This window comes from Modestobacter sp. SYSU DS0657 (genome assembly GCF_054050925.1).
In genome coordinates this window covers 222936-280185 of the sequence record NZ_JBJHAG010000001.1, presented here as the reverse complement: position 1 = coordinate 280185, position 57250 = coordinate 222936, and the positions used below count along the sequence as shown (strand labels likewise).

Here is a 57250-nt window from a genome sequence, read left to right as displayed (position 1 = left end):
CGCACCGGCGAGGCCGGTGACGAGGGAACGGCAGGACATCGGCATCCTCACGACAGGGGTGGATGCCGCCGAACGCTAGGTCTGGCTGTGACACGGGTCAACGGATCGACGAATATTTGTGTGATCCAGACCACCGTCGATCCGTTGCCGCGCACTGCGGTCCGGCACCACCGCGCACGCTCAGCGCCGGCGGTGGTGCAGGTGCACGACGCCGCTGGCGGACCGACGCTCCTCGACCAGCTCCGATTCACGGAGTTCTCTCGACGCCCGGCGGCGGGTGCAGCGTCCGCGTCCTGACACCCCAGGACCCCGTGCGGCCGTCACCGTGCATCCCGCAGCGGTGCGATGCAGCAGCCGTCGCAGTGGTGCCAGGCGGAGACACCCCCGACCGCCTGCAGGTCGAGGACGTCGTCGGGATCGGGGTGGCCGAGGGCGTGAGGGCACAGCCGGACGTGGTAGCCCCGGTCGGCTCGCCAGACCCGGGGCCACTCGCGCATGTGATGCTCACTGGCCACCCCCGCGCAACGCTCCGACTCCGGCTCGGGTGCCGGCTGGCCACCGCCGGGGCGGGGCCGTGACAGCGCGGGCGTCCGGCCCGCCTCTCCCGCATCGTCCTGGTCGGGACCGGGAACGGAGAGGTGACGGTCGGCGATCGACATGCCGACGATCGTTCCGCCGCGTGCTCGCACTGCGGTGAGCACCAGCTGTGCGGGAACTGAGGAACGCCAGGGGCGGCACCGCCGCGGGGCAGCTGGCCGGACGAACCATTCAGTCCGCCGGGGTGGGCGTGCGCGGCAGACCGAACAGCTCGAACAGCCGCGGGCCCAGGAACGCCGTCGTCCGGGCGACCCGGCCGTCGCGGAACTCCAGCGCGTGCACCGCCCACGGCTCGAACGAGCCACCCGGCCCGCTGGGTCGCCACTGGGCGAAAGCCGGGTTGCCGTTCATCTGCAGCGGCACCACGTGCGAACCCCGGCACCCGTGGCCGGGACCGAGGTACCAGGTGGCGATGTCGGCCGAGCCGCGCAACCACATCGCGTACGGCGGCATGTCCATCACCGCGTCCTCGTGCAGCAGCGCCACCAGCGCCTCGACGTCGTAGCGCGCGAACGCGTCGAGGTAGCGGTCCAGCAGCTCGGCGTGCTCCGCGGCGACCGCCGGGGCCGGCGGCTCTTCCGCGGCCCGGTGGGCGGCGAGCGTGGCCCGCGCCCGCTGCAACGCGCTGTTGGCCGCCGCCACCGACGTCTCCAGCAGCCCGGCGACCTCGTCGGCCCGCCAGCGGAGAACGTCGCGCAGGATCAGCACCGCCCGCTGCCGCGGCGGCAGGTGCTGCAGCGCCGCGATGAAGGCCAGCTTCACCGACTCGCGCTGGACGGCGAGCTCGGCGGGGTCACCGCCCACCGGCAGCACCTGGCGGTCCAGCGCGGGCTGCACCCAGGCACCGTCGGGCAGCACCCCGGCCAGCGACTCGACCACCGGCGGGCTCGGCTCGCCCCCGGACAGGTCGACCGGCAGCGCCCGCCGCTTGCGCCCCTCGAGGGCGTCCAGGCACACGTTGGTGGCGATCCGGTAGAGCCAGGAGCGCAGCGCCCCTGTCCCCTGCAGGCCGTCCAGGGAACGCCAGGCGCGCACCATCGTCTCCTGCACCGCGTCCTCGGCGTCGAAGGACGAGCCCAGCATCCGGTAGCAGTACCCGGTCAGCTCCCGCCGGTGCTCCGCCAGCCGCGGCTCCAGTTCAGCCGCCTGCCCCGTGCCGGTCTGCTCGGCCACCACACCGGTCATCGCCACCGCTCCTGCCCTCGCCGGACGCTCGCGGTGGATTTTGCCGGGAAGCACCGACAGAACCAAGGGCCGGCTACTGGTAGGTGATCAGCTCCGGCGTCGGGTTCACCTGCTCGACCGTCTCCCGCGGCGTGAGCATGGGGACGTCCTCGTCGATGAAGTTCTTCCAGCCCCACGCGAGCTCCGGCTGGTCGGCCTGCCGGTGCAGCACCTGCCAGGTGCTCTGCTTGGCCGGCTGCGACCCCTGACCGTCGACGTGCACCATGATCGCCAGCTCGTCGCGAGAGAGGTCCAGCCGGTCCCGGTCGGGGATCATCCGCACCTGGAACTGGTGCAGCACCAGCAGCTTCTGCGGCAGCGCCTTCTCCCGGGTGAGGTCGGCCAGCCAGGTGACCACCCGGTTGACCTCGTCGATGCCGACCTGCCCGATCTGGACCAGGTGCACCCCGTTGGGCCCCAGCCGCCACTCCGGGTCCAGCGCCAGCCCGACGTAGGGCAGCTCCAGCAGCGGCTGGTACATCTGCGCCTGGGTGAGGAAGTCCGTGCGGCCGGGCTGCAGGTCCAGCACCACGTAGAGCCCGGCCTCGCCCGCGCCCTCCACCCAGGGGCGCAGCGTCTCGATGTCCTGCTCGGCGGAGTAGTCGCCGTCCGCCCCGGCGCTCGCCGAGGCGACGGTCGCGATGATCTCGAAGGTCGGGACGACGGTGGTGTCGACCAGCGGCTCGTACTCCGCGGCCAGGTCCTTGGCGCGCTGGATCGCCCCGGGCAGGTCCTGCTCGCCCAGCAGCCCCAGCGCCCCGCTGCCCGGGATGCCGTACAGCGCGACCATCAGCCGGCCGGGGAACAGCACCTGCCCGCCACCCGGCAGCTGGGTGCCGCTGGCCGCGGTGTCCAGCTTCCACTCCAGCCCCGGCTCCTCGCCCAGGTCGGCGCCCAGCACGACGACGGACGGCTCGGCGGCCAGCCGGTCGACCAGCTCGGCCGACGCGCGCGGGTCGGTGCCCCCGATCACCTGGACCTCGGCCCCGGCCGCCCGCGCCGTGGCGACGCCGGCGAGGGAGTCGGCACTCCCGCTGGTGACCACCAGGGTGTCCTCCAGCGGCTCGCCGCGGTCGAACTCCGGCAGCGGGTCGGGCAGTTCGGTCTCCTCAGCCGCCGACGACGAGGGGGTAGACGACGAGGCCGCCGACGACGAGGGGGCAGACGACGAGGGGGCGGCAGAGCCGTCCGCCGGCTCGTCCGTCGCCGGCTCCTCCGCTGCCGGCTCCTCGGCCGCCGGCGCCTCGGGAGCGGGCTCGAGCGCGGCGATCGACTCCGGGTCCAGGGCGGCGACGGCGGCGACCCGGCCCTCGGCGGCGACCGGCTCGGCGGTGGCCAGGTCCAGCCCCGTCACCGTGCCGACGGCGTCCGGGTCGGCGGGCACGGCGCGCACGTCGACGCCCTCCACCCGGGCCTCGCCGACCGCGAGCACCATCTCGGCGCCGAGCCGGTCCAGCTCCGGGGAGAGGACGTCGTCGGCACCCGAGCCGTCGTCGAGCAGGAGGGGCACGCCCAGGCCGACCGCGGCCGAGGCGCCGAGCAGCCGCGCGGCCGCGTCGTCGGCGTCGGCGAGGACGACGACCGGCGAGCCGCGGAACAGGGCCCGGCTGGTCGAGACGGCGGAGGCGACCGGGTCGGCGTCGGTGACCAGGGTGCGCGGCGCGTCGGGTGCTGCCGTCACTACCGCCGCGACGTCGTCCGAGCCCTCGGCGCTGGGGTCGTCGGAGGTGTCTCCCCCGGTGCACCCGGCCAGCAGGACGAGGACGAGGGCGGCGGACGGGACGGCGGCAGCGGGGCGCATGGCCTTCTTCCTGTGGCCGCGGCACCGGGGAACCGGGGTCCCCGACTACGGGCGGGCACGAATGCGGTCGACAGCGGCCCGAGCCTAGAGCCCTCCGCGCGGGGCCCACAGGGGAACGGTGCTGGACTGCGGGTGCGGCGGCCTGGATCATCGCCGCCGAGATGGACGCGGACAGGTCGGGCCAGCCCGAAGGCACGGCGGCCAGCCTGCGGGCTCGGCGCGGGCTCGGGGGCCGACCAGGCTGGTCGGCATGACCACCGACACCGCCGTGCTCCCGGCCGGGGACCTCGGCCGGCTCCCCCGTCGTGGCTGGCTGCGGCAACTCGGCGTCGACACCGGCTACGTGCTGCTGGCGTTCCCGCGGTCACTCCTCGCGTTCGTGCTCGTGGTCACCGGGCTGGCGGTCGGCATGGGTCTGGTGGTGATCTGGGTGGGGGTGCCGCTGCTGGTCGGCACGCTGTACACCGCCCGCGGCTTCGCCGCCCTGGAGCGCAGCCGGCTGCCCGGTGTGCTGGGGCGGGCGGTGCCGACACCGGGCTACCGCACCGCTGATCCGCGCGCATCGCTCCCCCGCCGGCTGGTCACGCCGCTGCGGGACCCGCAGTCCTGGCTGGACGTGCTGCACGCGCTGGTGCACATGACCGTCGCGATCCCCGCGTTCGTCGTCGCGGTGGTCTGGTGGGCGATCACGCTGGCCGGGCTGACCTCGGTGGCCTGGGACTGGTCGATCCCCTACGGCGGGGCGGACGAGCCGGAGAACTACACGCTGCCCGAGATCCTCGGGATGGCCGACACCGGCACGAACCGGGTGCTGCTGTACACCGCGATCGGCGTGCTCTTCGCGCTCACCCTGCCGGCGGTCGTCCGCGGGTGCGCCCTCGCCCAGGCGCAGCTCGGACGCGGTCTGCTGACCTGGCGGGGCGAGGCGCAGGCGGAGATCGGCCGGCTGAGCGAGGGCAGGGATGCCGCGGTCGCCGCCGAGGCGGTGGCGCTCCGCCGGCTGGAACGGGACATCCACGACGGGCCGCAGCAGCGGCTGGTCCGGCTCAGCATGGACCTGCACCGGGCCGAGCGGATGCTCGACCGGGACCCCGCAGGTGCCCGGACCACCCTGCGGGAGGCCGCCGAGCAGACCCGGGAGACGCTCGAGGAGCTCCGCGCGCTGTCCCGCGGCATCGCCCCCCCACCGGTGCTCGCCGACCGCGGGCTGGCCGCAGCGCTCGCCGCCGTCGCCGCCCGCTCCCCGGTGCCGGTCGAGCTCGCCGTCGACCTCACGCCCGGGCAGCGGCTCGCCCCCGCGGTCGAGAACTCCGCCTACTTCCTGGTCTGCGAGGCGCTGGCCAACGCCGCCAAGCACAGCGGGGCCACCGTCGTCCGGGTGACCGTGGTCTGCGAGTCCGGCCGGCTGCGGGTCGTCGTCGAGGACGACGGCCGCGGCGGGGCCGTGCTCGCCCCCGGTCACGGCCTGGCCGGACTCGCCGACCGGCTGCGCGCGGTGGACGGCGTGCTCGTGGTCGACAGCCGCCGCGGCGGACCCACCCGGCTGATCGGAGACCTCCCGTGTCCGTGACCACCCCTCGCCGCGTCGTCCTCGCCGAGGACTCGGTGCTGCTCCGCGAAGGCCTGGTCCGGCTGCTCGAGGAGGCCGGCGCCGAGGTCGTCGCCGCCGTCGCCGACGGGCCCGGCCTGGTCCGCGCCGTCGTCGAGCACCGGCCCGACGTCGCCGTCGTCGACGTCCGGATGCCCCCGACGCACACCGACGAGGGGCTGCGCGCCGCGGTCGAGGCGCGCCGGGTCGTCCCGTCGACGGCGGTGCTGGTGCTCAGCCAGTACGTCGAGGTCGCCTACGCCGACGAGCTGCTGGCCGACGGCGCCGGCGGGGTGGGCTACCTGCTCAAGGACCGGGTCGCCCAGGTCGAGCAGTTCCTCACCGCGCTGGACGACGTCGTCTCCGGCGGCACCGTCCTGGACCCGCAGGTCGTCTCCCAGCTGTTCGCCCGCCGCCGGCGGGACGACCCGGTGCAGTCGCTGTCCCCGCGGGAGCGGGAGGTGCTGGGGCTGATCGCCGAGGGGCACTCCAACGGCGCGATCGCCCGCCGGCTGGTCGTCACCCAGGGCGCGGTGGAGAAGCACACCCAGCACATCTTCGCCAAGCTCGGTCTGGCGCAGGACGAGGACCAGCACCGCCGGGTGATGGCGACGCTGGCCTACCTGCGCAGCTGAGCCGTCCGGGACCGCAGGGTCTCAGCCGGCGGTGCGGACGGTGACGGAACCGGCGCTGCTGCGGGCCTCCACGACCCGCGGTGAGTCCGGGTCCTGCGGCACGTCGACCGTGACGGCCCCGGCGGAGGTGTCCGCCCGGACGTCGTAACGGGTCCCGTCGTCGGGCAGCTCGACGGTCACCGCGCCCGCGCTGGAGGTGGCGCTCAGCCGCTCGACGGGGGCGACGGCGGAGAGGGTGACCTGCCCGGCGGAGCTCTCGGCCGTCACCTCCTCGGCGGTGACCCCGGTGGCCGAGATCCGGCCCGCGCCGGCGCTCAGGTGCAGCCGCCCGGTCACGTCCGAGACGGCGACCTCACCGGCGCTGGTGCTCAGGTCGAGGTCGCCGGTGGTCCCCCGGGCCCGCACCGCGCCCGCCCCGGCGGCCACCCGCACCCCGACGCCCGCGGGCACCCGCAGGGTGAGGTCGGAGGCGGAGGTCCAGAACAGCTGGAGGTCGGGGCAGTCGGTGGAGACGGTCAGCCGGCCGTCGACGACCTCGGCCGTGTGCCGCGGACGACCGAACGTCCACCGATCGGCCCGGGCGACCTCGACGATCCCCCCGCCCGCGTCGGCCGGCAGCACCGTGACGTCCCCGGCACAGTCCTGGTCCACCTCGACCGACGTCACGCCGGGGTGGCTCTCCCGCCCCGTCGCGCTGCTCCGGGCCACGGCGGCAGCGACCAGGCCACTGGCGACGAGCACGACCAGCAACGCGCTGGAGACGACGAGCACCCGGCTCGGTCTGCTCCTGGACATGGTCCTCCCTTCGGCGGCGACCGGCGGCGAGATCCCCGGCCCGGGGCAGGTTCCCGTCCCGCCCGGCCGTGCGGCCAGCCTGCTGCCCCCCCGCCGGAGGTCGGGCTGGCCCGAACCCGGCTGGCCTGCCAGCGGCACTGACCGGTGGACCGCGGGACGACAGCCTCGATCCAGCGTCGCCGCCGGGGCGCCGCCCCGTCCCGAGAGGCCCACCGTGACCGCTCCCGTGCTCACCCCGCTGCCCGACGCCCGCGCGCGCCCGCCGCGCAGCAGGGTCGTCTCGATCGCTGCCTGGAGCGCCGCGCACCGCTGGACGGTGGTGTCGCTGTGGCTGCTGGGCGTGATGGTGGCCCTCGTCGCCGGCAGCGCCATCGGCACCCGCACGCTGGAGGGCGCCGAGAGCGGCAGCGGCGAGTCCGGCCGTGCCGACGTCGTCCTGCACCGGGCCGGCTTCCCCGACCCGGCCGTCGAGCAGGTGCTGGTGCGGACCCGCGACGGCGGCCCGCTGGGCGCAGCGGAGCAGGCAGCCGTCGACGACGTCGCCACCCGGCTGGCCGGGCTGGACGAGGTCACGGCCGTCGGGCGGCCGGTCCCCTCGGCCGACGGGACGGCGGTGCTGCTGCCGGTGACCCTCGACGTCGGGGACGCCACCGGCGCCGCGGCCGACGACGCCGCGGTCGAGGCGGTGCGCCCGGTGCTCGCCGAGGTCGAGCAGATCGCCGCCGACCACCCGGAGTTGCGCGTGGCCGAGGCCGGCGGCAGCTCGCTGGACGCCGTCGTCGGTGAGCAGCTGGACTCCGACTTCCGTCGGGCCGAGCTGCTGAGCCTGCCGGTCACCCTGCTGGTGCTGCTGGTGGCCTTCGGCGCGCTGTTCGCGGCGGGGGTGCCGCTGCTGCTCGGGCTCACCGCGGTCGGCGGCGCGCTGGGCCTGGTGTCGCTGGTCTCCCAGCTGACCCCGGTCGACCCCAGCACCGCCAGTGTGGTGCTGCTGATCGGGATGGCCGTCGGGGTGGACTACGCGCTGTTCTACGTCCGCCGGGCCCGGGAGGAACGCCGGCACGGGGCGGGGACGGTGGCCGCCGTGGAGCTCGCGGCGGCCACCTCCGGCCGGGCGGTGCTCACCTCCGGCATCGCCGTGGCGGTGGCGATGGCCGGCATGTACCTGGCCGGCAGCCCGGTGTTCAGCTCCTTCGCCACCGGCACGATCCTGGTGGTCACCGTCTCCGTGCTGGGTTCGCTCACCGTGCTGCCGGCGGTGCTCGCGCTGCTGGGCCGCGGCATCGAGCGCCCCCGGGTGCCGCTGCTGGGCCGGGTGGTCGGGCGCACCGACGACAGCCGGGTCTGGTCGGCCGTCGTCCGCCGGGTGCTGGCCCGCCCGGCGCTGTCCCTGGCCGCCGGGGTCGCCGTCCTGCTCGCGATGGCCGTCCCGGCCCTGGGCATGCACACCTCGATGCCGGGCATCGACTCGCTGTCCCGCGACAGCGCCGTCGTGCGCGCCTGGGACGACATCGCCGCCGCCTACCCGCAGGAGGGCAGCACCGACACGGTGGTGGTCTGGCGGCCCGACGGCGGCCGGTTGGACGTCCCCGCCGTCCGCGCCGCGGCTGGCGAACTGGCCGGTCGGCTGCCCGGCCAGCAGGACGCGCAGGTGGAGGTCAACCCGGCCGGGACGGTGGCCCGCTTCGCCGTCGTCCGCTCCGAGGAGCCGGGCAGCGACGCCGCGTCCGCGGCCCTGACCGAGCTGCGGGAGGAGCTGCTGCCGGCCACCGTGGGCGCGCTGCCGGGCGCGACGACGGCGGTCACCGGCGATACCGCCGGCAGCGTCGACTTCGGCAGCACGATGGCGCAGCGGCTCCCGCTGGTGATCGGATTCGTGCTCGCGCTGACCGTCGTCGTCCTCACGGTGGCGTTCCGGTCGCTGGCCGTGGCGCTGGTGGCCGCGGTGCTCACCCTGCTGTCGGTGGCCGCGGCCTACGGCGTGCTGGTGCTGGTCTTCCAGTCCGGCTGGGCCGAGGGGCTGCTCGGTTTCACCTCCACCGGGACGATCGTCTCCTGGATCCCGCTGTTCCTGTTCGTGGTGCTGTTCGGCTTGTCGATGGACTACCACGTCTTCGTCGTCTCCCGGATCAGGAAGAAGGCGGCGGCCGGGGTGCCGCTGCGGCTGGCGGTGGCCTCCGGGGTGTCCCGCTCGGCCGGGGTGGTCACCAGCGCGGCGGTGGTGATGGTGGCGGTGTTCGCGATCTTCGCCTCGCTGTCGATGCTGGAGTTCAAGCAGCTGGGCATCGGGCTCGCCGTCGCCGTCCTGGTCGACGCGACGCTGGTGCGCGGGGTGCTGCTGCCGGCCGCGATCGGCGTGCTCGGCGAGCGGACCTGGTGGGTGCCCCGCTGGCTGCGCCGGCTGCCGGCACCCCGGCTCTGACCGGCCGGCGGAACTGGTCGGCGGAACTGGTTGGCGGATCGTCACCGGTGCCCGGTAGACAGCTCCCGTGACCGATCTGGCCGACCAGCTCCGCCCCATCACCGCCGACGAGTGGCCGGGTTTCGCCCGGTCAATGCGCACCACGTTCGCCGAGGAGCACAGCGGCCCGTACCTGGACGAGCCCTCGCCCGTCGCCGAGCTGGACCGGTCGCTGGCGCTGTTCGACGGCGGCCGGGTCGCCGCCACCTCGGGCATCTACAGCCTCGAGATGACCGTTCCCGGCGGTGCGGCGGTGCCGACGGCGGGCATCACCTGGATCACCGTCTCCCCCACGCACCGCCGCCGCGGCGTGCTGAACGCGATCATGCGTCGCCAGCTCGACGAGGTGCACGCCGCCGGCCGCGAGCCGGTCGCCGCGCTGTGGGCGGCCGAAGCGCCGATCTACGGCCGGTTCGGCTACGCGCCGGCCACCTGGCGGGGCGGGTGGTCCGGCGCCAGCGAGCGCCTCCGGCTGCGGCCGGACGTCGACTGTGGCACCGGCACCGTTCGCCTGGTCGACGAGGCGGAGTTCCGCGCCGCCGCCGTCCCGCTGCACGACGCGCTGCGGCGGTGGGTGCCGGGCAACATGGCCCGCGACGACCGCTGGTGGGACCGCCGGCTGGTCGAGCGCCCCGAGGACACCAAGGGCGGCCCGCCGCGCCAGCACGTGCTGCACGTCGAGGGCGACGGCACCGTCACCGGCTACGCGCTGTACCGGGTCCGGGCCGCCTGGAGCGCGGCCGGGGAGCCGGAGGGCACGCTCACCGTCGGCGAGGTCCGGGCCAGCACACCCGCCGCCTACGCCGCCCTCTGGCGGTACCTGCTCTCGGTCGACCTGGTGCGCACCGTCGAGGCGCCCGACGCCTCGGCCGACGACCCGCTGCGCCACCTGCTGGTCGACCCGCGCGCCTGGCACGCCCGCCCGGTCGACGCGCTGTGGGTGCGGCTGGTCGACGTCGGCGCGGCGCTGTCGGCCCGCCGCTACCCGGCGCGGATCGACCTGGTGCTGGAGGTGCGCGATCCGTTCTGCGACTGGAACGACGGGCGCTGGCACCTGTGGGGCCACCCGGCCGGAGCGTTCTGCGACCGCACCGACCGCGACCCGGACCTGGTGATCGACATCGAGGGGCTCTCCGCGGCCTACCTGGGCGGGGTCTCGATGGCCGCGCTGCAGGGCGCCGGCCGGGTGACCGAGGTGAGCCCCGGGGCGGTCGTCGCCGCCTCGACGGCGTTCGGCTGGCCGACCGCGCCCTGGTGCCCCGACCACTTCTGAGGAAAGACCCCGTCCTCCTCAGCCCTCGCCGGCTCGAGCCGAGCCGCTGGACGGCGCCACGACGTGCGCGGCGCCCGCGGCCCGCAGGTCGTCCCCGGTCACCGGCGCCGGGTCACGGGGTGTGGGTGGGCAGCCCGCCGGCCGGGCGGTGCCGGTCCCGCTCGTAGTCGGCCAGCAGCGCGATCCGGCGGGCGTGCCGCTCCTCGCCGCTGAACGGCTCGCGCAGGAAGGTCAGCACGAGCGCGGTGGCCTCCTCGACGGTGTGCTGCCGGCCGCCGACCGAGACCACGTTGGCGTCGTTGTGCTGGCGGGCGAGCTTCGCGGTGCTGTCGTTCCACACCAGCGCCGCCCGGACCCCGGGCACCTTGTTCGCCGCGATCTGCTCGCCGTTGCCCGAGCCCCCGATCACCACGCCGAGCGCGCCCGGCTCGGTGACGACCCGCTCCCCCACCTCGAAGCAGAACGGCGGGTAGTCGTCCTGCGGGTCGTAGTCGAAGGCCCCGCAGTCGACGGGCTCGAAGCCCTCGTCGGCCAGCACCTGCATCAGGTGGGACTTCAGTTCGAGACCGGCGTGGTCGGTGCCCAGGAAGACGCGCATGCACCGATCTTCTCAGCACCGCTGGAAGGCTGGCCGGGTGGCGGTGCTCGGGGTCGACGGCTGGCGCGGGAAGTGGGTCGGCGCGCTGTTCGAGGGGCGCACGGTGGAGCTGCAGGTGCTGGACGACGCGGCGGCGGTGCTGGCCGTGCCGGGCGTCGCGGTGGTGGCCGTCGACATGCCGATCGGGCTGTCCGAGGACGGCGTCCGGGCGTGTGACCTGGCGGCCCGCGACCTGCTTCGGGCCACCGCCGCTGCGAGTTCGGTGTTCCCCGCCCCGGTGCGTGCGGTGCTGGCCACCGACGACTACGCGGAGGCCCGGCGGCTGTCCCGGGCGGCCACCGACGGCCGACGCGCGCCGTCGGCGCAGAGCTTCCAGCTGGTCCGCTCCATCCGTGCCCTGGACGACGCCCTCGGCGAGCCGTCGGCCGACCAGGTGGTCGAGGTGCACCCCGAGCTGGCGTTCCGGTGCGGCCTCGGCGGGGTCGTCGACCGCAAGGGCACCGCACGCGGCACGGTGCAGCGCCTGCGCGCCCTGCGTGCGGTGATGGACGTCGAGGAGGCGCTGGCCGACGCGCCGGCCGGCGTCCCGGTGGTCGACGCGCTGGACGCCTGCGCCGCCGCTTGGTCGGCCCGGCGGATCGCCGCCGGCACCGCCGAGTGCGTGGGCGACGGGTCGCGGGACACACGCGGTCGTCCGATGCGGATCTGCTGGTGACGGGGACGCCCTCCCCCCGGTGCGGGCCGCGATCGGCCATGATCGGGACCGGCGCAGCGGTGGCGACGGAACGGGGGTGGGCGTGGCAGCGGAGCAGGAGGACGTGACCCGGGCCCAGCGCTGGGCGGAGACCACGGACACCGCCCTGGTCTGCTTCGACCGCGACTTCCGCTTCGTCTACGCGAACGCCGCCGCGGAGAAGCTGGTCGAGGTGCCGCGGAGCCAGCTGCTGGGACGCACCCAGTGGGAGGTCTTCCCGGCCACCCTCGGCACCGAGCTGGAGCGCGCCTACCGGCACGCCATGTCCGCGGGCGAGCGGGTGCTGTTCGAGCAGTACTACCCGCCGCAGGACATGTGGTACCGCCTGGACGTGGGCCCGGTGCCCGACGGGCTCGACGTGTCGTTCGCCGACGTGACCGAGGGCAAGCGGCTCGGCGGCGAGCAGCCGGCCGCCACCGCCGACGAGGCGCAGGCGCTGCTGGACCTGCTCACCGAGACCTCCGCCGCGCTCAGCGCGACCCTGGACGTCGACGAGGCCGTCCACCGGCTGGCCCGGCTGCTGGTCCCCCGGCTGGCCGACTGGTGCATCGTCAGCTCCCGGACCCCCGGCGGCCAGCTGCAGGACCTCGCGGTCGCGCACCGCGACCCGCGGCTGGAGCGGGTCGCCGCGCGCTACGCCCGGCACCGGGTCGCGGCGATCGCGCCGGACGCGCCGGCCCACCAGGCGCTGGCCACCGGGGAGGTCATCACCGTCGGGGACGGCCGCGCCGAGTCGATCGCCGAGCTGGTGGCCCGGCTGGTCACCGCCCCCACCGCCCGTCGGCTGGTCACCGAGCTCGCCCCGGGCTGGGTGGCCTCGGTGCCGCTGATGTCCGGCGGCCGGGTCGTCGGCCTGCTCAGCCTCTACCGGGACGCCGGCCGGCCGGGCTGGACACCGCGCGAGCTGAGCGCCGCCGCCGACGTCGCCGGCCGGGCCGGCACCGCGGTCGAGAACGCCCGGCTCTTCACCGAGCAGGCCCAGCTGGCCGAGGGGCTGCAGCGCAGCCTGCTCACCGAGCCGCCGGAACCGGAGCACGCCGAGATCGCGGTCCGCTACCTGCCCGCCGTGGAGGCGGCCCAGGTCGGCGGCGACTGGTACGACGCGTTCGTCCAGCCCAGCGGGACGACGATGCTGGTCATCGGTGACGTGGTCGGCCACGACGTGCAGGCCGCCGCGGCGATGGGCCAGCTGCGCAGTCTGCTCCGCGGCATCGCGACCCACAGCGACGGCGGCCCCGCCGAGGTGCTCGCCGGCCTGGACCGGGCGATGGCGGTGCTGCGGTTGCGCGCCCTGGCGACCGCAGCGGTCGCCCGGTTCGAGCAGGACGACGGGGAGCGGGGCCGGGGCGGCGTCCGGCTCCGGTGGTCGAACGCCGGGCACCTGCCCCCGATGGCGATCCACCCCGACGGCTCGGTCGTCGTGCTCGGCGACTGGCGGGCCGACCTGCTGCTCGGCGTGGACGCCCACGCCCCCCGGCGGGAGTCGGTGCTCACGCTGGAACGCGGCGCGACGGTCTTCTTCTTCACCGACGGGCTGGTCGAGGACCGGCGCACCGACCTCGACGCCGGCGTGGCCCGGCTGCGGGCGGCGCTGACGGAGTTCGCCGCGCTGCCGCTGCCGGAGCTGTGCGACGGCGTCGTCGACCGGCTGGTCGCCGGCCGTCCGGACGACGACGTGGCGCTGGTGGCCGTCCGCCTGACCGGGCCCTCCCCCGACGCCCCCGTCCCGCCCACGGCCCGCTGAGGGACGGCGATGGCGGCGGCCGGGACGGCGGGGTGGCGCGAGGTCGGCGACGGCGTGTTCGTCCGGCGGCACACCGACCTGGACCTCAACTGCGGGCTGGTGGTCGGGGACGGCGCCTGCCTGGTGATCGACACCCGCTGCCACCTGGGCGAGGGCCGCGCCCTCGCCGAGGCGGTGCGGGCGGTGACCCCGCACCCGTGGACGGTCGTCAACACCCACGACCACTACGACCACTGCTTCGGCAACGCCGCGTTCCGCCCCGCGGCCGTGTGGGGGCACCGGCGCTGCGCCGAGGGGTTGGCGTCCACCGGCGAGGCCCAGCGCGCCTCCGTCGTCGCCGGGCTCCGGGCGGACGGCGACCCGGCGGCCGAGCTGGTGGCGATCGCCCCGATCGACGTGCCGGACAACCTGGTGGACGACGTCGCCGTGCTCGACGTCGGCGGCCGGCCGGTGACGCTGCGGCACCTGGGCCGGGGACACACCGACGGCGACCTCGTCGTCGCCGTGGGCGACGTGCTGTTCGCCGGTGACCTGGTCGAGGAGGGGGGGCCGCCGGCGATGGAGGACGCCTTCCCGCTGGAGTGGGCGGCCACCCTGGACGCGCTGCTCGGACTGGTCCACGGCCCGGTGGTGCCCGGGCACGGTGCGGTCGTCGACGCCGGCTTCGTCGCCGGCCAGCGCGACGAGATCGCCCGCCTGGCCGACTGGCTCACCGACCCGGCGGGCGACGCGCCCTTCGACCAGGCCACCCGGGACGCCGCCCGCTCCCGGCTCTAGGCGAGCCGGCGGACCAGCGGCAGCGGCAGCACGCGCAGCAGGCCGGCGATCGGGCGCCACGGCCACTCGGGCACGTAGGCGCGCACCGGCTCCCGCTCGATCGCCGCGGTCAGTGCGGTGACGCCGGTGGCGAGGTCGACGGTGAAGGGGCCGCGGCGGCCGACGTTGATGTCGGTCTCGATGAACCCGGGGTGGATGGTGCTGACCCGGATGCCGCGGGTGCGCCGGTCGCCCAGCAGGTCCGCCCGGATGCCCTCGGCGAGCACGGCGTCGGCGGCTTTGGAGGTCGCGTACGCCGTCCGGCTGCCCCCCATCCCCCGCACCCCGGCGACCGAGGAGATCACCACCAGGTGCCCGGCGCCCTGGGCGCGGAACAGCGCGACGGCCGCCTCGCAGGAGGCGTGCGTGCCGAGCACGTTGGTGACCAGCACCTGCCGGTTGGGCCGGGCGCCGCCGGTGCCCACCGGAACGCCCTTCCCCAGCCCGGCGTTGGCGATGAACCGGTCGATCCCGCCCAGCTCCGCGGCCAGGGCGGGGACGACGGCGGCCACCGCCTCGTGGTCGTCGACGTCCAGCTCCCCGACCACCACCCGGATGCCCGGGTGCTGCGCCGCCAGCTCGTCACGCAGCTCCGTGAGCCGGTCGAGCCGGCGGGCGACCAGCACCAGGTCCCGGCCGCGGGCGGCGAACTCCCGGGCCATGCCCTGGCCGAGGCCCGCACTGGCACCGGTGATGAAGATCCGCTGACGGACGGGGTGCGCCATCGGCCCAGGATGCCGCACCTCGTCCGTCACGGCCCTGGGCGGGCGTCCTCCATCACCGGGTGCCGCGCAGCTCCAGGGCGTCAGCGGGCACCGAGGACATGTCCGGGCCGGCGGTGCGGGTGCGCTTGAGCTCCCAGAAGTCGGGCAGGTTGGCCAGCAGGACGGCGCCGTCGAAGGCCTTGCCGGCGTCCTCACCGGTGGGCACCTTGCTGATCACCGGGCCGAAGAAGGCGACCCCGTCGATGTGCATGACCGGGGTGCCGACGTCCTCCCCGACCGGGTCCATGCCGGCGTGGTGGCTCTGCTCCAGGGCCTCGTCGTACTCGGTGGACCCGGCCGCCTCGGCCAGCTCGGCCGGCAGGCAGACCCGTTCCAGGGCCGGGGCGATCACGTCCTCGATCTCCAGGCCGTCGTGGTGCCGCAACGTGCCCATCGCCGTGTAGAGGTCGGCCAGGACCCCCTCGCCGTGCTGCTGCGCGGCGGCGACCAGCACCCGGACCGGGCCGATCGCCTTGGCCATCACGTCCCGGTACTCCTCGGGCAGGTCCCGGCCGCGGTTGAGCACCGACAGGGACATGACGTGCCAGTGCAGGTCGATGTCGCGGACCTTGGCCGCCTCCAGCACCCAGCGGCTGGTCAGCCACGCCCAGGGGCACAGCGGGTCGAACCAGAAGTCGACGCGGGCCTTCACGGGGGCGCTCTGCACTGCCTCGGTCATCGGTGGGGGTCCCTCCGGTCGTCTGTCGACCCCGCCACGTGGCGGGGTCCTCCGCGCGCCAGCAAGTCAGGCCGCGGTCGCCTTGTTCCCACGGGCACCCCGACGCGAACCGTCGGTGCCCCGTGGGAAGCTCCGGGGCGTGGCAGTTCCCAACCTGACTCGTGACGACGCCGCGGCCCGCGCCGCGCTGCTGTCGGTCTCCAGCTACGACCTGGCCCTCGACGTGACCGACGGCGCCGGCCGCCCGGGCGAGGAGACCTTCCGCTCGGTCACCACCATCCAGTTCTCCGCCCGGACACCCGGCGCCGACACCTTCGTCGACCTGGTCGCCGACCGGGTCCGCTCGGCCACCCTCAACGGTGTCGAGCTCGACGTGAGCACCTACACGCCCGAGGGCGGCCTCCCGCTGCCCGGCCTGGCCGAGTCCAACGAACTGGTCGTCGACGCCGACTGCCGCTACTCCCGCTCCGGGGAGGGCCTGCACCGCTTCGTCGACCCGGAGGACGGGCAGGTCTACCTGTACTCGCACTTCGAGCCGGCCGAGGCGAAGCGGATGTTCACCTGCTTCGACCAGCCCGACCTGAAGGCGTCCTTCACCGTGCACGTCACGGCGCCGTTCGACTGGCAGGTCGTCAGCAACACCGGCGACCGCACGATCGAGGCGGGCGAGGGCGGCTCCCAGCTGGTGCACTTCACCCCGACCAAGCGGATCTCCACCTACCTGGTGGCCCTGGTGGCCGGCCCCTACGCCCGGGTCACCGACCTGCACGACGGCATCCCGCTGGGCGTCTACTGCCGGGCCTCGCTGGCCCAGCACCTGGACGCCGACGCGATCTTCGCCGTCACCAAGGCCGGCTTCGACTTCTACCACCGGGTGTTCGACTACCCGTACCCGTTCGACAAGTACGACCAGCTCTTCGTGCCGGAGTTCAACGCCGGGGCGATGGAGAACGCCGGCTGCGTGACCTTCCTGGAGGACTACGTCTTCCGGTCCAAGACCAGCCGCGCCCGCTACGAGCGGCGGGCCGAGACGATCCTGCACGAGCTGGCGCACATGTGGTTCGGCGACCTGGTCACCATGCGCTGGTGGGACGACCTGTGGCTCAACGAGTCCTTCGCCACCTACATCTCCACGCTCTGCCAGGCCGAGGCCACCGAGTACACGACCGCGTGGACGACGTTCGCCAACACCGAGAAGTCCTGGGCCTACGCGCAGGACCAGCTGCCCTCCACCCACCCGATCGCCGCGGACATGGTCGACGTCGCCGCGGTCGAGGTGAACTTCGACGGCATCACCTACGCCAAGGGCGCCTCGGTGCTCAAGCAGCTGGTGGCCTACGTCGGGCAGGACGACTTCCTGGCCGGGGTGCGCCGGTACTTCCGCAAGCACGAGTACGGCAACACCACCCTCGACGACCTGCTCAGCGAGCTCTCCGAGGCCTCGGGCCGCGACCTGTCCGACTGGTCGGCGCAGTGGCTGCAGACCAGCCAGGTGAACACCCTGCGTCCGGTGTTCACCCTCGACGACTCCGGCCGGTACTCCGCGTTCGCCATCGAGCAGACCGCGGTGCCCGAGCACCCGGTGCTGCGCCGGCACCGCCTGGCGGTCGGGCTGTACACCAGCGGCCCCGACGGGCTCACCCGCTCGCACCGGGTCGAACTGGACGTCGACGGCGCCCGCACCGAGGTGCCCGAGCTGGTCGGCCACCCGGCCGCGGACCTGGTGCTGGTCAACGACGACGACCTCACCTACGCCAAGCTCCGCCTGGACGCGGGCTCGCTCGCCACCCTGCGCGAGCAGATCGGCGCCATCCCCGACCCGCTGGCCCGTGCGCTGTGCTGGTCGGCGGCGTGGGACATGACCCGCGACGCGGAGACCCCGGCGCGTGACTGGGTGCAGCTGGTGCTGGCCGGGGTCGACGCCGAGACCGAGATCAGCGTCGTGCAGTCGCTGCTGGCCCGGGTGCAGACCGCGCTGGCCTCCTACGCCGACCCGGCCTGGGCGCCGACCGGCTGGGCGCAGCTGGGCGACAAGGCGCTGGCGTCGCTCGGCAGTGCCGCACCCGGCAGCGACGCGCAGCTGCAGTGGTCGCGCACGCTCGCTGCCGCCGCCCGCACCGAGGAGCACGCCGCCGCGCTGCGCGGGCTGCTCGACGGTTCGCGGGTGGTCGAGGGTCTGGCGGTCGACGCCGACGCCCGGTGGGCGTTCCTGCACGGGCTGGTCGCGATGGGCGCCGCGGGCGACGCCGAGATCGACGCGGAGGCCGCGCGTGACGCGACCGCGACCGGTGTCCGGCGGGCCGCCACCGCCCGGGCGCTGCGGCCCACGGCCGAGTCCAAGGCCGAGACCTGGGAGCGTGCGTTCACCGACGAGTCGATCCCCAACGCGGTGCACGAGGCGATGGTCGCCGGCTTCTGGCACCCGGCCCAGCAGGAGCTCACCCGCCCCTACGTCGAGCGCTACTTCGCCGACATCCGGGGCGTCTGGGACCGCCGGCCGGGCGAGATCGCCAAGAACGCGGTCGAGTACCTCTTCCCGAAGGTGATCCAGGAGCAGACGGTGGCCGCCGCCGACCAGTGGCTGGCCGACCCCGGCCACCCGGCCGCGCTGCGCCGGCTGGTCAGCGAGGGCCGGGACGGCGTGGCCCGCGCGCTGCGGGCCCGCGCCCGCGACGCCGCCGCCGGCTGAAAGAGGGCCCCGTCCTCCTCAGCCCTCGCACGCTCGGGCCGAGCCTCGGGACGGGACCTGACGCCAGCGGCCCAGAACTCGAGGAGTTCTGGGCCGCTGGAGGTGAGGTGATGGAACGGCCCTGCTGCAGCGCCCCGCGCCGAACCTGCGAGGCGTGGGGGCAGCAGGGTCCTTCGTCAGTGGGTGGTGGCGATGCCCCGCGGGACGTCGTCGCTGCGGCGGCGGTGCGGGTGGCCGGCCGCGTCGGACATCTGCCGCAGCCCGTTGACGATCGCGCCCGTCAGGTCACCGGAGCCCAGTCGGTTGGTCATCGCCAGCACGGCCAGCGCGCAGGCGCGGTCCGGCAGCCGGCGGGCCGCCGCCGACCCGGTCACGATCTCCACCACCCGCTGCCCGGGCGAGAGCGCGACCAGCACCCCGATCGAGGTGTCCCCACCCGCGCGGGCGTGCAGGCTCTCAGCGGTGCTGCGGGTGTCACTGCCCAGGTCACCGACGTACAGCGTGAACCGCAGCCCGGTCTCCCGGGAGGACATGGTGAGCGCCTCGTCCAGCCGGGCCAGGTCGGCGTAGCTGAACGGGCCGGGGCCCGGCTCGGCCACCGCGGTGTTGATCGTGTCCTGGCTGGCGCTGGGGCCGGCGTCGAGGTGCTGCGTCGACATCAGCGGGTGCCTCCGGTCGGCAGGGGACGGCGGATGGGGTGGGACAGCGGCACGGCCGGGATCACCAGGTGCCCCGGGCGCCGCCGGCAGCCGTGCGCTGCGGAACGGGCGTCTCGTGCGGGTGCTGACCGATGGCCAGCGCCGCAGCGGTCGCCCCCAGCCCGCGCCGGCCGTGGTCGCCGGCGCTGCCGTGGTCGGCCTGGTCGTCGTCGCCGTGCCCACCGTGGACGCCGGGGACATCGGGGTGCGGCTCGTACCAGACGGGCTCGTGGTCCCAGGGCTGACCGGGCTTGTACCGCGTCCGGTCCTTGCCGCGGCCGGGGAGGGTGGTCACCGCCCAGAACAGCAGGTACACCACCAGCGGGATGGCCGCATAGATCAACACGGTCTCGTACCAGGGCATGGCGCCAATCTACCGGGAGCCCGGGTCAGCGGCCCGGCAGCCGCGCGGTCACCAGGTGGCCGGGTGTCGGTGCGCCCAGGGCCGGGCCTCCTCCAGCTGGGCGGCCAGCGACAGCAGCGTCGTCTCCTCCGCCGGGCGGCCGACCAGCATCGTGCCGATGGGCAGCCCCTCGGGGGTCCACCACAGCGGCACGCTCAGCGCCGGCTGCCCGGTCACGTTGTAGACGGCGGGGAACGCGGCGTAGCGCTTCTGCCGCTCGAAGTCCGCCTCGCCGGGGTCCAGCCCGTCGGCGGGGCCGTCGAACCAGCCCACCGGCCGGGGCGGCAGGGTGCAGACCGGGGCCAGCAGGACGTCGAAGCCGCTGGTCGCCTGGACGAAGCGGCGGGCGAAGACGCGGAGGGTGAACATCGCCTCCATCGCGTCGCGGGCCGACAGGGCCAGGCCGCGCTCGCGGAGGAAGCGGGTCAGCGGGCGCAGCCGGTGCACCTGGGCCTCGGCCACCGGCAGGGTGGTGGCCGACAGCGCCCACACCACCTCGAAGGCGGGGAAGACCCCCTCGGTCAGCGGTGGCGCGGGCAGGTCCTCGACCTCGTGGCCCAGCCCGGCCAGCAGCGAGGAGGCGTCCTCGAACGCGGCGCGCACCTGCGGGTCCAGGTCGGCGCCGGGCATGCCCGAGTCCAGGTACCGGCCGATCCGCAGCCGCCCCGGCGGGCGCTCGGCCGCACCGAGGAAGGTCTCCCCCGGCGGCAGCGGCGGCGCCCAGTACGGGTCACCGGGCACCGGGCCGGCGATCGCGTCGAGCACCGCGGCGGCGTCGCGGACCGTGCGGGCCAGCGGACCCTGCACGCCCAGCCCGGTCACCTCGCTGCCCAGCGGGGCGTTGCTCACCCGGCCGCGGCTGGGCTTGACCCCCACCAGCCCGTTGATGCCGGCCGGGATGCGGATCGAGCCACCGCCGTCCGAGCCGTGCGCGAACGGCACCATCCCGGCCGCGACCGCCACCGCGGCGCCGCCGCTGGAGCCGCCGGCCAGCAGCGCGGGGTCCCAGGGGCAGCGGGCCGGCCCGACCAGGTCGTTGTCGGTGTAGCAGGGGAAGCCGAACTCCGGCGTGCTGGTCTTGCCGAGGCTGATCGTGCCCGCGGCGGACAGTGCGGTGACCACGGCGTCGTCGACGTCGGGCACGAAGTCGGCCAGCAGCGCGGATCCGAAGGTGGTGCGCACGCCGGCGGTGTTGGCCAGGTCCTTGATCGCGGTGGGGACGCCGAACAGCGGTGACAGCTCGGCGCCGGCCAGCACCGCCCGGTCGGCGGCGGCCGCGGCCGCCCGGGCCCGGTCGGGGGTGACCGTGATGAAGGCGCCGAGCCCGGGGTCGAGCGCCTCGACCCGGGCCAGCGCGGCGTCGACCAGCTCGGTGGGGCTCACCTCCCGGGCCCGGACGGCGGCCGCCTGCTCCAGGGCCGTGAGGTCGTGCAGCTGCGTCCCGCGCGCGGAGGTCACGGCCGGACGCTAGCCAACCCGGGGCAGGATCGGGCCGTGGACCTCTCCCGCGCCGCGGCTGCCGCGGCCGACGCCGCCGATCCCCTGGCCGGCTTCCGCGCCCGTTTCGCCGGCACCGGCGACGGCGACGGCGACGGGGGTGCCGACCGCCTGCTGTACCTCGACGGCAACTCCCTGGGCCGGTTGCCGCGGGAGACCCCGGCCGCCGTCGCCCGCGTGGTCGAGCAGGAGTGGGGCGCCGGCCTGGTCGGCTCGTGGGCCGGCTGGATCGGGCAGGCCCGCCGGATCGGCGACCTGCTGGCCACCGGGGTGCTGGGTGCCCGACCCGGTGAGGTGCTGATCTCGGACACCACCAGCGTCGACCTCTACAAGCTGCTGGTCGCCGCCGTCGACGCTCGCCCCGGGCGCGACGTGCTGGTCTGCTGCGCCGACGACTTCCCCACCGACCGGTACGTCGTCGCCGGGGTCGCCGGGCAGCGCGGGATGACCGTCCGGGAGGTCGGGGCGCACATCGACGAGGGGCTGGACCTGGACGTGCTGGCCGCGGCGCTCGACGAGCGGGTGGCGGTGGTGGTGCTGTCCCAGGTGGCGTACCGCTCCGGTGCCCTGGTCGACATCGCGGAGGTCACCGGGCTGGCGCGGGACGCGGGCGCCCTGGTGCTGTGGGACCTCAGCCACGGCGCCGGTGCGGTACCGGCCGACCTGACCGCGGCCGGCGCCGACCTCGCCGTCGGCTGCACCTACAAGCACCTCAACGGCGGCCCGGGCGCCCCGGCGTTCCTCTACGTGCGGCGCGAGCTGCAGGAGCAGCTGCGCCAGCCGATCTGGGGGTGGTTCGGGGCTCGGGACCAGTTCGCCATGGGCCCCGCCTACGACCCGGCCGACGGCATCGACCGCTTCGCCGTCGGCACGCCCCCGGTGATCGCGATGGCCGCGGCGGAGGTCGGCGCCCGGATCACCGCCGAGGCCGGTGTGGACCGCATCGCGGCGAAGGGCCGGGCGCTCACCGACCTGGTGGTCGCGCTGGCCGACTCCTGGCTCGCCGGGCACGGCGTCGCCGTGGCCAGCCCGCGGGATGCCGCTCGCCGGGGCGCGCACGTCAGCCTCGCCCACCCGGCCGCCTGGCAGCTCACCCAGGCGCTGATCGACCGCGGCGTCGTCCCGGACTTCCGGACCCCGGACCGGCTGCGGCTGGGGCCCGCGCCGCTCTACACCCGGTTCGTCGACGTCTGGGACGCGATGGACCGGCTGCGCACCGTGCTCGCCACGGGCGCGCACGCCGGCTACCCGACCCAGCGCAGTCGGGTCACCTGATCAGGACCCGGCTGGTCGGCACCCGGCTGGTCAGGACTCGGCGAAGACCACGAGGTTCTCGGTCGAGGACCGGCCGCCGCCGCGCTGGAAGCAGGTGATGAGCACCAGCCGCCCGGGCGAGGCCTCCCACACCTCGGTCGCCGCCGGCAGTTCCCCCTTGGCGTACCGCTGCGTGCGCTGCACGGTGTAGCTGACCTGGCCCGTCGGGGTGCTGACCTCCACGACGTCGCCCGGTCCGAGGGTGCTGCCCCCGCCACCGGACTCCATCAGCGGGTCGAACCCGTAGTCCCCGGTGCCGGTCGAGTGGGCGGCCAGGTAGAGGGTGTTGTCCGCCTGCTCGGCCGATCCGACCGGGTCGCCGTAGGGCTCGATCCAGTAGGCGGCGGTGAGCGTCGGCGGGTTGATCACCCCGCCGCGGGGGGTCAGCGGCAGCACCGGCAGGTCCAGGTCCAGCCCGTCGATGACCACGTGCACGTCCGAGGACGGCGTGGGCAGCACCACGCCCTCCGGGGGCAGCGTCGGCTGGGCCTCCTCGGCCAGGGGCGCCGCCGTGGGCGTGGCCGCGGCCACCGGGTCCGAGGACCCGGTGGCCGCGACGGCGTGCCCACCGCCGGTCAGGCCGACGCTGAGCAGCGCGCTCCCCGCGGTCGCGACGGCGGCGACCGCCACGACCGCGGAGGCGCGCCGGCCCGGCTGGATCAGGCGCCGCACGTCCCGCCCTCGACGGTGGAACGGCGACGGTTGCGGGCGACGGCGACGCCGCCGGCACCCGCGAGGAGCAGCAGCCCGGCGCCCGCAGCGACCGCAGCGGTGCCGGTGGAGCCGGTCTCGACGACCTCGACCCCGGTGTTGGACTGCAGCCCGGCGTTGACGGCGGTCGGTGCGGCCGGCTCGGTCGGCGCGACCGGCGCGGCGACGACGTCCGGAGCGACGACCTCGAGCTGGACGGCGACGAGCGAGGCCGAGGTGCCGAAGGGCGACAGGATCGCGAGCGCGTAGGAGCCGGCGGCGGCGTCGGCCGGGACGACGAACGTCGCGGTCGACCCGCTGATCGTCGTGGGGAGCGCCACGGCGGTGCCCGTCGGCAGGCCGGCGGCGTCCAGCGGCTGGAGGCCGACCTCGGTGCCGGTCAGGTCGGTGAGCCCGAGGTCGCGCAGCAGCGAGGGAGTGGGCAGCTCGAGGGTGGCCGTCGAGCCCGAGGTCACCGGGGTCGGGAACGGGCAGACGGTGGCCGAGCTGAGCTCACAGGGCACCTGCGAGATCGCCAGCAGCGCCGGCTCGAGGTCGAGCGGGGCCGTACCCACGCCGTCGAGGGTCAGCAGGTAGCTGAGCGGGTCGATGATGAAGTTCCCGCTCAGCCCGGTGCTCAGGTCGGCGACCATCAGCTCGGCGACGGGGCCGTTGACGCCGTCGTCGGCCGGCAGGGTGACCGTCAGGACCTGGGTGCCCAGGCCGGTGACGGACAGCGGGTCGGCGCCCGCGGGGTCCGTGGTGTAGGTCTTCTCGGGCGTGCCGTCGCCGTCGTTGTCGAAGACCAGCTCGACGACGGCTCCGGTGGTGGTCAGCTGGGCCGGGAGCGTGATGGTCAGCGCGTCGCCGTACTCGGTCTGCAGAGCCGCCCGGGTGGCGGCGTCGTCCATCGGGTCCATGACGCCCGCGAAGTTCTCGATCGGGAAGCCACCGATCGCGACCTCCGGCGGGGCGAGCGGGATGCGGACGTCCGTCGCCGCGCTCGCGGCGGGAGCGATCCCGACGACGAGGGACGCGGACGCGGCGCCGAGGAGACCGAGGCGCTGGAGCGACCTGCGGGACGTGAGGGTGGACATGGGAGCACCTTCCGCGACGGCAGCGCCCGGGCGACGCTGTCCGGCGGAACGTACGGGCGCGGGCCGGCCCGGGCACGCACCTGACTCGCCAACTGGGGCGGCTGTGACCACAGTGGCGAAGAAGCGAAAGGAACTCGTCAGTTTCTTATGTACCACCGTCGCCGGTCGCTCACAGAACTGGCACCCCTCGACTACCCAGAACCCGATCGGCGCCCGATCTCGCCAAAAGGGCTCACCGGCTGTCACGCGCTGACGGACTCCGCCATGCCCAACCAGGTGCGCCAGCGCGGGTCGACCGTGCGGTGTCCGAGCAGCCGCCAGGCCGCGCCGCTGGGCGCCCCCGGCGGGTAGGGCAGCGTCCACCCCAGCTCGGCCAGCGACCGGTCGGCCTTGGTGTGGTTGCACCGGCGGCACGCGGCGACCACGTTGTCCCAGGTGTGGGTGCCGCCCCGGCTGCGCGGCACCACGTGGTCGATGCTGGTGGCCGACCCACCGCAGTAGACGCAGATCGAGCCGTCGCGGGTGAACACCGCACGGCGCGACAGCGGCACCTGCACCGGGTAGGGCACCCGCACGTAGCGGGTCAGCCGGACGACGACCGGGACGGCGACGGCCAGCCGCTCGGCGTGGACGAGGTCCTCGGTGACGTCCACGGGCTCTGCCTTGGCCGTCAGCACGAGCACGATCGCGCGGCGGCTGGAGACCACGCACAACGGCTCGTAGGTGGCGTTCAGCAGCAGGGTGGCGGTGGTCGTGACCTGCGCCGGGACGGGCGCGCGCGGACCGGGGAGGGGGTCGGTGGCCGGGCCCTTCGGTGCGGGCGCGGACGACGACCCGAGTGCGGTGATCGACACGGGACACCTCCGAGGGCCCCGGGCTCCCGACGGCTTCGAGAGGCCCTGGGTCGCCTCATAGTGCCCTGTCGACGTGTGATAACGGGCAGCGACCCCTCGGGGGCCGCCGTCCGGGCGGTTACCGTCGCCGCGTGCGCTACCCCGATGCCCCCCGCCTGGACCTGGTCGAGGACCTGCACGGTCACCGGGTCGCCGACCCCTACCGGTGGCTGGAGGACCCCGCCGACGACCGCACCGCCACCTGGGCCGCAGCCCAGGACGAGCTCGCCGCACAGCTGCTCGGCAGCCTCCCCGGGCGCCCGGCCTTCGCCGATCGACTGGCCCAGCTGGTGCACGCCGGCGCGGTGGGCATCCCGGTGTGGCGCCGCGGCCGGGCGTTCTCCACCCGGCGCGACCCCGGCCAGGAGCACGCGGTCCTGCGGGTCACCGAGCCCGACGGCAGCGTGCGGGTGCTGGTCGACCCGACGGCGCTGGACCCGGCCGGCACGACCACGCTGGACGCCTGGTCACCGTCCTGGGAGGGCGACCGGCTCGCCTACCAGGTCTCCGTCGGTGGCGACGAGGAGTCGCAGCTGTTCGTCCTGGACGTCGCCACCGGGGAGGTGCTCGAGGGCCCGATCGACCGCTGCCGCTACTCCCCCGTCGGCTGGCTGCCCGGCGGCGAGGAGCTCTACTACGTCCGCCGGCTGGCCCCCGAGCTGGTGCCCGCGGGTGAGGAGCAGTTCCACCGCCGGGTGTGGCGCCACCGGGTGGGCACCGACCCGGACACCGACGTCCTGGTGCACGGCGAGGGCAGCGACCCCTCGACCTACTTCGGCGCGCGCACCAGCGCCGACGGCCGCTGGCTGGTCGTCTCCGCCTCGGTGGGCACCGCACCACGGGACGACGTGTGGCTGGCCGACCTCGCCGGCGACGGCCGCCTGCGCCCGCTGCAGGTGGGGATCGACGCGCAGTTGACCGCCTGGGTGGCCCGCGACGGCCGGCTGTGGCTCCACTCGGACCGGGACGCCCCGCGCGGCCGGCTCGCCGTCGCCGACCCGGCGAACCCGGAGACCTGGGCCCCGGAGGCGTGGACCGAGGTCATCGGCCAGGCCGACGACGGCGTGCTCTCCGACGTCGCGCTCGTCGACGGTCCGGACGGCGACCTGCGGGCGCTCGCGGTGCACGCCGTGGACGCCACCGACCGGCTCTCGCTGTGGGCCGGCGACGGGTCGGGCCGGCTGGCCGAGGTGACCGACCTGCGCCCGGGCAGCGTCTCCGGCGTGAGCGCTCCCCCGGAGGGCGGGACGACGGCGTGGGTCGGCTTCACCGACTTCGCCACCCCGCCCTCGGTGCTCCGCTGGGACGCCGCCGACCCGGCCGCCCTGACGACGCACGAGCAGGCGCCGGTCGCCGGCTCGGTGCCCGACGTGCGCGTGGTGGAGACCCACGCGACGTCGGCCGACGGCACCCCCGTGCACCTGTTCGTGCTCTCGGGGACGGGGACGCCGGACTCCCCGCGACCGACGGTCCTCTACGGCTACGGCGGCTTCAACGTCTCGCTCACCCCCGCCTACAGCGCGCAGGCGCTGTCCTGGGTCGCGGCCGGCGGCGTGTGGGTGGTGGCGAACCTGCGCGGCGGCTCCGAGCACGGCGAGGAGTGGCACCGCGCGGGGATGCGCGAGCGGAAGCAGAACGTGTTCGACGACTTCGCCGCCGCCGCGCAGCACCTGATCGCCAGCGGGTGGACGACGCCGGCGCAGCTGGCCGTGATGGGCGGCTCCAACGGCGGGCTGCTGGTCGGTGCGATGACGACCCAGCACCCGGACCTGGTCGCCGCCGTCGTGTGCAGCGCGCCGCTGCTGGACATGGTGCGGTACGAGCTCTTCGGGCTCGGCCGCACCTGGAACGACGAGTACGGCACCGCCGCGGACCCCGAGGAGCTGGGCTGGCTGCTGGGCTACTCCCCCTACCACCGGGTGGTCGAGGGCACCGCCTACCCCGCGGTGCTCTTCACGACCTTCGAGTCCGACACCCGGGTCGACCCGCTGCACGCGCGCAAGCTCGCCGCCGCGCTGCAGCACGCCACCACCGCCGAGGCGCCGATCGTGCTGCGGCGGGAGCTGTCGGTGGGGCACGGCGCCCGTGCGGTGAGCCGCACCGTGGGCCTGGCCGCGGACCAGCTGGCGTTCCTGGCCGCGCACACCGGGCTCACCCCGGCTCAGGAGCCGCACACCGGCGGCTGACCAGCGGAGACGACACACGGAACGATGTCGTCCGGGTGATCGACGGGCCACAACCAACCTGCGAGACTGTCCGCGATGAACGGCACACCCACGGTCACGGCGGCCGACGCAGGGGCACCGGCTCCCGCCTGCGCGCAGGACGCGGGATCGCTCTGCGCACGCCTGTGGGAGTGGACCGGGCTGGACTGGCTGGCCGCCAACGCCGACACGATCGTCGGCCGGCCGGCCCGGATCCTGCTGATCGTGCTGGTGGCCGCCGTGGTCCGGCTGCTGCTCAACCGGGCGATCCACCGGCTGACCGACCGCACCGCCACCGGCTCCGTCCCGACGATCCTGCGGCCGTGGCGCAACCGCGCGCGGCAGGCCGACCCCGACGGCGTGGAGCTGATCGCCGCCCGGCGGACCCAGCGGGCCGAGGCGATCGGGTCGGTGCTGCGCAGCTGCGCGTCCTTCGCGGTGCTCGGCATCGCCGTCGTCCTGGTGCTCGGTGAGCTGGGGGTCAACCTGGCGCCGATCCTGGCCAGCGCCGGGGTGATCGGCGTCGCGCTCGGGTTCGGCGCGCAGAACCTGGTCAAGGACTTCATCGCCGGGATCGGGATCATCCTCGAGGACCAGTACGGCGTCGGGGACGTCGTCGACCTGGGCGAGGCCAGCGGCACCGTCGAGGCCGTCGGCCTGCGGATCACCCGGCTGCGCGACATCAACGGCGTGGTCTGGTACGTCCGCAACGGCGAGGTGCTGCGGGTCGGCAACCGCAGCCAGGGCTTCGCCCAGGTGGTCATCGACATGCCGGTCGCGCACGACACCGACCTCGAGCGCTGCCGCGCCGTGATGCAGGAGGTCGCCGACGCGATGGCCGCCGACGAGGAGTGGGCCGAGGTGTTCCTCGGCGAGCCGGAGTCCCTCGGCGTCGAGTCCATCACCACCGAGGGCGTCGTCCTGCGGGTGCAGGTGCGCACCACCAACGCCGTCCAGTGGCAGGTCGCCCGCGAGCTGCGGCAGCGGCTCAAGGAGCGCTTCGCGGCCGAGGGCATCCGCACCCCGCTCCCCCTGCTGGGGATGAGCGCCGGCCCGGGCGCAGGCACCCGCTGAGCCGCCGGCGTCCCGAGCGGGACTGCCCCGCCGATCGGCCGGCCACCTTCGGGCAGGTCTTCGCGGTCGCCGAGTTCCGGCCGCTGTTCGGCTCCTACACGCTGTCCACGATCGGCGACGAACTCGCCCGGGTCGCGCTGACCGTGCTGGTCTACCAGCGCACCGACTCCGCGCTGCTGTCGGCGATCACCTTCGCCATCAGCTACCTGCCCTGGGTGCTGGTCGGGCCGGTGCTGGCCTCGCTCGCCGACCGGTTCCCGCGGCACCGGGTGCTCATCGCCAGCGACGTCGCCCGCGCCGTGCTGGTCGCCGCGATGGCCGTCCCGGGGACGCCGTTGCCGGTGCTGCTGCCCCTGCTGCTGGTCGTGGCGTTGTGCGCCCCGCCGTTCGAGGCGGCCCGCTCGGCGCTGATGGCCGACGTCCTGGAGGGCGACCGCTACGCGGTGGGCACCTCGCTGACCGGCGTCGCGTCGCAGGCCAGTCAGCTGATCGGCTTCCTGCTGGGCGGTGCGCTGATCACCGCGCTGTCCCCCTCGGCGGCCCTCCTGGTCAACGCGGGCACCTTCGCCGTCTCCGCGCTCTGGCTGACCCGCGGCCTGCGGCGCCGGCCCGCGCCGGCGGCCGAGGAGGAGGTCGGGTCGATCTGGCGGGACACCGCCGGCGGCCTGCGGTTCATCACCAGCTCCCCGCGGCTGCTGGCGATCGTCACGGTGCTGTGGGTGGGGGCACTGTTCATCAACGCGCCGGAGGGGATCGCCACCCCGTGGGCGCTGCAACTGCAGGGCACCGCCGCGGCCGCGGGCCTGCTGCTGGCCGCCAACCCGGCCGGCACCGCCCTCGGTGGGCTGCTGGTGGGCCGCTTCTGCCCGCCGCACGTGCGGGACCGGCTCCTGGTGCCGCTGCTGGTGCTCTCGCTGACCGGGGTGCTGCTGGCCGGCCTCACCCCGCTGTGGCTGGGCACGGGGTCGGCCGCGTACGTCGTCGTCCTGGCGCTGCTGTTCGTCGCCGGGGTCGGCGGGGCCAGCAGCATCCCGCTGAACGTGGCGTTCGTGCAGGCCGTGCCGAGCGCCTACCGCGGGCGGGCGTTCGGCGTCGCGGTGGCCGGCCTGTCCGGCGTGCAGGGGCTCGGCGTGGTGCTGGCCGGGCTGGGCGCCGAGGTGCTCGCGCCGGGCACCGTGGTCGCGCTGCTGGGGGCCGTCGGCCTGCTGGCCCTGGCCGCCCCGCTGGTGGCGCTGCACCGCACCCGGCCCGGACGTGGCGGGGGTGACACCGGCCGCGTGCCCCGCGACGACCCCGCTGAGGGACGATCGACGGCATGAGCGAGACCAGCCGGTCGCTGCCCTCGGCACGCACCTTCTACGACGAGGTCGGCGGCGAGCCGACCTTCCGGGCGCTCGTCGCCCGGTTCTACGCCGGGGTGCGCGAGGACCCGGTGCTGCGGCCGATGTACCCCGCCGACGACTGGGAGGGCGCGGAGACCCGGCTGCGGATGTTCCTCGAGCAGTACTGGGGCGGGCCGACCACCTACTCGGAGAACCGCGGGCACCCGCGGCTGCGCATGCGGCACGCGCCCTTCGCCGTCGACGAGGCCGCCCGGGACGCGTGGCTGCGGCACATGCGCGACGCCGTCGACTCCCTGGAGCTCACCGACGAGCAGGACGCGACGTTGTGGGGTTACCTGGTCATGGCGGCACACAGCATGCAGAACCGGTAAGGACCCCCTCCTCCTCACGCCTCGCAGGCTCGGCGCGAGCCTCTGGAGGGGGCCGCACCTGCCACGACCACCGAGGAGCCTGGTGACCAGCGTCCCGACAACACCCAGCACCGACGCCGACTGGTGGCGGGAGGCGGTCTTCTACCAGGTCTACGTACGCAGCTTCGCCGACGAGACCGGCGACGGCGTGGGTGACCTGGCCGGCATCCGGTCCCGGCTGCCCCACCTCGCAGAGCTCGGCGTCGACGCCCTGTGGATCACGCCGTTCTACCCCTCGCCGATGCACGACCACGGCTACGACGTCGCCGACCCGCGCGACGTGGAGCCGGTGTTCGGCGACCTCGCCGACTTCGACGCCCTGCTGGCCGACGCCCATGCCCGCGGCATCCGGGTGACCATCGACCTGGTGCCCAACCACAGCTCGCACGACCACGAGTGGTTCACCGAGGCGCTGGCCGCCCCGCCCGGGTCGCCCGCCCGGGCCCGGTACTTCTTCCGCGACGGCCGGGGGCCCGGCGGCGCGGAGCCGCCGAACAACTGGCCCTCGGTCTTCGGCGGCCCGGCCTGGACCCGGGTGCCCGACGGACAGTGGTACCTGCACCTGTTCGCCCCGGAGCAGCCGGACCTGGACTACGGCAACCCCGAGGTGGTGGCCGACCTGGAGGAGACGCTGCGGTTCTGGCTGGACCGCGGGGTCGACGGCTTCCGGATCGACGTGGCGCACGGCATGGCCAAGCCCGCGGGCCTGCCGGACATGGTGCCGGCCGAGGACACCGGCCTGTTCGCCGACGACGGCCCGGGTGACCTGCGGTTCGACCAGCAGCACGTGCACGAGCTGCACCAGCGGGTGCGGGCCGTGCTGGACCAGTACCCCGACCGGATGGCCGTCGGCGAGGTGTGGGTCTTCGACGACGAGCGGCTGGCCCGGTACCTGCGCCCCGACGAGCTGCACCTGGCGTTCAACTTCCGGCTGCTCACCGCCGAGTGGGACGTCGCGGAGCTGCGCAGCGCGGTCGTGCACTCGCTGGCGACGGTGGCCGACACCCCCGCGCCGGCCTGCTGGGTGCTCTCCAACCACGACCGGCCGCGGCACGTCACCCGCTACGGCGGCGGCGAGGTCGGCACCCGCCGGGCGCGGGCGGCGGCGCTGCTGCAGCTGGCGCTGCCCGGGGTCGCCTACGTCTACAACGGCGACGAGCTCGGCATGCCCGACGTCGACCTACCCGACGAGGTGCTGCAGGACCCGATCTGGGAGCGCTCAGGGCACACCGAGCGGGGCCGCGACGGCTGCCGGGTGCCGGTGCCCTGGTCGGGCGACCGGCCCCCCTACGGGTTCTCCTCGACGCCGGACACCTGGCTGCCGATGCCGGAGGGCTGGGAGCCCCTGACCGTGCAGGCCCAGGAGCAGGACCCGGACTCGATGCTGTCGCTGTACCGGGCGGCGCTCCGGCTGCGGCGGGGGTCCCCCGCGTTCACCGGCGACGGGCTGGCGTGGCTGCCCGCCCCCGACGGCTGCCTGGCGTTCCGCCGGCCCGGTGGGCTCGTCTGTCTGCTCAACCTCTCCGGGGGGCCCGTGCCGCTCCCGGAGGGGCAGGTGCTGCTGGCCAGCGAGCCGGTGACGGACGGCGTCGTCCCGAACGACGGGGCGGTCTGGCTCCAGGCGTGACCGGGGGGCCGACCGCTGGCTGACCGGGCGGCGACGCCGGCTCGGCGGTAGGGCAGACTCACTCCCCGATCCGGGGCGATCGCGCCCCTCCCTGCGCTCCAGGAGGTCCCGTGGCCACCGCCTCGATGCCCGCGTTGCCGTCCCGCCGCCTCGTCCTCGCCGACCTCGTGCCGGCCAGTCGCGCGCGCGACGTGGTCCTCGTCGCCCTGGGGGTGCTGCTGACCGCGGCGCTCGCGCAGGTGTCGGTGCCGGTCCCCGGGTCCCCGGTGCCGATCACCGGCCAGACGCTGGCCGTCGTGCTCACCGCCGGTGCGCTCGGCCCGGTCCGCGGCGTCTCGGTGCAGGCGCTGTACATGCTGTGCGCGCTGGTCGGGCTGCCCTTCTACTCCGAGGCCAGCGGCGGCTTCGACGTCGTCTTCGGCGCGACCGGCGGCTACGTCGTCGGCTTCCTCCCGGCCGCCTTCCTGATCGGCCTGGCTGCCCGCCGCGGCGCGGACCGGAAGATCTGGCAGGCACTGCCGCTGTTCGCCGCCGGGCAGCTCGTGGTGTTCGCCGTCGGCGTGCCGTGGCTGGCGGTCAGCGCCGGACTGACCGCCTCTCAGGCGCTGGAGGCCGGCTTCTACCCGTTCATCCTCGGCGGCGTGGTCAAGGCCGGCGTCGCCGCCCTGGTGTTCCGCGGCGCCTGGCTGGCCGCGGGCCGCAACCACTGACCGAGCCGCTCCCCGACCGCCCCGGGTCGGCGCCTCCAGCAGGCGCCGGCCCGGGGCGGTCTGCGTCCGGGCCGACCGGCCGGCTGCTGGAGGTGTGGACGGCGCCGACGGCGGCCGCGCCGATGGTCCGTCACGCCTCGGTGGCGGCGCTGCCCGGGCGCGGGCTGGCCGGCGATCGCTACGCCCTGGGCGGGGGCACCTGGGCGCGGTACCCGCAGCAGGAGAAGCAGGTGACGCTGATCGACGCCGACGACGTCGCCGTGGTGGCGGCGGAGGCCGGCGTCGACCTCTCCCCCGGCCGGACGCGCCGCAACGTGGTGACCCGGGGCATCGACCTGCCCGCGCTGGTGGGGCGGTACTTCCTGGTCGGCGACGTGCTGCTGTTCGGCACCAAGCGCTGCCCGCCGTGCGCGCACCTGGAGCGGCTGACCGGGATGCGGCTGGTGAAGGCGCTGGCGCCGCGGGGCGGGATCAACGCGGCGGTGTTCAGCGCCGGTGAGGTGACCGAGGGCGCCGTCGTCCGGCTGGTGGAGGACGCGGAGGCCGCCCGCCGCGGAGCCCCGACCGGATCCGACCGCCCGGTGCCCCGCATCGTCGTCCTGCCCGACTGACCCGACCTCCCTTGCCGCGCGAAGAGCGAACCGGACGGCTGTGCTTTCCGCGCGGAGAGCGGGGCTGCGGCGTCAGTCGTCGTGGTGGGCGGCGAGGAAGGTCTTCTCCTCGGGCGTGAGCCGGCGCGGCCGGTTGAGCGCGAAGTCGAACGGCACCAGCACCGTGCTGCCGGTGACGGCGAGCGTGCCGTGGTCGAAGAGCTCGTAGTGGCAGGTGAACGAGGCCGCGCGCACCCCGGAGACCCAGACCTGCACCTGCAGCGGCTCGGCGTCGTAGACCACCGGCCGCTTGTAGGCGATCTCGTGGCTGGCGACGACGATCCCCCGACGCAGCCCGGTCTCCTCGTCGTGCGTCGGCTGGTCGAAGAACAGGTCGACCCGGGCCATCTCGAAGTAGCCGAGGAAGGCCACGTTGTTGATGTGCTGGTAGGCGTCCATGTCCGACCAGCGCATCGGAACGGCGACGGTGTGCCTCACGCCGGTCACCCTGCCTCATGACCTGCGGACGCCGGGCACGGCCCCGGTTCCGTGGGACGCCTCCCCCCGCCTACGGTGCCGTCATGGAACCGTGGGCCGGCACCGATCCCGGGGTGCTGGTGCTGCCCTCGGGACGCCGGATCCGCGGGCGTGGGCTGCGGCAGGCGCTCCCCGACGGCCCGTCGCCGCAGTTCGGCGCCTACCTGCTCGGCCGCCCGCCGTGCCCGGTGCCGTGGGAGACCCGCTGGGTGCGCTGGCGGGACTTCCGGCTGCCCGCCGAGCCGGCCGACCTGCGGAACGCGCTGTGTGAGGTGTGGGAGCGGGCCGTGACCGAACGGGTGGAGGTCGGCTGCGCCGGCGGCACCGGGCGCACCGGCACGGCGCTGGCCTGCCTGGCCGTGCTGGACGGGCTCCCCCCGGCGCGGGCGGTGGCGTACGTGCGCACCCACTACCGCCGGCAGGCCGTGGAGACCCGCGGTCAGGCCCGGTTCGTCGCCCGCTTCGGCACGAGCGGCTGAGCGCCCCGTCCGGGGACCCGGATCAGCGCCGCGGGGTGAGCCGGTCGTAGCCGGGGCCGGACAGCTCCCCGAGCGCTGCGCGACGTCCGGCCACGGTCATCAGCAGTGCCTCCGCCGGGCCGCGGACCTCGGGCCCACGTCCGAATGCCCAGTCGACGTCGGTGGCCACCAGCCGCACCCTGCGGACGCGCAGCGCCCCGAGCAGCGTGGGAGCCAGCAGGGCTGTGCGCAGCGCCGGCCGCAGCCGCTCGGGCGGGACGGTCCGGGGCAGGCCGAGCGGCCGCCGGATGTCCTGGTGGTGGATCAGCCCGTCGGTGAGGGCGATCGCCCCGTGCATTCCCGCGGTCAGTCCGGTCGGTGTGAGGTGGCGGCGCAGCAGCTCGATCAGCTCGGCGGAGGGTCGGGAGGAGTACTCGCGCAGGCCGAGGGCGTTCACCCGGTCGAAGGCGAGGCGGCCCCGGGCGAACCGGACAGCCAGCTGACGCGCGGAGAGCTCCTCGTAGCTCAGCACGTGCGCGACGACGTCGTGGACGGACCAGCCCTCGCAGAGGGACGGGGCGCGCCACTGCTGCGGGGTCAGGGTTACCAGCAGCGCGAGCAGGTCCTGTCGTTCAGCGCGTGCCAACGGCATCAGGTCCACGGGAACTCCGCTGGAGGTCACGGTCGCCGGCGCGCGACACGGTGCTGCGGACCCTAGGGCAGCGCCGCCTGGTCCGGTCGCATCGCGTCCGCGGAGACGGCGACGGCGACGGCCGGCCGGAGCGAGGAGCTCCGACCGGCCGCCGTCACGTGCTGGACCGACCCTTGGTGAGGGGCTGGAGCGGCCCCCTCGCATGGCCCCGGCGCGAGCTTGCGAGTGCCGGGGCCACGGCCCCCTTCCAGGAGCCCGACGCGAGCCCGAGCGGTGGGGAGGAAGGGGGCTCTCGACCTTCCTCAGTCGCGGGTGAGCTTGCGGTAGGTGGCCCGGTGCGGACGTGCCGCGTCGGGGCCCAGCCGCTCGACCTTGTTCTTCTCGTAGTCGGCGAAGTTGCCCTCGAACCAGAACCACTTCGAGTCGCCCTCGTAGGCCAGGATGTGCGTCGCCACGCGGTCGAGGAACCACCGGTCGTGGCTGACCACGACGGCGCAGCCGGGGAACTCCAGCAGCGCGCCCTCCAGGCTGGTGAGCGTCTCGGTGTCCAGGTCGTTGGTCGGCTCGTCGAGCAGCAGCAGGTTGCCGCCCTGCTTGAGGGTGAGCGCCAGGTTCAGCCGGTTGCGCTCACCGCCGGAGAGCACCCCGGCCTTCTTCTGCTGGTCCGGGCCCTTGAACCCGAACGCGGAGACGTAGGCCCGGGAGGGCATCTCGACGTTGCCCACCTGGATGTGGTCCAGGCCGTCGGAGACGACCTCCCACAGCGACTTGTTCGGGTCGATGCGGCTGCGCGTCTGCTCGACGTAGCTGAGCTTGACCGTCTCGCCGACCTTGATCTCGCCGTCGTCGGGCTTCTCCTCGCCGACCAGCATCTTGAACAGCGTGGTCTTGCCGACGCCGTTGGGGCCGACGACCCCGACGATGCCGTTGCGCGGCAGGGTGAACGACAGCCCGTCGATGAGCACCCGGTCGCCGAAGCCCTTGACCAGCTTGTCGGTCTCGACGACGACGCTGCCCAGCCGCGGGCCCGGCGGGATCTGGATCTCCTCGAAGTCCAGCTTGCGGAACTTGTCCGCCTCCGCGGCCATCTCCTCGTACCGGGCCAGGCGGGCCTTGCTCTTCGCCTGCCGGGCCTTGGCGCCCGAGCGCACCCACTCCAGCTCGTCCTTGAGGCGCTTGGCTCGCTTGGCGTCCTTGGCCCCCTCGACCTTCAGGCGGCTGGCCTTGGTCTCGAGGTAGGTGGAGTAGTTGCCCTCGTAGGGGTAGGCCCGGCCGCGGTCGAGCTCGAGGATCCACTGGGCCACGTTGTCCAGGAAGTACCGGTCGTGGGTGACGGCCACGACGGTGCCGGCGTACTTCTCCAGGTGCTGCTCCAGCCACGCGACGCTCTCGGCGTCCAGGTGGTTGGTGGGCTCGTCGAGCAGCAGCAGGTCGGGCGCCTCGAGCAGCAGCTTGCACAGCGCCACGCGGCGGCGCTCACCACCGGAGAGCACCTTCACGTCGGCGTCGCCGGGCGGGCAGCGCAGCGCGTCCATGGCCTGCTCGATGCGGTTGTCGAGCTCCCAGCCGTCGGCGTTCTCGATGACCTCCATGAGCTCGCCCTGCTCGGCCATCAGCGCGTCGAAGTCGGCGTCGGGCTCGCCCATCGCCGCACTGACCTCCTCGAAGCGGGTCAGCGCCCGGCGGAGGTCCTTCACCGCCTCCTCGACGTTGCCGCGCACGTCGAGCTCCTCGTTGAGCGGGGGCTCCTGCTGGAGGATGCCGACGGTCGCCCCGGGGGCGAGCACCGTCTCGCCGTTGGAGGCGGTCTCCATGCCGGCCATGATCTTCAGGACGGTGGACTTGCCGGCGCCGTTGGGGCCGACGACCCCGATCTTCGCGCCGGGCAGGAACGCCAACGTGACGTCGTCGAGGATGACCTTGTCGCCGTGCGCCTTGCGCGCACGGACCATGGAGTAGATGTACTGGGCCACTGGGCTGTCGAGCCTTCCGTCAGGTCGCGATCGGGAGCAGGGCGGGCACCGGGGTCTCCGTCGCCCGCCCCACCACCTGCGTTCTCAGCGCCGATCCTCCCAGTTCGGGAGGCTCACGTCAGCGACGGGACCAGCGGGCGTCCGTCGCCCAGCTCGTCGGCGCTCTCATCCTCCAACGTCACCGACCCCCCGTCGTAGTCCTCCGGCGCGTAGTCGGTGGGCCGGTCGGCGTACGGATCGGCCGGCGGGTCCTCGACCGTCCCGGCCGGCGCGGCCGGGCGGGGGGTCCGCCGGTACTCGGCCACGCCGCGGGAGAGGTCGGGCCCGACCGCCTCGGCGCGCAGCTGCGAACGGCTGCGCGGGCCCTGCTCGGACTCCCAGCGGTGGGTGTGCAGCTCGCCGACCACGATCACCGGGTCGCCCTTGCTGAGGGTGTGCGACACGTTGCCACCCAGGTCACCCCAGCACTCGACGTCGAGGAAGAGGGTGCGGTGGTCGGCCCACGTCTGGCTCTCCCGGTCGAACCGGCGGGAGGTGGACGCCAGCCGGAAGTTCGTGACGCTGGCGCCACTGGGCAGCCGGCTGCGCTGGGGGGAGTTGACGACGTTGCCGATGACGGTGAGCTCGGTTTCCTTCACGGTGCTCCTCGGGCGAGGCGGGGCGCCGGAGCGGCGCGGCCGGCGGTCCGCCGGCGTGCACCCACCGTCGCGGGGACGCCGTTCGCAGGACAGGCCCCTGGCCCGGATGTGGACGCGCTCCCCCGCTGTGGACGGCCGCCGGCGGGCGGAGCCGCCGTGCGCTACCGCCAGGCCACGTTGCATCGCGGCAACGTTCCCACCTCGCCCCGATCCCGCGATGTCATGATCGGACCCGAGCGCCCGTAGCTCAGCGGATAGAGCAGGTGCCTTCTAAGCACTTGGTCGCAGGTTCGATCCCTGCCGGGCGCGCTCAGCCCACCCGGCGCGGCGGCACCGGGACGACGTCCAGGTCGGCGGCGACCACCACGTCCCCGCCGAACTCCTCCCGCGCCTCGGCGGCGAACCGCGCGGGGTCCCGGTAGCGCTGGGAGAAGTGGCTGAGCACCAGCGTGCGCACCCCGCACTCGGCGGCCACCGCGCCCGCCTGCCGGGCGGTCAGGTGCCCGTACTGCTCGGCCAGCGCGGCGTCCTCGTGCAGGAAGGTCGACTCGATCACCAGCAGGTCCGCCCCGTCGGCCAGCGCGTACACGCCGTCGCAGAGCCGGGTGTCCATCACGAACGCGAAGCGCTGCCCCGGCCGCGGCTCGCTCACCTCGGCCAGGTGCACCGGGCGCCCGCCGACGTCCAGCACGCCGGCCCGCTGGAGCCGGCCGACGTCGGGACCGGCGATGCCGGCCCGGGCGAGGAGGTCCGGGAGCATCCGCCGTCCGTCCGGCTCGACCAGCCGGTACCCGTAGGACTCGACCGGGTGCGCGAGCCGCCGGGCCTCGAGCACGCCGAACGACCCGGTCGCCACCACGCCGTCCCGGTCGACGGGTGCCGCCACCAGCTCGGCGACCTCCGAGAAGACCGAGGCATGCCGCAACCGGTCGAAGAACAGCTGCCCCGACGCCGGGTAGTGGGCGTGCACGGGGTGCGCGACCCGGTCCAGCGACAGCCGCTGCACGACGCCGGGCAGGCCCAGGCAGTGGTCGCCGTGGAAGTGGCTCAGGCAGATCCGGTGCACGGCGCTGCTGGCGACGCCGGCGAGCAGCAGCTGACGCTGCGAGCCCTCCCCCGGGTCGAAGAGGAACCCGGTGCCGTCCCAGCGCAGCAGGTAGCCGTTGTGGTTGCGGGTGCGCGTGGGCGCCTGACTGGCCGTGCCGAGGACGACGAGCTCGCGGGCCGGCACCCCTGGACGGTATCCGGACGGCGCACCGGGCCGACCACCGTCGGGCGGCTCGGTCGCAGGTCGGTAGAGTGGCGGGGCCTCCTGGCGGTCTGCGGGCTCGCGCCTGCCGTCGTCACGAGGAGCGCCGTCGCGGGTTGATCCCACAGCCCCTGCGCCGGCCAGGACCCCCTCGGAGACCGTCGTGCCCGGCGCACAGCCGCCCGTGTCGCCTCTGGGCGACACCCTGCTCACGTCCCTGGCGCACCAGGTCATCGACGCCCTCGGCCGCGGCACCTGGGGCCCCGACGCCCTCGACGTGCTCGTGCGCGCTGCCGCCGCGCAGCTCCCGGGGTGCGCCGACGCCAGCCTGACCTCCGTCGCCCCTGGCCGCGACCCGCGCACGCTGGCCGCGACCAGCGACCGCGCCGCGCAGGCCGACGACTGGCAGTACGAGCTGGCGCAGGGGCCGTGCCTGGACGCCGCCGCCGGCAGCCCGATGGTCCGCGCCTCGCTGGCCGAGGGCGGGACACCGTGGCCGGAGTGGGCACCCCGCGCCGTGGCCGAGGCCGGCTACGCCGCCGTGCTGAGCGTCCGGCTGGGCAGCCAGGCCCGGCCGCTGGGCTCGCTCAACCTCTACGGCACAGACGCCGCCGCGCTGACCACGCTGCCGGCGGAGGACGCCGAGTCGTTCGCCGCGCTGACCTCCGTCGTGCTGGCCTCGGCGCGGCGGGCCGGCAACCTGGAGGCGGCGGTGCACCGTCGTACGGTCATCGGCCAGGCCCAGGGCATCCTGATGGAGCGCCACAAGATGACCGCCGACGACGCATTCGCCCTGCTCCGCGGGCTCTCCCAGCAGTCCAACACCAAGCTGTTCGACCTGGCCCAGGAGCTCGCCGAGACCGGCCAGCTCCCCCAGGGGCCCGACGAGACCCCGGCCGGGCCGGCTGCGGGTCTCCCGGCCCTGTCGTAGCCTTCCTGCAGCGGAGCCGGTTCAGCAGAGAGCCGGCGACGAACAAGGGACTGATGCGTGACCGTGCCCGCGGCTGACCTCGCGGCCCGCCCGTCGGGCGGTCTGGTCCACGACGTCGCCTTCGCGGCCTCCGCGACCGGTCTGGCCCAGCTCGCCGTCCCGTTCGCGCGCGCGGGGCTCGCTGCCGACGACCCGGTCGTCGTGGTCACCAGCGGCGCGGTCGCCGACGCGGTGCGGGCCGCACTCGGGGACGCGCCCGGTCTGGCCCTCGTCGATCAGGAGTCCGTCTTCGGCCGGCGCACGCCGGCGACGCTGACCGCCTTCCGGCAGCTGGTCGCCGAGACGACCCCGGCGCCGGGCCGGCACCTGCGGGTGATCGCCGAGCTCCCCGCCGGGCTCGGCGCGCGGGACCGGCTGGAGTGGCAGCGGTACGAGGCGGTGGTGGAGCACGCCCTGGCCGGCTGGCCGGTGTGGTTCCTCTGCCTGCAGGACACCGGGCAGCTGCCCGGGCAGCTGGTGCGCTGGGCGCGCTGCACGCACCGGCACGTCCTCGACGACCGGGGCCGCCGACCCAACCCCGGCTTCACCGAGCCCGAGCAGCTGCTCCCGCAGCTGCCGGTTCCCGCCGAGCCGCTGCAGCAGGCTCCGCCGCTGCTGGCCGCCGACGGGGTGACCCGCCCGGGCGCCGTCCGCCACGGCCTGGTCCCGCTGCTGAACGCGCTGGACCGCTCCCCCGACGCCACCGACGACCTGCTGCTCGCCATCGACGAGCTGGTCACCAACGCGCTGGTGCACGGCCGTCCGCCGGTCGACGTCCGCGTCTGGGCCGACGGGGGCACGGTCGTGTGCACCGTCATCGACCGCGGCGCCGGCCCCACCGACCCGTTCGCCGGCTACGGACCGGCGCACGGCGACGACCTCTCCCGCGGCGGCATGGGGCTGTGGCTGGCCCGCCAGCTCTGCGACCACGTCGACATCTGGACCGACGAGCGGGGCGTCACCGTCCGGGTCACCACACAGCTGCCGGCCCGCTGACCGGGCCGGCAACCCCGGGTCAGCGCTCCGCGGGTGGAACCCAGCCGATCGCCGGGACGACGTGCCGGGTGAGCGTCTCCAGGAGCCGGGCGTTGTACTCGACGCCGAGCATGTTCGGGACGGTCAGCAGCAGCGTGTCGGCGTCCCGGACGGCGGCGTCCTTGGACAGCTCCTCGGCCAGCTTGTCCGGCTCGCCGGCGTAGCTCTTCCCGAACCGGGCGCGCACGCCCTCCAGGACGCCGACCTGGTCGGTGCTGGTGCGGTCGCCGCCGAAGTACTGCCGGTCCTCGTCGGTGGTGATGGGCATGACCGAGCGGCTCACCGACACCCGCGGCTCGTGCGCCCAGCCGGCGTCGGCCCAGGCCGCACGGAACAGTGCGATCTGCTCGGCCTGCAGCTCGTCGAAGGGCACCCCGGTGTCCTCGCTGAGCAGGGTGGAGCTCATCAGGTTCATGCCCTGCTGCGCGGTCCACACCGCCGTCTGCCGGGTGCCCGATCCCCACCAGATCCGCTGCCGCAGCCCCGGGGACTGCGGCTGGACCGCCAGCCGGGCGTTCCCCCCGACCATCCGGGGGTCGGCGTCGACCACGGCCGCGCCGTCGATCGCGGCCAGGAAGAGCGCCGTCTTCTCCCGGGCGAGCTCCGCGTCGCTACCGCCCTCGGCCGGCACGTAGCCGAAGGCCTCCGAGCCGCGCAGCGCCGTCTCCGGTGACCCCCGGCTCACCCCCAGCTGGAGTCGGCCGGCCGAGAGCAGGTCGGCGGCGGCGGCCTCCTCGGCCATGTACAGGGGGTTCTCGTAGCGCATGTCGATGACCCCGGTGCCGATCTCGATCCGCCGGGTCCGCGCCGCGATCGCCGACAGCAGCGGGAAAGGCGAGGCCAGCTGCCGGGCGAAGTGGTGCACCCGCACGTACGCGCCGTCGACGCCGAGCTCCTCGGCGGCCTCGGCCAGCTCGACGGTCTGCAGCAGGGCATCGGCCCCGGTGCGCACCTGCGAGCCGGGGATGGGCTGCCAGTGCCCGAAGTTCAGGAAGCCGATCCGCTTGTCCACACGTCCACCTCTCGTCGGTCTCCTGGCGGTCAGCGCCGGGACGGCGGCGGCTGTTCCCGCCGGGACGATCCGGGCCCCCGATGGGGTTGAGCAGGTCGGAGGAACCGTCCGGACCCGAGGAGACAGCCATGCGCGCCACCATCGACGGAACCGTGCTCGCCGAGGCCCCCGAGGAGGAACTGGTCCGCATCGAGGGCAACTGGTACTTCCCGCCGGCGGCGGTCGTGCCCGGCACCCTCACCGAGAGCGCGACGGCCTACACCTGCCCGTGGAAGGGCGCCGCGCAGTACTGGGACGTGGTCACCCCCGCCGGGGTGCGCGAGGACGGCGCCTGGAGCTACCCGGACATCAAGCCCTCAGCGGTCGAGCGGGTGGGCCGGGACTTCGCCGGCTACGTCGCCTTCTCCCCCGGCGTGACCGTCGGCCCCTGACCAGGTGGCTGTCGCGGCGCACCGGGCGCTGTTACGGTCGATGTCGGGTCGAAGCTCCGGCCCTGACGACGCGCACGACCGGCGCGCGACCGCCGGAGCGGACGTTCCGGCGGGTGAACGAGGGGAAAGCCCACGTACACCGATCCACTCCCCGACGACCCGACGCTGGTCGTCAGCCTCGACTGGGCCACCGGGTGCGTCCACCTCCGGGGCGATCTGGACCGAGGGGCGGCGCACCACCTGAGGGACGCCTTCGCCGCCCTGCTGGCCACCGACCGGCTCGGGTGGACGATCGACGCCTCCGAGGTGACGTTCTGCGACGCCGGTGGCCTGCGTGCCCTGACCGCGGCCGCCCGGGAGGCCGCGGCGGCCGGCCGGGAGCTGCGGCTGGGTGCCGCCGCCCGCTGCGTGACGCGGCTGCTCGCCCTGACCGGCCAGACCGGCCTGTTCACCGACGCCCACCCCACGCCGCCGGTTCCCGCCCACCGACCCCGAGCACGTGCGCGGAGCCGGACGGGCGGCGGTGGCAGCACCACCACCCCCGCCCGGCACACCGTCCTCCGCTGACCCGGACCGTTACCTGGAGTGACGGCACGAACACGGCCACGCGGTCGAGGTTCCCCGGATCGGGCCGTTCGATGAGCGAGGCTGTTCCCCGTGACCTCCTCCGCACCCGAGTCGTCGAGCGCCTCCGGGCCCGGCACGGGGCAGCGGCTGCGCGCGGCCGACGTCCTGCTGGCCGACCGGGGACAGCTGTTCCGTGCCCTGTTCCTCGCCGCCCCCATCGGCAAGGCGGTGGTCGACCCGAGCGGGCGGATGCTGCTGGTCAACCCCGCACTGTGCGAGCTCACCGGCCGCACGTCGGGTGAGCTGATCGGCCGGCACCTCGACCTGCTGGCCCACCCGGACGACGTCCCGCTGGAGGACCGCGCCACCGAGCACGTGCCGGGCGCCCCGCTGCTCGACCCCCAGCTGGCCGTCGTCGGCGAGCGCCGGCTCCGGCGCGCCGACGGCGAGAGCGTCTGGGTGCACCAGACCCAGGAGCTGGTGCACCACGCCACCGGCGAGCTCCAGTTCGTGCTGCTGTCGATGGTCGACGTCACCGACCGCCGCCGGGCCGAGGAGGACCTGGTCCGCCGCGCCTTCACCGACCCGTTGACCGGGCTGCCGAACCGGCGCGCGCTCACCGACCGGCTGGGCCGGGCGCTGGCGTTCTCCCGCCGGCGCGGCACCTCCGTGGGGCTGCTGCACCTGGACCTCGACCGGTTCACCGCGGTCAACGACTCCCTCGGACACGAGGGCGGGGACCAGCTGCTCTGCCAGGTCGCCGACCGGCTGCGCTGGAGCACCCGGGTCGAGGACACCGCCGTCCGCTTCGGCGCCGACGAGTTCCTCGTGCTGGCCGAGGAGGTCGAGGACGTCGACGGGCTGCGGACCCTCGCCGACCGGCTGCTCTCGGTGCTCGACGAGCCCTTCCACGTGGGCGACCGGGAGATCACCCTGTCGGCCAGCGTGGGGGTCACCCTCGGCAACGACCTGGCCCCCGAGGCGCTGCTCCGCCAGGCGCACAGCGCGCTCGCCCGGGCCAAGGCCAACGGCGGGCGCGGCCTGGTCGAGGTGCACGACGAGGCCCTCGGGGAGGGCTACGTCGACCAGCTGCAGCTGGAGACCGACCTGCGGCACGCGCTGGAGGCCGGCGAGCTGCGGCTGTTCTACCAACCGATCGTGGCCCTCTCCGACGAGCACCTGCTCGGCTACGAGGCGCTGATCCGCTGGCAGCACCCGACCCGGGGGCTGCTCCCGCCCGGGGCCTTCCTGGCCGCGGCCGAGGACAACCGGCTCACCTCGCGCCTGGGTGCCTGGGTGCTGCACCAGGCCTGCTGGGACGCCGCCGGCTGGGACCCGGGCCTGCGGGTGCACGTCAACATCTCCGCCCGGCACCTGGCCGAGCCCGGCTTCAGCGAGCTGGTCGCCGACGCGCTGGCCACGTCCGGGCTGGCCGCCGAGCGGCTGGAGCTGGAGATCACCGAGTCCACGGCGCTGTTCGCCGCCGACGCCACGCTGCACGCGGTCGACCAGGTCACCGAGAGCGGCGTGACCCTGGCGCTGGACGACTTCGGCACCGGCTACTCGGCGATCACCGCGCTGCACCGGCTGCCGATCCACACCGTGAAGATCGACCGTTCCTTCGTCGCCGACGTGGTGACCCAGCCGGCGACCGCCGCGCTGGTGCAGGGACTGCTGCAGCTGGGGCAGGGCATGGGCCTGCAGGTCATCGCGGAGGGCATCGAGGACGGCGAGCAGGCCCGCTGGCTGCGCGAGCACGGCTGCGCGATGGCGCAGGGCTACGCCTTCGGGCGGCCGGCGCCACTGCCGGCCCGTGAGCTCGACGACCTGGCCGTGCCACCGGACCTGGTCGGCCTGGACGACCCGTCGGTGGTCCCGGCCGACGGCGAGGACAACGACGGCGACGACGGGTCCGGCCCGCCGGACCCCGCCACCGGTGAGGTCGAGGCCGCCGTCGCCGACGACGAGGGGGCCGAGGACCACGGGGCCGACGCCGAGGTCGGCGACGGGATCGAGGACGGTGCCGACGCCGAGCTGCCCGCGCCGGACGCCGACGCCTACCCCGCCGTCCCGCAGCTGGACTCCTTCGCGGTGTTCGCCACCGACCCCCGCGACTTCGCCGAACCGGAGGACCTCCCCGAGGCCCCGGAGCCACCGGCGGTCCGGACCCTGCACGCCACCGAGCAGCCGACGTCCGGGCCGATCGCCGAGCCCATCCCGTTGTTCGGGCGCGGGGACACCGCGGCGTCGTCGGAGGCGGCGGCCGTGGAGCAGCCGGCCGTGGCGGAGCCGCAGGCCACGGAGCCCGAGCAGTCCTTCGACCCGCACTCCTTCGCCCCGTCCAGCGCGCTGGCGGAGCTGAGCGCGCTGCTGGCCGCCAGCGGCCGGCCGGATGCGCTGCGGCTGCCCGAGCCCCGCGACTCCACCGAGTACGGCCAGTTCGCCGAGCGCGGTCCGCGGTCCGAGCCGTTCCCCGGTCCGACCACCGGCCCGCTGCCGCGCACGCTGCCCGAGCCCGGCGACCGCTGACCGTCCCGGGGGGGGGGGGGGGGGGGGGCCCCCGCCCCCCCCCCCCCCCCCCCCCCCCCCCCGGCCCCCCCCACCCCCCCCCCCCCCCCCCCGCCGCCGCCCCCCCCCCCCCCCCCCCCCCCCCCCCCCCCCCCCCCCCCCCCCCCCCGCCCCCCCCCCCCCCCCCCCCCCCCCCCCCCCCCCCCCCCCCCCCCCCCCCCCCCCCCCCCCCCCCCCCCCCCCCCCCCCCCCCCCCCCCCCCCCCCACGGCGGTGTCACAGCGGCTGGACGTCGTCCGCCTGCAGGCCACGGTCACCCGGGCGGGCGGAGTACTCCACGCGCTGCCCCTCGTCCAGGCTGCGGTAGCCGCCGTCGTCGGCGATCGCGGAGAAGTGCACGAAGACGTCCTCGCCGCCGTCGTCGGGCTCGATGAACCCGAACCCCTTCTCCGCGTTGAACCACTTCACCGTGCCCTGGCTGCCGGCACCGCCACCCCCGCGGGCCGGGCGCGAGTCGCGCGGCCGCTCGTCGCGCCGGCGGTCGTCCCGACCATGGGAATCACGGCCGTAGGACTCCCGACCGCGGGGCTCGCTCCCGTAGGAGTCCCGGCCGTAGGAGTCCCGGCCACCGCGCTGGGGCCGCCCGCCGCCGAGCGGCTCCACGGAGTCCGCCTGCAGCCCGCGGTCACCGGGGCTGGCGGTGAAGACCACCCGCTGCCCCTCGTCGAGGCTGCGGTAGCCGCCGTCGTCCGCGATGGCGGAGAAGTGCACGAAGACGTCCTCGCCGCCCTCGTCGGACTCGATGAACCCGAAGCCCTTCTCCGCGTTGAACCACTTCACCGTGCCCTCGGAGCCGGCGCCACCGCGGCCACGCGTGGGGCGCTCGTCCCGCCGCCGGTCGTCGCGCCGGTCATCGCGCCGGTCGTACTGCGGCCGGGCCGGCCCGCGGCCCAGCGGCTCGACCGAGTCGGCCTGCATGCCGCGCTGGCCGGGGCTGGCGGTGAACGCCACCCGCTGCCCCTCGTCCAGGCTGCGGTAGCCACCGTCGTCGGCGATCGCGGAGAAGTGCACGAAGACGTCCTCGCCGCCGTCGTCGGGCTCGATGAACCCGAACCCCTTCTCCGCGTTGAACCAGCGGACGGTGCCCTCGCTGCCGCCGCCACCGCTGCGGCGCGGCGCCCGCTCCGGCCGCCGACCGTGCTCCTCGCGGGACTGCTCGCGACCGAACTGCTCGCGCCCTGACTGCTCACGACCGCGCCGCGGTGCGCCGCCGAGCGGCTGCACCGCGTCGGCCTGCAGACCGCGCTGGCCCGGGCTGGCGGAGAACTCGACCCGCTGCCCCTCGTCCAGGCTGCGGAAACCACCGTCGTCCGCGATGGCGGAGAAGTGCACGAAGACGTCCTCGCCGCCCTCGTCGGACTCGATGAACCCGAATCCCTTCTCCGCGTTGAACCACTTCACCGTGCCCTGGGGCATCCGTCTCTTCCCTGCTCTCGACATCCCCCGGCCCCGTCTCCGGGCCGGTCCATCCACCGGTGCACCTCGCCCGCTCGGGTCGAGCGGGCGGCACCGGTCCCCTCCACTGTGACAGGTGGGGCCAGGGACGGCGCACGGACCGGAGCCGGGCGACCGGTACGCGCACCTGCCCGGGCCGGGCGGCTGCTCTAGCGTTCGGCGGGTGACCTCGCCGTTCATCGCCCCGCCCACGCTGCCCGCCGACGCCGATCCGCGGGAGGCCACCGGCCGTCCCGTGGGCTGGGGCGTGGTCGCCACCGGGCGGATCGCCGCGACCGTGACCGCCGACCTCGCCCTGCTGCCCGACGCCGTGCTGCAGGCGGTGAGCTCCCGGGAGGCCGGCCGCGCCCGGGCGTTCGCCGAGCGGTTCGGGTTCGCCTCCTGGTACGCCGACACCGACGGCAGCACGGGACTGGGCCAGCTGCTCGCCGACCCGGCGGTGGAGGCGGTCTACGTGGCCACCCCGCACGCCCAGCACGCCGCGGTGGTGCGCGCGGCGCTGCGCGCCGGCAAGTCCGTGCTGTGCGAGAAACCGCTGACGATCAACGCCCGGGAGTCGCAGGAGCTGGCCGAGCTGGCCCGCGAGCGCGGGCTGTTCCTCATGGAGGCGGTGTGGACGCGCTTCCTGCCGGCCCTGCAACGAGCGCTGTCCGTCGCCGCCTCCGGCGAGATCGGCACCGTGCAGTGGGTGGCCGCCGAGGTGGGCTTCCCGGCCCCGGCCGACCCCACCGCCCGGATCTGGGCCCGGGCCGACGGTGGCGGGTCCCTGCTCGACCTCGCCGTCTACCCGCTGCTGTGGGCCTGGGGCACGCTCGGCCGGCCGGACTCGGTGACCGCCGTGGGCACGCTGAACGCCGAGGGCGTCGACGCGCAGAGCGCGCTGTCGCTGCAGTGGTCCTCCGGCGCGCAGGCCCAGCTGACCACCTCGCTGCTGGCCCGCTCCCCGCACACCGCGCTGGTCTGCGGCAGCAACGGCTGGATCCGCACCACCGGTGAGCACGCGGTCTACCGGCCCACCCGGCTGGAGGTGCAGGCCGGCGAGGGCCCGCCGCGCACCGAGGAGTTCCCGCTGATCGGCTCGGGCTACGTGTGGGAGCTGCGCGAGGCCACCCGCTGCATCCAGGCCGGGCTCACCGAGAGCCCGACCATGCCGGTCGCCGACACGCTGGCGACGATGGAGCTGCTCGACGAGGTCCGCCGCCAGCTCGGCGTCGTCTACCCCAACGACGAGGTGTGAGCCCCGCGGGTCAGTGCAGCGCCGCGTCGGCCGGGCCGGTGGCCCACCGGCGGAACCGGACGACGAGGCCCGCGCGGGTCGGCGCGCAGCAGTACGGGCCCGCGGACACCGGCACCCCGGGCGGGAAGGCGGCGACCCGGACCAGCCGGAACGGCTCGTCGTCGACCCGGGCGCGCACCGTCACCGCGTCCCCCGACCGGCTGGCGCGCACGGTGACCCGCCGGCCGGCCCACCCCGGCACCGGCGCCACCGACCAGTCCGAGCGGCCCAGGGTGACCACGGCGCCCAGCTGCGGCGCCCCGTCGGAGAACTCCACACCGGTCTTGAGCCAGGTCTCGGCGTCGGCGCGCAGCACCAGCCCGGCCTGGTCGAACTGCTGGTCGTAGTCGACGTCGAACACCACCTCCACCGCGCCCGGGTCGTCCAGCGGGGCGAGCAGCGCGTGGGCGTCGTCGTGGACGAAGCCGTAGGCGGTGTGCCGCCAGGCGTCGCTGCCCTCGACGGCGGTGACCAGCAGGTCCGGGCCGTCGGTGGTCGCCGCTGCCGGCGCGGTGGTCCAGCTGCCGGCGCTCCAGGCCAGTGCGGTGGTCACCTGGCCAGTGGACCACGTCGACCCGCACGCGGCACGGGCCGTCGACCACCTGCGCTCGCCGGCGTGGGAAGGTCGGGTACGACCTCCCCTCCCGGGGGGCGCCCGGTACGGGCACGGTCGAGTCGGACGAGGGAGCATGAGCACGATCCACGAGTCCGCGAACCGACCCCGGCGTCGCCGCGGTCCACGGGCACTGGTCCGGTCGTGGCTGGGCCGCCTGGCGGCGCAGCGGATCCGGTCCACCAGCACCGACCTGTCCGAGCTCACGTTCCTGCCGGAGGCCGCGCGGCTGCCGCTGCTGCGGCACGGCACCGACCCGGTGCCCGAGCTCGCCGAGCTGCGCGCCCGCTGCCCGGTGGACCGGCTCGACCTCCCCCTCGGCCTGACCGTGCACCTGGTGACCGGCTACGAGCAGGCGCGCGCCGTCCTCGCCGACCGCGACTCCTACAGCAACGACATCCGGCACCTGTTCGCCGACACCGGCCCGGGCTCGACCGCCGACGTCGGCGGTCTCGGCCTCACCGACCCCCCGCTGCACACCCGGCTGCGCAAGCTCGTGGCCCCGGAGTTCACCCGGCAGCGGCTGGCGCGCCTGGCGCCGGAGATCGAGGCGACCGTGGCCCGGCGGCTAGACGAACTGGCGACCGCCGGCTCGCCGGCGGACCTGGCCGAGCTGGTCTCCTGGCGGGTGCCGATGGACGTGATCTGCGGGCTGCTGGGGCTCGACGACACCGACCACGAGGCGTTCCTCCGGCTGGGCACCCAGCGGTTCGACGCCACCGGGGGTGTGGCGGTGGCGCTGGGCGCGGTCTCGGAGCAGAAGAAGATGCTGCTGGACGTGGTGGCCCGGCAGCGCAGCGCGCCGGGTGACGGCCTGATCGGGCGCATCCTGCAGGCGGAGGGCGACGCGCTCTCGGACGACGAGCTCGCCGGCCTGGTCGACGGGATCGTGACCGGCGGCTACGAGACCACCGCCAGCTCCATCTCGCTGGGCACGGTGGTGCTGCTGCGCGACCCCGCCTCCGCGGCCCTGGTGCGGAACGGCTCCCCCGATGACGTCGACCGGGTGGTGGAGGAGCTGCTGCGCTACCTCTCGGTGGTCCAGGTGGCGTTCCCGCGGTTCGCCAAGCGCGACCTGGAGCTGGCCGGCTGCCCGGTCCAGCAGGGGGACGCCGTCGCCGTGTCGCTCAGCGGGGCCGACCGCGACCCGGCCTGGGCGGGGGCCGCACCCGACCGGTTCGACCCGGCGCGGTCGGTCACCGGCAGCCACCTGGCGTTCGGCCACGGCGTGCACCGCTGCGTCGGCGCCGAGCTCGCCCGGATGGAACTGCGGGTGGTCTTCCCGGAGCTCTTCCGCCGATTCCCGGACCTGGCGCTGGCCGTGCCGGAGGACCAGCTCCGCTGGCGGCAGCTGTCCTTCGTGCACGGCGTGGAGGAGCTCCCGGTCACGTTCTGAGGCCGCGCCCCAGCTTGCACCGCCTGCATGTTTGCAGTGTCTGCAAACACCGTGTCATGCTCTCCGGGTGACCCAGACCCTGCGCGAGCGGAAGAAGCTCGCCACCCGGCTCGCGCTGCACGAGGCGGCGCTGCGGCTGGTCGCCGAGCGGGGGCTGGACCGGGTGTCGGTCGACGACATCGCCGAGAACGCGGACGTCTCGCCCCGCACCTTCTTCAACTACTTCCCGACCAAGGACGACGCCGTCATCGGCCTGGACCCGCTGCACCCGCACCGGCTCGCCGAGGCCCTCGCCGCCCGACCGGCCGACGAGCCCCCGGTCCGGTCGCTGCGCGCGGTGCTGGCGGCGCAGGCCGCCGAGATGGCCGCCGAGGCGCAGGTGTGGCCGCTGCGGCTGCAGGTGGTCGACGGCAACCCCGCCCTGGCGCTCCGGCTCACCGCGGCCTTCGCCGAGTCCGAGCGGGTGCTGGCCGGGGCGATCGCCGACCGCACCGGCACGGCGGTCGACACCGACGCCTACCCCGCGCTGCTGGCCGCGGTGCAGGCCGCGGTCATGCGGACCTCGCTGCACCGCTGGCTGGCCAGCGACTTCACCGCCTCGCTGCCCGCGCTCGTCGACGAGGCCTGGGAGTCGATCGCCGCCGGGCTGCCGGCACCGCCCCGCTGACCCGCCGCCCCGCTGAGCCACCGCCCCGCTGAGCCACCGCTCTGCTGAGCCACCCGCCCTGCTGACCCACCGCCCCGCTGACCCGGCCCCGTCCAGCGGCCCGCCCCGAGCGTGCGAGGGGTGCGGAGGACGGGGGCCTTACCCGAGGAGCACCCGTGCACGCCGCACCGCCCGACGCCCCGCCGCCCATCGTGCTGACCCGGCGGCGGATCAACATCATCTTCTCCGCGCTGCTGGCCGGCATGCTGATGGCCGCGCTGGACCAGACCATCATCTCGACCGCGATGCCGACGATCGTCGGTGAGCTCGGCGGGGTCTCGCACATGGCCTGGATGACCACCGCGTACCTGCTGGCCACCACCCTGGTCATGCCGGTCTACGGCAAGTTCGGCGACCTGTTCGGGCGCCGCACCCTGTTCCTGGTGGCCATCGGGTTGTTCACCGCCGCGAGCCTCGGCGCCGCGCTGGCGCCGGACTTCGGCTGGCTGGTGGTCTGGCGGGGCGTGCAGGGCCTCGGCGGTGGCGGGCTGATGATCCTCTCCCAGGCGATCATCGCCGACATCGTGCCGGCCCGGGAGCGGGCGAAGTACATGGGCCCGATCGGTGCGCTGTTCGGGTTGTCCGCCGTGGCTGGGCCGCTGGTCGGCGGGTTCTTCACCGACACCGCGGCGCTGGGCTGGCGCTGGTGCTTCTGGATCAACGTCCCGATCGGGCTGGCCGCCTTCGCGGTCGGCTGGTTCGCCCTCACCCTGCCGCGCAAGCGGAGCACCACGCCGCTGGACCTCGCCGGCATCCTCACCCTCTCCGTCGCCACCACGTCGCTGGTGCTGGCCACCGACATCGGCGGCAGCGAGGGGTGGGGCTCCTGGCAGGTCCTGGCGCTGCTGGCCGTGCTCGCCGGCTCGGTCGCGGCGTTCGTGCTGGTGGAGCGTCGGGCGGTGGAGCCGATCGTCCCGATGTCCCTGTTCGGCAACCCCACCTTCGTGGTGGCCACCGCGCTGGGCATGGCGGTGGGCCTGGGCATGTTCTCGGCCGTCGCCTTCATGCCGACCTACCTGCAGATGAGCTCGGGGCTGTCGGCGGCGAACTCCGGCCTGCTGATGCTGCCGATGACCGCCGGGATCATCCTCACCATCCAGAGCTCGGCCGCGGTCATCATGCGCACCGGCCGCTACAAGGTGTTCACCGTGGCCGGGGTGGCGCTGATCCTGGCGGCCATGGTCTGGATGACCACGCTGGCCGGGGACACCGCGCTGTGGACCGTCGGGGCGATGTTCTTCCTGCTCGGCGCCGGCCTCGGGCTGATCATGCAGAACGTCGTCCTCGCCGCGCAGAACGCCGTGCCCGCCGAGCAGATCGGCACGGCCACCTCGACGAACAACTACTTCCGGGAGGTCGGGGCGGTCCTGGGCGTCGCCGTCTTCGGGACGCTGTTCACGTCCCGGCTGGGCGACCGCCTCGGCGATGCCCTGACCGGCAACCCCGAGCAGGCCGTGCAGGCCGGGATCACCTCCCCGGACACCCTGGTGCCGACGGCGGTCGAGGCCGCCGGCGAGCCACTGCGGACCGCGATCGTCGACGCCTACGCCGACGCCCTGGCACCGGTGTTCTGGTACCTGGTGCCGATCCTCGTCGTCGCCCTGGTGCTGGCGCTGTTCCTCCGCGAGGTGCCGCTGTCCGACGTCGCCGGCATGGTCGCCCGCGGCGAGGCGGTGGCCCGCGAGGAGGACCTGGCCGACCTGCGCGCCGACCCCGGGACCGACGAGCCCGTCCTGGTCGAGCCCGTCGGCGACGAGCGGGACGACGACGCGAACGTCCGCACGTAGCGGACGGCGCCCGGGACCGGTGTCCCGGGCGCCGTCCCGTCACGGCGTCAGCAGCGCCTTGACCGCGCGCCGCTCGTCCATGGCGCGGTAGCCCTCGGCGGCCTGGTCCAGCGGCAGGGTCAGGTCGAACACCCGGCCCGGGTCGATCGCACCGGACCAGACCCGGTCGATCAGGTCGGGCAGGAAGCGGCGCACCGGGGCCGGCCCGCCGTGCAGCCGCACCATCGTGGAGAACAGCTGCCGCCCGGTGATCTCCACGCCGTGCGGGACGCCGACGAAGCCCACGCCGCCGCCGGGGCGGGTGGAGCGGATCGCCTGGTCCATCGACTCCCCGGTGCCCACGCACTCCAGGACGGCGTCGGCCCCCACCCCGTCGGTGAGGTCCCGGATCCGCGCCACCCCCTCGTCGCCGCGCTCGGTGACGATGTCGGTCGCGCCGAACCCGGTGGCCAGCCGCTGCCGCGGTTCGTGCCGGCTCATGGCGATGATCCGCTCGGCCCCCAGCTGGGCGGCCGACAGCACGCCGAGCAGCCCGACGGCGCCGTCCCCGACCACGGCGACGGTCATGCCCGGCTGCACGCCCGCCGCGACCGCGGCGAACCAGCCGGTGGCCATGACGTCGGAGAGGGTCAGCAGGCTCGGCAGCAGCTCGGGCGCCGGCACCTCCGGGGTGGCGACGAGGGTGCCGTCCGCGTGCGGCACCCGCAGCAGCTCCGCCTGGGCGCCGGTGATGCCCACCCGGTGCGCGCAGGCGCTCTGGTAGCCGGCCCGGCAGGACGGGCAGGTGCCGTCGGAGGCGATGAACGGCACGATGACGAACTGCCCCGGCCGGACGGTGGTGACGTCGGCGCCCACCTCCTCGACGATCCCGCAGTACTCGTGGCCGATCGGCGACGGCTCGGTCACCTCGTTGATGCCCCGGTAGGGCCACAGGTCCGAGCCGCACACGCAGGTGGCGGAGGCGCGGACGACCGCGTCGGTGGGTTCGACGACCCGGGGGTCATCGAGCTCCTCGACGCGGACGTCGCCGGGGGCGTGCAGAACTGCTCCGCGCATGCTGGTGGTGTTCCTCTCGGAGTACGGGTTCGGACCCGTACTCCTTGCCCGCGCCCGCGGGGTCGAACCGCCCGTCAGCGCGCGCGGTCGGGCGACAGCTGGTCGATCACCAGGTCGGCGACGGCCCGCATGCCGGCGGCGTTCGGGTGGTACGGCGCGGCCCCACCGCCGAGCAGGTCACCGAAGACCCAGCCGGTGACCCACGGCTCCGCCGACCCGACGGCGTGCTCGCGGGAGGCGGCCGAGGCGGCCACCAGCTCCGCCCCGGCGTTGTGCGCGGCCGCCGCGGTGGCCGCCTCCAGCCGCCGGCCGACGTCGGCGCACAGCCGGCGGTGCTCCTCGCTCATCGGGAAGGCAGGCGTGGACCGGTCCGGCACCACGGTCAGGTAGTCGACCAGCACGACCCTCGCCCGGGGCGCGCGCCGGCGGACCTCGCCGACCAGCCCGGCCAGCCGCTGCGGCAGCTCGTCCAGCGCCGCGTCCACCGCAGCCGGGTCGACCGGGGTGCCGAAGAAGGCCCGGGCCGGCAGCGGCGCGCCCTCCGGGTCGGCCTGGAACGAGCAGCGCAGCAGGGTGAGCAGGTACTCGACGTCGTTGCCGCCGACGGTCACGGTGACCAGGTCGGCGTCCGGGCCGACCGCGTCGACCTGCGGCGGCACGGTCCCGCCGGCCAGCAGCGCCTGCGGCCGGGTGAGGACGTCCTCCACCGTCGCCCCGCCCGACGTGACGTCGGCCAGGTCGTACCCGAGCCGCTCGGCGACCAGGTGCGCGTAGTTGCGGCCCGACCGCCCGCACCCGGGGTGCAGGATCGGCTCGATGCCCGGCCCGGCGGCGAAGGAGCTGCCCAGGGCGACGTAGCGGGTCACCGGGCCGGCCGGGCGGCCTCGGCCGCGGCCATCAGCCGCTCGAGCTCCGCGGCGGGGATCGCCCCACCGAAGTCCGCGGCGAACCGGCGCATCGGCATCGACCCGATCATCTGGAGCATCCCCGCGTGCATCTCCGCGGCCCCCTCGGGCATCGTCGCCAGGAAGCCCTCCAGCAGCTGCGGGCCGGCGACCGGGTGCTCGAACCACTCGGCGACCGACGACTGCAGGGTCAGCTCCCGCACGACGACGTCCCCGGCGAGGTCGATCGTCCGCTCGTCGGCGATGTCGGTGGCGCTGCGCCCGATCTGCACGGTGTGCTCCCCCGGCGCGACGACCCAGGCGTGCTCCCGGACGTCCCAGTACGCGAACGCCCGACGGTCGAGCTCGAACGCCACCGTCGTCGACTCCCCCGCCGCCAGCGAGACCTTGGTGAACGCGCGCAGCTCGCGGGCGGGCCGCCGCACCGGTCCGGCGGTGGTCGCGACGTAGACCTGCACGACGTGCCGGCCGGCGCGGCTGCCGGTGTTCGTGACCGTCACCGCGACGTCCGCGCTGTCGGGGCCGGTCGGCTCGACCCGCAGGTCGCTCGTCTCGAAGGTCGTGTAGCTCAGCCCGTGCCCGAACGGGTACCGCACCGGGCGGTCGACGGACACGAAGTGCCGGTAGCCGACCATCACGCCCTCGCCGTACCGGACGTGCCCCTGCTCCCCCGGGAAGTTGAGATGGCTGGGGGTGTCCGCCAGCCGCAGCGGGATCGTCTCGGCCAGCCGGCCCGACGGGTCGACGGCGCCGGTGAGCAGGTCGGCCAGCGCGCAGCCGCCGGCCTGGCCGAGCAGGAAGCCGGCGAGCACGGCGTCGACGTCGTCGTGCCAGCCCTCCAGGGAGACCACGCTCCCGGAGGACAGGACGACGACGGTCCGCGGGCCGGCCGCGGCCACGGCGCGGATCAGCTCCACCTGGGCCGCCGGCAGGTCGATGTGCGTGCGGTCGAGGCCCTCGGTCTCGTCGGTCTCCGCCAGTCCGGCGAACACCACGGTGACGTCGGCGTCGCGGGCCAGGCCGACGGCCTCGTCCCGCAGCGCGGTGGCGTCCCCGGCGCCGTCGAGGGTGTAGCCGGCGGCGAAGGCGAGGTCCGGGTGCACGGCCCGCAGCGCGGTGAGCGCGTCGTCGACCCGGGTGGCGTTGACGTGCGAGCTGCCGCCGCCCTGGAACCGCGGGGTCCGGGCGAACTCACCGACCACCGCGACCCGCTGTCCGGCCGCCAGCGGCAGCGCACCGCCGTCGTTCTTCAGCAGCACCGCGCAGCCGGCCGCCAGCTCGCGGGCCAGCGCGTGGTGGGCATCGGCGTCGAAGCCGTCCGTGCGCTCGGGGACGTACCCGGCCAGCGCGGCCACCCGGCGGACGCTGCGGTCGACGACGGCCTCGTCCAGCCGCCCGCTGCGGACGGCGTCCACGACCAGGGCGTTGCCGGCGCCGGAGTCACCGGGCATCTGGAGGTCCAGCCCGGCCTCCAGCGCGGCGACCCGGTCGTCCACCGCGCCCCAGTCGGAGACGACGGCGCCGGTGAAGCCCCACTCCTCGCGCAGCACCTCGGTGAGCAGCCAGCGGTGCTGGGAGGCGTAGACCCCGTTCACCTTGTTGTAGGCGCACATCACCGTCGCCGGCTGCGCCTCGGTGACCACCCGCTCGAAGGCCGGCAGGTAGATCTCCCGCAGCGTGCGCTCGTCGACGTCGGCGCTGACCTGCATGCGCTGCGTCTCCTGGTTGTTGGCCGCGAAGTGCTTCACCGAGGCGCCCACGCCCTCTCCCTGCTGCCCGCGGACGTGCGCGGCGCCCAGCACCCCGGCCAGCAGCGGGTCCTCCGAGTAGTACTCGAAGTTGCGACCGCACAGCGGCGACCGCTTGATGTTCACCCCCGGCCCGAGGACGACGGGGACGCCGAGCGCCCGCGCCTCGACCCCGATCGCCGCACCGATCCGCTCGGCCACCGCCGGGTCCCAGCTGGAGCCGACCGCGACCGCCGGCGGGAAGCAGGTGGCCGGCAGGCTCTCCAGCAGCCCGATCCGGTCGAGGTCGCCGGCCTGCCGGCGGACGCCGTGCGGGCCGTCGCTGAGCACCACCGACGGCAGCCCGGCCTCCTCGATCGGTGGGGTGGACCAGAAGTCCTGACCGGAGAGGAGCCGGGCCTTCCGCTCCAGCGGCAGCGCGGTCGGGTCGGGCGGCGTGGTGGGGGTCACTCCCCGATCCTGCCGAGCGCCGGTCGCCGGAGTCGCTGCGGGTGCCATTCAGTGGGAGCTGGGTCAGTGCAGGACGGCATCGGCCGGGCCGGTGGCCCAGCGACGGAAGCGGACGACGGCGCCGACCCGGGTGGGGGCGCAGCAGCACGGACCGGCGTGCACGTCGGTGTGCGGCGGGAACCAGGCGACCCGGACCAGCCCGAGCCGCCGAGGGTGACCACCGCGGCCGGCTGCGGGGCGCCGTCCGTCATGTCGGCAACGTGAGGACGCCGACGGGGCCGGCCGGCTGCCGGCTACTGCTCGGAGCCGGTGTACCGGAGACCGGAGACCGGAGACCGGAGAACGCGACCGTGCCCTCGACTGCGTACAGACCCAGGACCCGGCCGGTGAAGGACACCGCCGCCTCGGCGCTCCAGTGCCGCCCGTCGAGCTCGGCCAGCTCGACCTCCTCGCCCCCGCCGACCGCGAGGAGCCGGATCCGGTCCCCGCCGAGCGCCGCGGCCGCGAACCCGGTCGGCGGCGGTGACGTCTCCATCCGCAGCTCCAGGTCGTCGGTCGATGTCGGGAGCGTCGAGGTGGAGCTCACCGAGCGGTCACCGTCGCCGTCGCCGGGGCGCAGCCCTCGGCTGTCGCGGTCACGGTGATGGTGCCCGCGCCGGTCGGTCGGACGACGGCGAGCGCCCGACCGTCGAAGGTGGTGTGCACGTCGTCGCAGTACGACTCCCCGGTCGCCGGCGCGGCGCTGCCGAGCCCGGCGAGCACGCCCGGGCCCTGGACCGTCACGGTCACCTCGCGGTCGACGCC

The 57250-nt window shown here is 75.2% G+C and carries 53 protein-coding genes and 1 tRNA gene (2 of these 54 only partly in view); 27 read left to right on the top strand and 27 right to left on the bottom strand.

The window, feature by feature from the left end:
- The 4 genes from ACI79A_RS01415 to ACI79A_RS01400 form a co-directional block, all read right to left on the bottom strand.
- A protein-coding gene (locus ACI79A_RS01415; protein WP_457079153.1) for a hypothetical protein crosses the window boundary here: on the bottom strand, nt 1-39 show its start. The gene continues 1359 nt to the left of window position 1, outside the view; only the first 39 of its 1398 coding nucleotides appear in the window; its start codon is at nt 37-39; its stop codon lies off the left edge, out of view.
- 281 nt (nt 40-320) lie between these two features.
- The gene (locus ACI79A_RS01410; protein WP_457079151.1) at nt 321-497 is read right to left on the bottom strand and encodes a hypothetical protein; all 177 of its coding nucleotides are present in this window, start codon (nt 495-497) and stop codon (nt 321-323) included.
- 271 nt (nt 498-768) lie between these two features.
- Entirely contained in the window at nt 769-1782 is a 1014-nt protein-coding gene (locus ACI79A_RS01405) for a sigma-70 family RNA polymerase sigma factor (RefSeq protein WP_457079149.1), read from the bottom strand.
- Between the two features lie 73 nt (nt 1783-1855).
- Complete coding sequence (locus ACI79A_RS01400; protein WP_457079146.1) at nt 1856-3622, bottom strand: hypothetical protein; 1767 nt, start codon at nt 3620-3622, stop codon at nt 1856-1858.
- A 250-nt stretch (nt 3623-3872) separates the two neighbouring features.
- Here ACI79A_RS01400 and ACI79A_RS01395 point away from each other — a divergent pair, with 250 nt between their 5' ends.
- Nucleotides 3873-5192, top strand: coding sequence for a sensor histidine kinase (locus ACI79A_RS01395; RefSeq protein WP_457079144.1), 1320 nt, complete (start codon nt 3873-3875; stop codon nt 5190-5192).
- Complete coding sequence (locus ACI79A_RS01390; RefSeq protein ID WP_457079142.1) at nt 5189-5845, top strand: response regulator; 657 nt, start codon at nt 5189-5191, stop codon at nt 5843-5845. The genes ACI79A_RS01395 and ACI79A_RS01390 overlap by 4 nt, the downstream gene beginning before the upstream one ends.
- Nucleotides 5846-5866: 21 nt before the next feature.
- Here ACI79A_RS01390 and ACI79A_RS01385 read toward each other — a convergent pair whose 3' ends face one another.
- Entirely contained in the window at nt 5867-6640 is a 774-nt protein-coding gene (locus ACI79A_RS01385) for a DUF4097 family beta strand repeat-containing protein (protein ID WP_457079140.1), read from the bottom strand.
- Between the two features lie 214 nt (nt 6641-6854).
- On the opposite strand from ACI79A_RS01385, the gene ACI79A_RS01380 reads away from it, so the two are divergent.
- On the top strand, nt 6855-9059 hold the full coding sequence (locus ACI79A_RS01380; RefSeq protein WP_457079138.1) for an MMPL family transporter: 2205 nt from the start codon (nt 6855-6857) through the stop codon (nt 9057-9059).
- Between the two features lie 67 nt (nt 9060-9126).
- A complete protein-coding gene (locus ACI79A_RS01375; protein ID WP_457079136.1) occupies nt 9127-10371 on the top strand; it encodes a GNAT family N-acetyltransferase in 1245 nt (414 codons plus the stop codon).
- 112 nt (nt 10372-10483) lie between these two features.
- On the opposite strand, the gene ACI79A_RS01370 is transcribed toward ACI79A_RS01375, so the two are convergent.
- Nucleotides 10484-10969 (bottom strand): ribose-5-phosphate isomerase, encoded by a 486-nt coding sequence (locus ACI79A_RS01370; RefSeq protein ID WP_457079134.1) that lies wholly within the window; start codon nt 10967-10969, stop codon nt 10484-10486.
- On the opposite strand from ACI79A_RS01370, the gene ACI79A_RS01365 reads away from it, so the two are divergent.
- The 3 genes from ACI79A_RS01365 (at nt 10968) to ACI79A_RS01355 (ending at nt 14244) form a co-directional block, all read left to right on the top strand.
- Nucleotides 10968-11684 carry a DUF429 domain-containing protein gene (locus ACI79A_RS01365; protein ID WP_457079132.1) on the top strand — a complete coding sequence of 239 codons (717 nt, stop codon included), beginning with the start codon at nt 10968-10970 and terminating at the stop codon, nt 11682-11684. The two genes, ACI79A_RS01370 and ACI79A_RS01365, sit on opposite strands and share 2 nt — an antisense overlap.
- 82 nt (nt 11685-11766) lie before the next feature.
- A complete protein-coding gene (locus ACI79A_RS01360; protein ID WP_457079129.1) occupies nt 11767-13467 on the top strand; it encodes a SpoIIE family protein phosphatase in 1701 nt (566 codons plus the stop codon).
- Nucleotides 13468-13476: 9 nt separating this feature from the next.
- A complete protein-coding gene (locus ACI79A_RS01355; protein ID WP_457079127.1) occupies nt 13477-14244 on the top strand; it encodes an MBL fold metallo-hydrolase in 768 nt (255 codons plus the stop codon).
- Here the strand turns inward: ACI79A_RS01355 and ACI79A_RS01350 are convergent.
- Nucleotides 14241-15008: an SDR family oxidoreductase gene (locus ACI79A_RS01350; protein WP_457079125.1), complete on the bottom strand. Its 768-nt coding sequence runs from the start codon at nt 15006-15008 to the stop codon at nt 14241-14243. The genes ACI79A_RS01355 and ACI79A_RS01350 overlap by 4 nt on opposite strands.
- Before the next feature lie 52 nt (nt 15009-15060).
- The gene (locus ACI79A_RS01345; protein WP_457079123.1) at nt 15061-15726 is read right to left on the bottom strand and encodes a mycothiol-dependent nitroreductase Rv2466c family protein; all 666 of its coding nucleotides are present in this window, start codon (nt 15724-15726) and stop codon (nt 15061-15063) included.
- Between the two features lie 139 nt (nt 15727-15865).
- On the opposite strand from ACI79A_RS01345, the gene pepN reads away from it, so the two are divergent.
- On the top strand, nt 15866-18415 hold the full coding sequence (gene pepN / locus ACI79A_RS01340) for an aminopeptidase N (RefSeq protein WP_457079121.1): 2550 nt from the start codon (nt 15866-15868) through the stop codon (nt 18413-18415).
- A 176-nt stretch (nt 18416-18591) separates the two neighbouring features.
- Here pepN and ACI79A_RS01335 read toward each other — a convergent pair whose 3' ends face one another.
- The 3 genes from ACI79A_RS01335 to ACI79A_RS01325 all read right to left on the bottom strand — a co-directional run bounded on the left by ACI79A_RS01335 (nt 18592) and on the right by ACI79A_RS01325 (nt 20974).
- Nucleotides 18592-19074, bottom strand: coding sequence for a DUF5130 family protein (locus ACI79A_RS01335; protein WP_457079119.1), 483 nt, complete (start codon nt 19072-19074; stop codon nt 18592-18594).
- A 61-nt stretch (nt 19075-19135) separates the two neighbouring features.
- Nucleotides 19136-19477 (bottom strand): aa3-type cytochrome oxidase subunit CtaJ, encoded by a 342-nt coding sequence (gene ctaJ, locus ACI79A_RS01330; protein WP_457079117.1) that lies wholly within the window; start codon nt 19475-19477, stop codon nt 19136-19138.
- Between the two features lie 48 nt (nt 19478-19525).
- Entirely contained in the window at nt 19526-20974 is a 1449-nt protein-coding gene (locus tag ACI79A_RS01325) for an amidase (RefSeq protein ID WP_457079115.1), read from the bottom strand.
- Between the two features lie 36 nt (nt 20975-21010).
- Here ACI79A_RS01325 and ACI79A_RS01320 point away from each other — a divergent pair, with 36 nt between their 5' ends.
- Nucleotides 21011-22288, top strand: coding sequence for a kynureninase (locus ACI79A_RS01320; RefSeq protein ID WP_457079113.1), 1278 nt, complete (start codon nt 21011-21013; stop codon nt 22286-22288).
- A 30-nt stretch (nt 22289-22318) separates the two neighbouring features.
- Here ACI79A_RS01320 and ACI79A_RS01315 read toward each other — a convergent pair whose 3' ends face one another.
- From ACI79A_RS01315 to ACI79A_RS01305, 3 genes are all read right to left on the bottom strand, one after another.
- Nucleotides 22319-22999: a class F sortase gene (locus tag ACI79A_RS01315; protein ID WP_457079111.1), complete on the bottom strand. Its 681-nt coding sequence runs from the start codon at nt 22997-22999 to the stop codon at nt 22319-22321.
- The gene (locus ACI79A_RS01310) at nt 22987-24114 is read right to left on the bottom strand and encodes a hypothetical protein (RefSeq protein WP_457079109.1); all 1128 of its coding nucleotides are present in this window, start codon (nt 24112-24114) and stop codon (nt 22987-22989) included. Before ACI79A_RS01310 ends, ACI79A_RS01315 begins: the two co-directional genes overlap by 13 nt.
- A gap of 242 nt (nt 24115-24356) precedes the next feature.
- Nucleotides 24357-24968, bottom strand: a complete 612-nt coding sequence (locus ACI79A_RS01305; protein ID WP_457079107.1) for an HNH endonuclease — start codon at nt 24966-24968, stop codon at nt 24357-24359.
- Between the two features lie 131 nt (nt 24969-25099).
- Here ACI79A_RS01305 and ACI79A_RS01300 point away from each other — a divergent pair, with 131 nt between their 5' ends.
- From ACI79A_RS01300 to ACI79A_RS01270, 7 genes are all read left to right on the top strand, one after another.
- Entirely contained in the window at nt 25100-27193 is a 2094-nt protein-coding gene (locus ACI79A_RS01300; RefSeq protein WP_457079105.1) for a prolyl oligopeptidase family serine peptidase, read from the top strand.
- A 75-nt stretch (nt 27194-27268) separates the two neighbouring features.
- Nucleotides 27269-28285, top strand: coding sequence for a mechanosensitive ion channel family protein (locus ACI79A_RS01295; protein ID WP_457079103.1), 1017 nt, complete (start codon nt 27269-27271; stop codon nt 28283-28285).
- Nucleotides 28282-29604, top strand: coding sequence for an MFS transporter (locus ACI79A_RS01290; protein WP_457079192.1), 1323 nt, complete (start codon nt 28282-28284; stop codon nt 29602-29604). Before ACI79A_RS01295 ends, ACI79A_RS01290 begins: the two co-directional genes overlap by 4 nt.
- Nucleotides 29601-29999, top strand: a complete 399-nt coding sequence (locus ACI79A_RS01285; protein ID WP_457079100.1) for a globin — start codon at nt 29601-29603, stop codon at nt 29997-29999. Before ACI79A_RS01290 ends, ACI79A_RS01285 begins: the two co-directional genes overlap by 4 nt.
- 82 nt (nt 30000-30081) lie before the next feature.
- The gene (locus ACI79A_RS01280) at nt 30082-31665 is read left to right on the top strand and encodes a glycoside hydrolase family 13 protein (RefSeq protein WP_457079098.1); all 1584 of its coding nucleotides are present in this window, start codon (nt 30082-30084) and stop codon (nt 31663-31665) included.
- 110 nt (nt 31666-31775) lie between these two features.
- Nucleotides 31776-32375: a biotin transporter BioY gene (locus ACI79A_RS01275; RefSeq protein WP_457079096.1), complete on the top strand. Its 600-nt coding sequence runs from the start codon at nt 31776-31778 to the stop codon at nt 32373-32375.
- 122 nt (nt 32376-32497) lie between these two features.
- Entirely contained in the window at nt 32498-32986 is a 489-nt protein-coding gene (locus tag ACI79A_RS01270; protein ID WP_457079094.1) for an MOSC domain-containing protein, read from the top strand.
- Between the two features lie 72 nt (nt 32987-33058).
- Here the strand turns inward: ACI79A_RS01270 and ACI79A_RS01265 are convergent, their stop codons facing one another.
- Nucleotides 33059-33463, bottom strand: a complete 405-nt coding sequence (locus ACI79A_RS01265) for an acyl-CoA thioesterase (protein ID WP_457079092.1) — start codon at nt 33461-33463, stop codon at nt 33059-33061.
- 83 nt (nt 33464-33546) lie between these two features.
- On the opposite strand from ACI79A_RS01265, the gene ACI79A_RS01260 reads away from it, so the two are divergent.
- Complete coding sequence (locus ACI79A_RS01260) at nt 33547-33981, top strand: protein-tyrosine phosphatase family protein (protein ID WP_457079090.1); 435 nt, start codon at nt 33547-33549, stop codon at nt 33979-33981.
- A gap of 22 nt (nt 33982-34003) precedes the next feature.
- Here the strand turns inward: ACI79A_RS01260 and ACI79A_RS01255 are convergent, their stop codons facing one another.
- The 3 genes from ACI79A_RS01255 to ACI79A_RS01245 form a co-directional block, all read right to left on the bottom strand.
- Complete coding sequence (locus ACI79A_RS01255; protein WP_457079087.1) at nt 34004-34612, bottom strand: maleylpyruvate isomerase family mycothiol-dependent enzyme; 609 nt, start codon at nt 34610-34612, stop codon at nt 34004-34006.
- A 302-nt stretch (nt 34613-34914) separates the two neighbouring features.
- The gene (gene ettA, locus ACI79A_RS01250; RefSeq protein WP_457079085.1) at nt 34915-36585 is read right to left on the bottom strand and encodes an energy-dependent translational throttle protein EttA; all 1671 of its coding nucleotides are present in this window, start codon (nt 36583-36585) and stop codon (nt 34915-34917) included.
- Between the two features lie 113 nt (nt 36586-36698).
- Nucleotides 36699-37223, bottom strand: a complete 525-nt coding sequence (locus ACI79A_RS01245; protein ID WP_457079082.1) for a single-stranded DNA-binding protein — start codon at nt 37221-37223, stop codon at nt 36699-36701.
- 236 nt (nt 37224-37459) lie between these two features.
- Between ACI79A_RS01245 and ACI79A_RS01240 the strand changes: the two genes are divergently transcribed.
- A tRNA-Arg gene (locus ACI79A_RS01240) sits at nt 37460-37532 on the top strand.
- A 1-nt stretch (nt 37533) separates the two neighbouring features.
- Here ACI79A_RS01240 and ACI79A_RS01235 read toward each other — a convergent pair.
- Nucleotides 37534-38454, bottom strand: a complete 921-nt coding sequence (locus ACI79A_RS01235) for a ribonuclease Z (RefSeq protein ID WP_457079080.1) — start codon at nt 38452-38454, stop codon at nt 37534-37536.
- A 202-nt stretch (nt 38455-38656) separates the two neighbouring features.
- On the opposite strand from ACI79A_RS01235, the gene ACI79A_RS01230 reads away from it, so the two are divergent.
- Both ACI79A_RS01230 and ACI79A_RS01225 read left to right on the top strand, forming a co-directional pair.
- Entirely contained in the window at nt 38657-39403 is a 747-nt protein-coding gene (locus ACI79A_RS01230; RefSeq protein WP_457079078.1) for an ANTAR domain-containing protein, read from the top strand.
- A 57-nt stretch (nt 39404-39460) separates the two neighbouring features.
- The gene (locus ACI79A_RS01225) at nt 39461-40438 is read left to right on the top strand and encodes an anti-sigma factor RsbA family regulatory protein (protein WP_457079076.1); all 978 of its coding nucleotides are present in this window, start codon (nt 39461-39463) and stop codon (nt 40436-40438) included.
- 19 nt (nt 40439-40457) lie between these two features.
- Here the strand turns inward: ACI79A_RS01225 and ACI79A_RS01220 are convergent, their stop codons facing one another.
- Complete coding sequence (locus tag ACI79A_RS01220) at nt 40458-41489, bottom strand: LLM class flavin-dependent oxidoreductase (protein WP_457079074.1); 1032 nt, start codon at nt 41487-41489, stop codon at nt 40458-40460.
- Between the two features lie 128 nt (nt 41490-41617).
- Here ACI79A_RS01220 and ACI79A_RS01215 point away from each other — a divergent pair, with 128 nt between their 5' ends.
- The 3 genes from ACI79A_RS01215 to ACI79A_RS01205 all read left to right on the top strand — a co-directional run bounded on the left by ACI79A_RS01215 (nt 41618) and on the right by ACI79A_RS01205 (nt 45016).
- Complete coding sequence (locus ACI79A_RS01215) at nt 41618-41920, top strand: DUF427 domain-containing protein (RefSeq protein ID WP_457079072.1); 303 nt, start codon at nt 41618-41620, stop codon at nt 41918-41920.
- A 165-nt stretch (nt 41921-42085) separates the two neighbouring features.
- Nucleotides 42086-42487, top strand: coding sequence for an STAS domain-containing protein (locus ACI79A_RS01210; protein WP_457079190.1), 402 nt, complete (start codon nt 42086-42088; stop codon nt 42485-42487).
- Between the two features lie 90 nt (nt 42488-42577).
- A complete protein-coding gene (locus ACI79A_RS01205; protein WP_457079070.1) occupies nt 42578-45016 on the top strand; it encodes an EAL domain-containing protein in 2439 nt (812 codons plus the stop codon).
- 254 nt (nt 45017-45270) lie between these two features.
- Here ACI79A_RS01205 and ACI79A_RS01200 read toward each other — a convergent pair whose 3' ends face one another.
- Entirely contained in the window at nt 45271-46470 is a 1200-nt protein-coding gene (locus ACI79A_RS01200; protein ID WP_457079068.1) for a cold-shock protein, read from the bottom strand.
- A gap of 202 nt (nt 46471-46672) precedes the next feature.
- On the opposite strand from ACI79A_RS01200, the gene ACI79A_RS01195 reads away from it, so the two are divergent.
- The gene (locus tag ACI79A_RS01195) at nt 46673-47746 is read left to right on the top strand and encodes a Gfo/Idh/MocA family protein (protein ID WP_457079066.1); all 1074 of its coding nucleotides are present in this window, start codon (nt 46673-46675) and stop codon (nt 47744-47746) included.
- A 10-nt stretch (nt 47747-47756) separates the two neighbouring features.
- On the opposite strand, the gene ACI79A_RS01190 is transcribed toward ACI79A_RS01195, so the two are convergent.
- Nucleotides 47757-48338 (bottom strand): DUF1349 domain-containing protein, encoded by a 582-nt coding sequence (locus ACI79A_RS01190; protein ID WP_457079064.1) that lies wholly within the window; start codon nt 48336-48338, stop codon nt 47757-47759.
- Nucleotides 48339-48474: 136 nt separating this feature from the next.
- On the opposite strand from ACI79A_RS01190, the gene ACI79A_RS01185 reads away from it, so the two are divergent.
- The 3 genes from ACI79A_RS01185 to ACI79A_RS01175 all read left to right on the top strand — a co-directional run bounded on the left by ACI79A_RS01185 (nt 48475) and on the right by ACI79A_RS01175 (nt 52287).
- Nucleotides 48475-49794 (top strand): cytochrome P450, encoded by a 1320-nt coding sequence (locus ACI79A_RS01185; protein ID WP_457079062.1) that lies wholly within the window; start codon nt 48475-48477, stop codon nt 49792-49794.
- 67 nt (nt 49795-49861) lie between these two features.
- On the top strand, nt 49862-50461 hold the full coding sequence (locus ACI79A_RS01180) for an acyl-CoA-like ligand-binding transcription factor (RefSeq protein WP_457079060.1): 600 nt from the start codon (nt 49862-49864) through the stop codon (nt 50459-50461).
- Nucleotides 50462-50616: 155 nt separating this feature from the next.
- Nucleotides 50617-52287 carry an MDR family MFS transporter gene (locus ACI79A_RS01175; RefSeq protein ID WP_457079058.1) on the top strand — a complete coding sequence of 557 codons (1671 nt, stop codon included), beginning with the start codon at nt 50617-50619 and terminating at the stop codon, nt 52285-52287.
- 39 nt (nt 52288-52326) lie between these two features.
- On the opposite strand, the gene ACI79A_RS01170 is transcribed toward ACI79A_RS01175, so the two are convergent.
- From ACI79A_RS01170 to ACI79A_RS01150, 5 genes are all read right to left on the bottom strand, one after another.
- Nucleotides 52327-53343 carry a zinc-dependent alcohol dehydrogenase family protein gene (locus ACI79A_RS01170; protein ID WP_457079056.1) on the bottom strand — a complete coding sequence of 339 codons (1017 nt, stop codon included), beginning with the start codon at nt 53341-53343 and terminating at the stop codon, nt 52327-52329.
- Between the two features lie 74 nt (nt 53344-53417).
- Nucleotides 53418-54209 carry an SGNH/GDSL hydrolase family protein gene (locus ACI79A_RS01165; RefSeq protein ID WP_457079054.1) on the bottom strand — a complete coding sequence of 264 codons (792 nt, stop codon included), beginning with the start codon at nt 54207-54209 and terminating at the stop codon, nt 53418-53420.
- Nucleotides 54206-56446, bottom strand: coding sequence for a glycoside hydrolase family 3 C-terminal domain-containing protein (locus tag ACI79A_RS01160; RefSeq protein ID WP_457079051.1), 2241 nt, complete (start codon nt 56444-56446; stop codon nt 54206-54208). The genes ACI79A_RS01165 and ACI79A_RS01160 overlap by 4 nt, the downstream gene beginning before the upstream one ends.
- Before the next feature lie 247 nt (nt 56447-56693).
- Complete coding sequence (locus ACI79A_RS01155) at nt 56694-57032, bottom strand: hypothetical protein (RefSeq protein WP_457079049.1); 339 nt, start codon at nt 57030-57032, stop codon at nt 56694-56696.
- A protein-coding gene (locus tag ACI79A_RS01150) for a glycoside hydrolase family 2 TIM barrel-domain containing protein (RefSeq protein WP_457079047.1) crosses the window boundary here: on the bottom strand, nt 57029-57250 show its 3' portion. It continues 2199 nt past the right edge of the window; 222 of the gene's 2421 nt are visible here — the last part of the coding sequence; its start codon lies off the right edge, out of view; it ends in the stop codon at nt 57029-57031. The genes ACI79A_RS01155 and ACI79A_RS01150 overlap by 4 nt, the downstream gene beginning before the upstream one ends.

Excerpts from the sequence above, each read along its gene's own strand:
- ACI79A_RS01410 (WP_457079151.1), bottom strand. The coding sequence starts at position 497 with ATGCGCGAGTGGCCCCGGGTCTGGCGAGCCGACCGGGGCTACCACGTC.
- ACI79A_RS01170 (WP_457079056.1), bottom strand. The coding sequence starts at position 53,343 with ATGCGCGGAGCAGTTCTGCACGCCCCCGGCGACGTCCGCGTCGAGGAG.
- ACI79A_RS01255 (WP_457079087.1), bottom strand. The coding sequence starts at position 34,612 with ATGCCGTTGGCACGCGCTGAACGACAGGACCTGCTCGCGCTGCTGGTA.
- ACI79A_RS01335 (WP_457079119.1), bottom strand. The coding sequence starts at position 19,074 with ATGTCGACGCAGCACCTCGACGCCGGCCCCAGCGCCAGCCAGGACACG.
- ACI79A_RS01285 (WP_457079100.1), top strand. The coding sequence starts at position 29,601 with ATGAGCGAGACCAGCCGGTCGCTGCCCTCGGCACGCACCTTCTACGAC.
- ctaJ (WP_457079117.1), bottom strand. The coding sequence starts at position 19,477 with ATGCCCTGGTACGAGACCGTGTTGATCTATGCGGCCATCCCGCTGGTG.
- ACI79A_RS01355 (WP_457079127.1), top strand. The coding sequence starts at position 13,477 with ATGGCGGCGGCCGGGACGGCGGGGTGGCGCGAGGTCGGCGACGGCGTG.
- ACI79A_RS01260 (WP_457079090.1), top strand. The coding sequence starts at position 33,547 with ATGGAACCGTGGGCCGGCACCGATCCCGGGGTGCTGGTGCTGCCCTCG.
- ACI79A_RS01185 (WP_457079062.1), top strand. The coding sequence starts at position 48,475 with ATGAGCACGATCCACGAGTCCGCGAACCGACCCCGGCGTCGCCGCGGT.
- ACI79A_RS01385 (WP_457079140.1), bottom strand. The coding sequence starts at position 6,640 with ATGTCCAGGAGCAGACCGAGCCGGGTGCTCGTCGTCTCCAGCGCGTTG.
- ACI79A_RS01270 (WP_457079094.1), top strand. The coding sequence starts at position 32,498 with ATGGTCCGTCACGCCTCGGTGGCGGCGCTGCCCGGGCGCGGGCTGGCC.
- ACI79A_RS01400 (WP_457079146.1), bottom strand. The coding sequence starts at position 3,622 with ATGCGCCCCGCTGCCGCCGTCCCGTCCGCCGCCCTCGTCCTCGTCCTG.
- ACI79A_RS01310 (WP_457079109.1), bottom strand. The coding sequence starts at position 24,114 with ATGTCCACCCTCACGTCCCGCAGGTCGCTCCAGCGCCTCGGTCTCCTC.
- ACI79A_RS01350 (WP_457079125.1), bottom strand. The coding sequence starts at position 15,008 with ATGGCGCACCCCGTCCGTCAGCGGATCTTCATCACCGGTGCCAGTGCG.
- ACI79A_RS01365 (WP_457079132.1), top strand. The coding sequence starts at position 10,968 with ATGCACCGATCTTCTCAGCACCGCTGGAAGGCTGGCCGGGTGGCGGTG.
- ACI79A_RS01395 (WP_457079144.1), top strand. The coding sequence starts at position 3,873 with ATGACCACCGACACCGCCGTGCTCCCGGCCGGGGACCTCGGCCGGCTC.
- ACI79A_RS01370 (WP_457079134.1), bottom strand. The coding sequence starts at position 10,969 with ATGCGCGTCTTCCTGGGCACCGACCACGCCGGTCTCGAACTGAAGTCC.
- ACI79A_RS01405 (WP_457079149.1), bottom strand. The coding sequence starts at position 1,782 with ATGACCGGTGTGGTGGCCGAGCAGACCGGCACGGGGCAGGCGGCTGAA.
- ACI79A_RS01295 (WP_457079103.1), top strand. The coding sequence starts at position 27,269 with ATGAACGGCACACCCACGGTCACGGCGGCCGACGCAGGGGCACCGGCT.
- ACI79A_RS01200 (WP_457079068.1), bottom strand. The coding sequence starts at position 46,470 with ATGCCCCAGGGCACGGTGAAGTGGTTCAACGCGGAGAAGGGATTCGGG.
- ACI79A_RS01215 (WP_457079072.1), top strand. The coding sequence starts at position 41,618 with ATGCGCGCCACCATCGACGGAACCGTGCTCGCCGAGGCCCCCGAGGAG.
- ACI79A_RS01345 (WP_457079123.1), bottom strand. The coding sequence starts at position 15,726 with ATGACCGAGGCAGTGCAGAGCGCCCCCGTGAAGGCCCGCGTCGACTTC.